Raw genomic sequence first — 57,671 nt, 5'->3', positions numbered from 1 at the left:
GGTTCTCCAACCCGGGCGACGGGACCACCGACGCCTTCATGGAGCTGTTCCCGCAGACGCTCGAGATCGGTGATCGCGAGGAGTCGCTGCAGGCGGCGTCCGCGCAGATCGTCGAGGACGCGATGGACGTGGTGATGTACTACCCGCAGACGCCGTACGCCTACGGGGAGAACGTCGTCGGCTTCGAGCAGTGGTTCTCCGGCAAGCCGGAGTTCCGCGGCATGGGCGTCGCGACCGGCTGATGCGTCCGCTCGCCGACTCCCCCGCCGTCGTGAGGTGGACCCGATGCTGAAGCTGATCGGGCGCCGGATCCTGGCGTTGATCCCCCTGCTGTTCATGGTCTCGCTGATCGTGTTCCTGCTGGTCTCGATCATCCCCGGGGATCCCGCCGTCACGCTGGCGGGGGAGAACGCGAGCGAATCGCGGATCGCGACGATCCGCGAGACCCTCGGTCTGAACGACTCGTTGATCAGCCAGTACTGGGCGTTCATCAGTCGAGTCGTCACCTTGGATCTCGGCACCTCGCTGTTCAGCTCCAGCGAGGTGTTCGAGCTCATCCGCCAGCGGGCTCCCGCGACGATCTCGCTCACCCTCGGCGCGCTGGTGTTCGCGATCGTCGTCGGGATCCCCGCCGGTCTGATCGCCGGCGCCCGCCAGGGCAAGCCGGCCGACCGGATCGTGATGCTCGGGGCGACCTCGGGCGTCGCGCTGCCGAGCTACTTCCTGGCGATCCTGTTCATCCTGTTCTTCGCGGTGAGGAACTCGTGGTTCCCGGCGACCGGGTACGTCCCCCCGGAGAGGGGGTACGTCGAGTGGCTCAAGAGCATCGCCCTGCCCGCCGTCGCGCTCGGGACGAACGGCGCGGCGCTGATCGCGCGCCAGCTCCGCAGCTCCCTCGTCGACGTCCTCCAGCAGGACTACATCCGCACCGCCCGGGCGAAGGGGCTCCGCGGTCGGTCGGTGGTGCTCAAGCACGCGTTCAAGAACTCGGCGGCGCCGATGGTCACCGTGCTCGGCATCCAGGTCGCCTACCTGCTCGGCGGCACCGTCGTCATCGAGTACATCTTCGGCATCGCGGGTCTCGGCCAGCTCGCCTACAGCGCGGTCATCCAGAAGGACGTGCCGTTGATCCAGGGGATCGTGATGGTCATGGCGCTCGCCGTGGTCGCGGTGAACCTGCTCATCGACGTCACCTACGCGTACCTCGACCCGAAGGTGAGGAGCCGATGAGCACGACCGAACCGCGCAGCAGCGACACGCACGCCGACGCGAGCCACCGTCAGACCAGCGGCCCGACCGAACCGCGCACCGACGGCGTGATCGGGATCGACCAGGCCGAGATCGAGGCCGACCTCGTCGTCCCCGACGAGAAGTCCGAGTCCCCGGGCCAGCGGTTCCGGCGGCGCCTGCTCGCCAACAGGTGGGCGCTGATCGCGCTCGTCTACCTCGTCCTCCTCGTCGGCGTGGCGATCTTCGCGCCGTGGCTGGCTCCGAAGGACCTGAGCGACCAGGACCTGTCGAACGTGCTCGCGCCGCCGCTCGACAACGGCCTGCTCGGGACCGACGGGCTCGGTCGAGACGTCCTCAGCCGGATGATCTTCGCCACCCGCGTCGCCCTGCTCGCCGTGTTCCAAGCGGTGCTCGTCGGGCTGATCCTGGGTGTGACACCCGGTCTGGTGGCCGGCTTCTTCGGCGGCTGGGTCGATTCGATCATCATGCGCTTCACCGACGCGATCATGAGCTTCCCGCCGCTGATCCTCGCTCTCGCCATCGTCGGTGTGCTCGGCGCGAACCTGCGCAACGCGATGATCGCCGTCGGCGTGATCTTCGCCCCGACGTTCCTCCGCCTGGTGCGCGGCTCGGTGCTCTCGGTGCGCGAGGAGACCTACATCGAGGCGTCCCGTTCCATCGGCACGCCGAGCTGGCGCATCATCCTGCGCCACATCCTGCCGAACGTCATGCCACCGCTGCTCGTGCAGATCGCGCTCACCTCGGGGTTCGCGATGCTCGCCGAGGCCTCGCTCAGCTTCCTCGGCCTCGGGGTCCAGCCCCCCGACGCCTCGTGGGGGACGATGCTCGACGAGGGCCGCCGCCGGCTCTCCGAGCAGCCCTGGCTCGTGGTCTGGCCGGGCATCACGCTCGGCGTCACGGTGCTCGCGTTCAACGTGCTGGGCGACGGCATCCGGGACTCGCTCGGCCGAGAGATCCGCAAGGAGTGATGAGAACCGTGAACGATCCCGCCACCGTGAACGACCCCGCCACCGTGAACGACGCCCGAGCCGGGGGCGAGCGCCGAACCGACGGCGGTGACCCGCGCACGACGGACCCGATCCTCCAGGTCCGCGACCTGAACGTCGACTTCGTCACCCAGCACGGGTGGGTCAACGTCGTGCGCGACGTGAACTTCGACCTCGCCCGCGGCGAGACGCTCGGACTGGTGGGCGAGTCCGGGAGCGGCAAGTCGGTCACGTCGATGGCGATCATGGGCCTCGTCCCCGAACCGCCCGGGCGCGTCCAGGCCTCGTCGATCCGACTCGGCGACACCGACCTGCTCACCCTGCCCCGCAAGCGGAAGGAGGATCTGCGCGGCAACCGGCTGGCGATGATCTTCCAGGAGCCGATGACCAGCCTCAACCCGGCGTTCACCATCGGCGAGCAGATCGCCGAGGTCGTCCGTCGCCACGAGGGCGCCTCGCGCAAGGACGCGACCAAGCGCGCCGTCGAGGTGCTCGGCGATGTCGGGATCCCGAACCCGGCTCGGCGGGCGACGTCGTACCCCCACGAGTTCTCCGGCGGGATGCGCCAGCGCGCCGTGATCGCGATGGCGCTCGCCTGCCGACCCGACGTGGTGATCGCCGACGAGCCGACCACGGCTCTCGACGTCACGATCCAGGCCCAGATCCTCGACCTGCTGCGCGAGATGCAGGAGGAGATGCACATGGCGATCCTGTTCATCACCCACGACCTCGGCGTGGTCGCCGACCTGTGCGATCGCGTGGCGGTGATGTACGCCGGCCAGGTGGTCGAGCGAGCGGAGATCGAGACCCTCTTCGAGGAGCCCCGCCACCCCTACAGCGACGCCCTGCTGCGCTCGATGCCCCAGGTCGGCAGCAAGGGCGAGAAGCTCTCGTCGATCCCCGGCAAGCCGCCCGAGCCGTGGGCGTTCTCCGACGGGTGCCGCTTCGGACCCCGCTGCGAGCACCGCGAGGCAGCGTGCGACGCCCACCCGATCGAGCTGCGCGACCTCAGCGGCGGAGGCGAGCTGCGCCAGAGCCGATGCCGCCGGGTCCACGAGCTGTACCCGACCGGCGTCGACCCGGAGCAGGCCGAAGCCGAGCGCGACCTGGAGGTGGTGACGCGTGCCGACTGACACGACGACGGAGGGCTCCCCGCGCTCGACGGCGAGCGGATCGACGCCGCTGATCGACGCCCGGGACCTGGGGGTGCGCTTCCAGGTCGGCGGTCCGCCGTGGAACCGCACCTACCTGCACGCCGTGAAGGAGGCGAGCTTCACGATCGCCCGCGGCGAGACGCTGGGACTGGTGGGCGAATCCGGCAGCGGGAAGTCGACCACCGGACGTGCCCTGCTGCGCCTCGTCGACCTGCACACGGGGACCGTCGAGGTCGACGGCGAGGACGTCGGCAGGGCGAGCGGGTCCAAGCTGCGTGCGCTGCGCAAGCGGATGCAGATGGTGTTCCAGGACCCCTACTCGTCGCTCGATCCGTCGATGGTCGTCGGCGAATCGATCGCGGAGCCGTTGCAGACGCACACCTCGATGTCGCGCTCCGAGCGGGTCGACGTCGTCAAGGACCTGCTCGAGAAGGTCGGCCTCAGCGCCGCCCACGCCGAGCGCTACCCCTACGAGTTCTCCGGCGGCCAGCGCCAGCGCGTCGCGATCGCTCGCGCCATCTCGCTGCAGCCGGACATGATCGTGATGGACGAGGCGGTGAGCGCCCTCGACGTGTCGACGCAGAACCAGGTGATCAACCTCGTCGAGTCGCTGCGCGACGAGTTCGAGCTCGCGTACCTGTTCATCGCCCACGACCTGTCGGTGGTGCGCCACATCTCGCATCGGGTGGCGGTGATGTACCTCGGTGAGATCGTCGAGATCGGGCCGACCGAGCGGGTCTACAACCACCCCGCCCACCCCTACACCGAAGCGCTGCTCGCAGCGGTGCCCGTCCCCGACCCGAAGCGCCAGCGCAACCGCGAGCGGGTCATCCTCACCGGGGACCTCCCCGACCCGACGAACCCGCCGTCGGGGTGCTCGTTCCACAACCGCTGCCGCTACGCGATGGACGTCTGCTCCGAGGAGCGGCCGCCCCTCGTCGAGATCGCCGGGGGTGGCGAGGTGCGGTGCCACCTGCAGACCTCGGGTCCGACCCTCGACGGGCGCCCGCTCGAGGAGGCGGAGTCGCTCCCGACGGCGTGAGCGAGCCGGGCGGGGTGCGCCCGCGCCCGGCCCACCCCGCCGGACCGCCCGACGGATCGGCACCACCACCGCGCCCGCGGGGCGCGACCTGCCTAGGGTCGGTTCCATGACCGAGGAGCCCGTCCACGCCCCGAACCCCGCTCCGGCCGAGAGCTGGGACGAGACCGCGTCGCGCAACCCCGGTGGTCGCACCGGCACCGCGCTGATCGTCGTCGACATGCAGAACGACTTCGGCCACCCCGACGGGTCGCTGTTCGTGACGGGCGGCAACTCGATCCTCGGCGCCGTGAACGACGAGATCGAACGGACCGCGACCGGTGACGGTCTGGTCGTGCTCACCCAGGACTGGCATCCGCCGTCGACGCCGCACTTCATCGACGACGGCGGGACGTGGCCGACGCACTGCGTCGCGGGCAGCTGGGGGGCGCAGCTCCTCGACGGGCTCGACCCCCACTCGCGGGCCGGTGCGATCGTCCGCAAGGGCACCAACGGCGAGGACGGGTACTCGGCGTTCGCCATGCGCGAGCCCGGAGGGGACGTGGACATCCCGACCGGGCTGGCCGGCCTCCTGCGCGAGCGCGGCATCGAGCACGTGGTCGTCGTCGGGCTCGCGACCGACGTGTGCGTCTCGGCGACGGCGATGTCGGCGGCCGAGGCGGGGTTCTCGACCGCCGTGCTGCGCGACGCGACCCGCCCCGTCGACGCCGGAGCCGACACCGCCGAGCGCGTCGACGCCGAGCTCGTCGCCGCGGGCGTCACCGTCGTCGGCGGGTGAGCGCACGGCCGAGCGCCGTGCCCGGCGCCGCCGGTCGGCCGCGCCGGCGGCGACCTGGCAGACTCGCCCGATGACCGACCGGGCCCTCGGGCCGTCGATCCTCGACCGGTGGAGCACGGTGCGCGGACCGCTGTTCACCGACATGTACGAGCTGGCCATGGCCCAGGTGTACGTCGAGCAGGGCCTGTCGGAGCGGCGCGCCCAGTTCGACTACTTCTTCCGCTCCACCCCCGACTACGGCACCCACCAGGCGGGGTTCTGCGTCAGCGCCGGGCTCGACCCGTTCCTCGCCTGGTTCGAGGGGTTGCGCATCGACGCCGAGCACGTCGAGGCGCTCGCCGCGATGACCTCGACGACCGGTGAGCGCGTGTTCTCCGCAGCGTTCCTGGGGTGGCTCTCGGCACCGGATCGCTTCGCGGGAGTCGAGATCCGCGCGATCGGCGAGGGTCGCGTCGTGCACCCCCACGTCCCGGTGATCAGCGTCACGGGCCCGCTCGCCGTGTCGCAGCTCCTCGAGACGTCGTTGCTCAACCACCTCAACTACCCGACCCTCATCGCGACCAAGGCGGCGCGGGTGGTGCGCAGCGCGCGCGGGGGGCGCGTGCTGGAGTTCGGGATGCGGAGGGGACCGGCGACGGGGGTGAACGAGGGGATCCGCGCGGCGCTGATCGGCGGGTGCGCGACGACGTCGGACGTCGAGGCGGCGATCGCCCTCGGTCGCCGGCCCGTCGGGACCCACGCGCACAGCCTGGTGCAGGCGTACCTGGCCGTCGGCGACGGTGAGCTCGGCGCGTTCCGGGCGATGGCGGCGAGCGCCCCCGACGACTGCGTCCTGCTGGTCGACACCGTCGACACGCTCGCGTCCGGGGTGCCCCACGCGATCACGGTGTTCGACGAGCTGCGCGCGGAGGGGCACGAACCGGTCGGGATCCGGCTCGACTCCGGCGACCTCGCGTACCTCGCGGTCCAGTCGGCGACGCTGCTGGACGAGGCCGGGTACCCCGACGCCTCGATCGTGCTGTCGAGCGATCTCGACGAGCTGAACATCTGGCAGATCCTCACCCAGATCGGCGACGACGCCGAGCGCCTCGGGATCGATCCGGCTCCGATCCGCTCGCGCCTGGTGTACGGCGTCGGGACCCGCCTGATCACCTCGCACGGATCGAGCGCGCTGAACGGGGTCTACAAGCTGGTCGGGATCGAGGACGACGACGGCGGGTGGGTTCCGGCGATCAAGATCTCCGAGGATCCGGGCAAGGTGCCGCTGCCGGGACGCAAGACGGTCTGGCGCCTCTACGACCGGCGGGAGAGCGCGATCGTCGACCTCGTGGGCACGGCCGACGAGGACCCCTTCCCCACCGACGCCATCGTCGTCCACCACCCCACGCGCAACGGGGTGTCGCAGACGATCCGGCGGGACTCGGTGTCGCACGTCGAGGTGCTCCACGAGGTGGTCTTCGACGACGGTCGACGACCCGATCCGGTCTCGATCGACGAGCTCGCGCAGCGGTGCGCGACCGACATCGACCGCCTCGACGTCGGGGTCAGGCGCCTGGTCAACCCCCACCGGTACCACGTGTCGATCACCGAGCGCCTCGACCGCCTGCGCCGCGAGCTCGTCGCCGACGCCGAGCGCTGACCGCCGGACGCCGCCGCGACGAGCGACGGATCACCGGCCCGGGTGGACCGGCGCGGCGTCGCTCAGAAGTTCTCGAAGTAGCGCGACGGGGTCGGGCCCCGCTGACCCTGGTACTTGGACCCGGCCGCCCCCGATCCGTACGGCCGCTCGGCCGCGCTGGTCATCTGCATGAAGCTGACCTGGCCGATCTTCATCCCCGGGTAGAGGGTGATCGGCAGGCTCGCCACGTTCGCGAGCTCGAGCGTGATGTGGCCGTCGAAGCCGGCATCGATGAACCCGGCGGTCGAGTGGATCAGGAGCCCGAGGCGCCCGAGGCTCGACTTTCCCTCCACCCGGGCGACGAGGTCGTCGGGCACGGCGATGCGCTCGTAGGTCGACCCGAGCACGAACTCTCCGGGGTGGAGCATGAACGCGTCGTCGCCCACCCCGTCGGCGCCGACCGGCATCTCGACGAGCTCGGTCAGGTTCTGCAGGTCGAGCTTGACGTCGATGACGCCACGGGTGTGGTTGCGGAACACCCGGAACAGGTGCGAGATGCGCACGTCGACCGAGGAGGGCTGCACGAGGGAGTCGTCGAGCGGCTCGATGACGATCCGACCGGCGGCCAGCTGATCGCGGAGGGACCGGTCGGACAGGATCACGCCGAGCACGTTAGCGATCGCCGACCCCGCCGCCCGCGGGCCCGCCCGGACCGCCCGAGCGGGGGCGCGACCGGCGAACGGCCGGGGCGGCCGGGCAGCGGATCAGCGAGCGGTGACGACGGCGAGCTCGTCGTGGAGCCGGCGTCGATCCGCCAGCACGGCCTCGAGGTCGGCGATCACCGTCGTGTCGGCGACCGTCGCGACCCGAGCGAGCAGATCGGAGCGGACCTTCGTGGCCCGACGAGTCGCCGCGACGCCCACGGGGATCCGCACGACCAGCGCGATCAGCAGGCCGAGCGCGAGGCCCCCGAGCAGGAGGAGGCTCGGCAGCGGGATCCACTCGGCGCCGGGCGTGTCGACGAGGAGGGGGTCGGCGTCGAGCTGCAGGAAGCCGCCGAGGACCGCGACGACGAGCAACCAGAGCGCGCCGACCACGGCGGCGGCCATCACGACCCGCTGCGTCCAGGCGACCGGCGTCCACCACCCCGGCCGCTCCGTCGCCGATCGGGCCGATGCCTGCGTCGAGGCCGTCACGCGCGACCCGACGTCGTCGGCGCGGCGCGCGGCGGTGCGGCGCAGCGCACCGGGCCAGGGCGGCTGGAGATCGGCGGCCACGGTCTCCGCGACGTCGCGCAGCGCGAGGTCGATCTCGGCGCCGGCGGACGCGCTCGCCGTGGCGCGGGGGAGCTCGCTGATGGGGTGTCGTCGTCGGAGCCGCTCGGTGATCCTCGCCGGGGGCCACCCCATCGCCATGCGCGCGTCCTTGCGGTGCTGCGACGCCACGATCGCCCCGGCGTCGTCCGCGCCGGCGGCGTGCCCGAGGCGCTCGACGAGCTCGCGCCGGGCGCGCTTGGGCACCCCGTCGACCGAGCCGTCGCTCGCCAGCTCCCCCGCCGCGGCGCGCAGGTCGGCCTCGAGCCGGGCGACCACGACGCGGCGGGCGTCGACGGTGTCGTCGAGCATGGCGTGGACCCCGTCGAGACCCTCGCCGGTGGCGACCGACGCGGTGCGCACCGTCGGGTCGTCCACCCCGTCGTCGCGCAGTCGGCGCACGAGGTCGACCACGATCGTCCGACGCTCGGCCGCACCGACGGTGTCGATCTTGTTGACCACGAAGCTCATCACGTCGCCGTGCCCGGCGAGCGGGCGGACGTAGCCGTCGTGGAGGGCGTGATCGGCGTACTTCTGCGGGTCGGTCACCCACACGAGCGCGTCGACCAGCTCGACGAGGCGGTCGACCTCGGCCCGGTTGGACGCCTCGGTCGAGTCGAAGTCGGGGAGGTCGAGCAGGATCAGACCACGGCGCCGAGCGCCGTTCCCGTCGACGGCGAGGGCAGCCGAAGCGTCGGTCGTGGCCGTGCCGGGCCGTTCGGCGCCATCGGTGCCGGGTCGGCCGACGGCGACGTGGTGGCGCCGGCCGACCCCGAGCCAGTCGAGCAGGCCGTCGAGGCCGGCGTGCGCCTCGTCTCCCCACACCGCGGCGTGGGCGACGCCGGTCGTCGGGCGGCGCACGCCGACGGTCGACACGTCGTCGCCGACGAGCGCGTTGAACAGCGACGACTTGCCGACGCCGGTCGAGCCGGCGAGGGCGACGACGGTGTGCTCGGTGCCGTGCCCCATGCGCGCACGAGCCCGCTCGACGACCTCGCGGACCGAGGCGACGAGGTCGTCGTCGAGGTGGGATCCGGCCACGTCGCACGCCCGCTCGAGCGCGTCGATCCGATCCGACACGGTGACCGGCGCCGGCCCGGGCCCGCCACGACGAGGGCGCTTCACCCGAGATCCCCCGAACGCCACGCGCTCGCCAGCTCGTCCGACGCGGCGACGAGCCGCGGCGCGTCCCGCTCGCTCGGGTGGCGGTGCAGCAGCGCGTCGAAGCGGCGTCGCTCCACCTCGAAGAGCCCGGCGAGTCGCAGGCGCAGGTCGTCGCGCGCGTCGCGCACCAGGTCGCGGACCGCGTTCTCGCCGAACACCGCGGTCAGGAGCGTCTGGCCCACGGCGGCGGTGCCGGCGGCGACGCCGGCCTCCGCCCCGGTGAAGCCGCCGGTCTGGGAGAACACGGCGATCATCACCGCGACGCCGATGCCGTTGATCCCGAGGGTCAGCGCGCGGGCGACGGCGAGCTTGTTGCCGGCGCGGTCCTGGACCAGCTGGAGGACCGCGTCGTGCCAGTCGTCGAGCTCTCGCTCCAGGCGGTCGGTGAGCCCCGGCGTCGGCCGGTCGATGCCCCGCTCGGCGTCGGCGAGCGCAGCCGTCCCGGCGGTCGTCGTCTCCCACTGCGAGACGGTGGCGAGCGCGGCGCGATCGGCGTGGTTGCGCACGAGCGTGACGAGGTTCGACTCGAGCTGGTCCTGGACGGCCTCGGACGGGACGGGCTTGCCCGACACGAGCGACCAGATCCGGCTGCGGACGCGACCGACCCCGTGCTGCAGTCGCTCCATGAACGCGCTGGTCCCGACGTGCTCGCGCCAGCGGTCGAGGACCTCGCCGCGCAGGAGGACCCCGTTCGCGAGCTCGACCTCGAGCGACGACAGCGCCTCGTCGTAGCGCCGACGGCTGGCGGCGCGCAGCGACGCCGCCGCGGACGCCTGGTCGTCGACGGCGGCGGCGACGACCTCGACGCGACCGGGGATCGACTCGATCGCCCCGTCGAGCGTGGTGCGCACCACGTCGGCGCGGCTCGCGTCGTCGGCGATGAGACCGTGGAGCCAGGCGCGCACGTCGGCGACCGCTCCGTCTCGGAGGCGACCGTCCACGAGGGCGGCGGAGTCGTCGGCGGCCCCCCCGACGGCGACCGCGCCGGCCGGCTCGGACCCGGGAGCGCCGACAGCGGCCTCGGTGATCGCGAACAGCGGGACGCGGTCGATGCCGTTGGCGCGCAGCATGTCGGCCAGGTGGGTCGCGACCTCGTCCTCGGCTCCCAGCGGGATCCGGTTGACCACCATCGCCATCGCGACCGCGCGGTCCCGGGCCCGTCGCAGGTACTCCCACGGCACGGCGTCGGCGTAGCGCGAGGCGGTGGTCACGAACAGCCACGCGTCGGCGGCGCCGAGGAGCTGGGCGGCGAGCTCGTGGTTGGCGATCTCGACGGAGTCGATGTCGGGGGCGTCGAGCAGGCCGAGCCCGGCGGGGACCCGATCGTCGACCACGAGGTGGAGGCCCGAGCCGGTGGGTCGCGCACCGGTCGAGCGGGCGAGGTCGGGGAGGACCCCGCCGTCGAGGAACCACGCCCGGTCGTCGGGGTGGCAGACCAGCACGGGGGTGCGCGTCGACGGGCGCAGGACCCCGGCGAGGGACACCTCGGCACCGACGAGTGAGTTGGTGATCGTCGACTTGCCGGCACCGGTCGAACCGCCGAGGACCACGAGCAGCGGAGCGTCGAGCCGCGAGATCCGCGGCAGGAGGTAGTCGTCGATCTGGCCGACCAGCTCGGCGTGGACCCGTCGGGCCGCATCCGCGCTGTCGAGGGGCAGGGACAGGTCGATCGAGTCGAGCGCACGGCGGAGCCCGGTCAGCGCGTCGGCGATCGTCGTCACCTCCGGGATCCTACGGAGCGCCGGGCGCCACGTGCCCCGAGCAGCCGGGCGGGGCGCACGTCGGGTCGGGCGGCTCACGCCGGGGCGGAGGGCGCACGTCGGGTCGGGCACGCGCTGGTGCGCCGATCGGGTGCTGCCCGCCCCGCCGACCCGGTGGTCAGACGAGGGCGCCGACGGCGGAGCCCATGAGGTCGACGAAGTTGTCGGCGTAGAAGCGGTCGCGGATCTCCTCGGAGCGGCCGCCGAGGCTGCGCTCGAACCGCTCGAACGGGCGGCGCCCGCCCTCGACGTGGGGGTAGTCGGTGTTGAACATCAAGATGTCGGGACCGACCTGGTCGGTGACCCAGCCGACGTCCTCGGTCGGGTACGGGGTGACGCGCACCTGGCGCTCGACGTACAAGCGCGGGGTGAGCGAGAGCTGGCGCAGCCGCTCCTCGTGACGCCCGAAGGCGTCCATCGCGGACTCCATCTGCTTGAGCCAGCTCGGCAGCCAGATGCAGCCCTGCTCGACGACGCCGACCCTGAGCTGCGGGTGGCGTTCGAGGACGCCGTCGAAGATCATCGTCGCCAGCGTCTGCATCGGCGGGAACGGGATGGCCATGTAGTCGACGGAGCGGAAGTTCTCCTCGCCGCCGTGGAAGTCAGGCGGGACCGGGAGCCCGTTGACGAAGTAGTCGGGGTGGATCAGGTCGCCGGTGCCGCCGACGTGGAACACGATCGGGATGCCGGCCTCCTCCGCCTGGCGCCAGACCGGGTCGAGGGAGCGGTGCGACGGCGAGTGCCCGGCCGGGCAGCCAGACGCGACCAGCAGCGCGGCGGCGCCCATCTCGATCGCCTCGCCCGCCATCGCGGCGGAGCGCTCGAAGTCGGCGAGGGGGACGTAGCAGGTGGCGAGCAGTCGGTCGTCGACGGAGCAGAACTCGACCATGCCCCGGTTGTGGGCGCGTGCCGCGCCGTACGCGAGATCGAGGTCGAGGTGGCCGTCGGCGTCGGGGTGCTCCCACGCGTGCAGGCGCGAGTTGTGGAAGGTGTTGAACAGGAGCTGGCTGTCGACGCCGATGTAGTCGAGCACGCGGGGGCGGTCCTCGGCGAGGAAGGCACCGGTGGCGGCGAAGTTCTTGCGGTCCATCACCTCGACGTCCTCGTCGTCGAGGAACTCCTCGGAGCGGTGGCGGTCGGTGAGGCGGGCGAAGATCGCGTCGAGCTCGGCGTCGTCGAGGCGGGCCGCGACCCCGGCCTCGCCGGTCTGGGCCAGCTCGTTCGCGTAGGCCGGGATCTCGAGCTTCTCGCGCACGTCGGGGTCGGCGTGGTCGCGCAGCCAGTTCGGCGGCTCCATGATGTGGGCGTCGGCGTCGTGGACCCGTGGTCGATCGATGTAGGCCATCGCGACAGTCTCGCGTGTGCCGCGACGACGCGGTGGTGCTCAGCCCGGCTGGGCGAGGGCGGCGACGACCAGCACCGCGCCGCCGACGACGGTGAGGACGAGGCCGTGCGCGACGACCTTGCGGCCGTCACGGTCGCCGACCCCCTCCAGGACGCCGATGGTGGACGACACCACGACGATGAGCGCCGTCACGTGGAACAGGAACGCGACCGCGGTCGCGCTGATGAACCCGGCGATCCACAGCCGTCCCCAGGCGAGCGCGACGACGGTGGCGACGGCGATCGCCGCGATCAGACCGGTCACCAGCTCGACGACGAGGGGTCGCTCCCCCATCCACGGCAGCACGTCGCGGTGGTCGAGGAGGTCGATGGTGGCGAGGGTGCCGAGAGCGACGACGAGGATCGCGGTCGCGGCGATCGTCGGGATCCACCGGGCGCGGTCGCGCGCCGAGGTGAGGGTGGCGAGCATGACGGTCGTCCAGATCAACCACCGACGCAGCAGCGAGGTGCCGAGGTCGCCCATCGCGTCGCGGAAGATGCGATCCGCGGTCTCGCGCTCGATGAGGTCGGGTGCGATGTAGGTGCGCGGTTCGGCCTCGTCGTGGACGAGGCCGTCGTGGAGGATGGCGGCCGGGAGGTGGAGGCCGGTCTTCGGGACGAGCCAGGCGAAGAACCGGGGCACCGAGGTGAGGTCGGTGCGGAACGGGCCGAGGTCGGCGGGGACGATCACGACGCCGACCTTCGAGTCGACGTAGGCGATGTGCCGGCCGAGGGAGAACTCCTCGCGCACGTGCCCGGTGGCGGATCGCACGAACCAGCGCACCGCCCTGGTGACGACGTTCGCCTGCTCGTCGTGTTCCAGGCACCGCTGCTGGCGGTGGAGCTCGATCGCCGGCATCTCCGACGGGTCGTCGAGGTCGAAGAACCCCGTGTCGTGGGGGTGCGCCGGGGCCTCGATCCCGTCGGGGAACGCGATCAGCGCCGTCGGTGGGAACCCGGCGGCCTCCACCATCGCGACCGCCTCCGCCGCGGTCACCGGCTCCCCGGCCTCCACCTCCTCCATCGACGCTCCTCCCCAGGTCCCCCGCCTGGTCCGGCATTCGTCGATCCGCCTTGCGGCGGCGAGGACCAGGCTCCTTCGCGGATGTAGTTCAATGGTAGAACATCAGCTTCCCAACTGACCGAAGGTCGACTGGACAGCGATTTTGATCGGACGATACTCGTGATGAATCCCCAGCTCAGGGGCCAGGTTTCGATCTGATCTGAGTCGGAGATGCCTCGCCAACAGGCTTGTCGTGCCCACTGCGTGCCCACAGCACGGGACTGCAGGAGGCATCAATGAGCACCAACGGTCAGTTCGGCTCGATCCGCAAACTCCCCAACGGCCGGTTCCAGGTCCGCTACTTCCACCTCGGCCGCCGCATCACCGGCGACACGACCTTCCCCACGAAGGGCGACGCCCGAGCATTCCTCGCCGGTGTCGAGACCGACATCCGACGGGGCAACTTCTTCGACCCAGCGGCGGGTCGGGTCACCTTCGCCGAGTACTCGGGCTGGTGGCTCGACCAACGATCGATCAGACCACGCACCCGCCAGACCCTCGAGTCGCAACTCACTCATCTGTTGCCGACGTTCGGGCGAGCGCAACTCGCCGAGATCACACCGGTCGACGTGCGGCGCTGGCACGGCCAACTCTTCCAGTCGAGTTTGCACCCGAACTCGCTCTCGAAGATCTACCGGCTCTTCGGCACCATCCTCACGACCGCAGTCGACGACGGGCTGCTCTCCAAGAACCCGGCGCGCATTCGGGGCGCATCCAAGGAGCACATGATCGAACGGCCGCTGCTCAACTGGGACCAGGTCGTTGCATTGGCAAACGCCATCCTTCCTCGCTACAACGCGCTCATCTGGACAGCCGCCGCGTCGGGCCTCCGCTTCGTCGAACTCGCCGGGCTGACGCTGCGCCAGTTCGACATCGAACGCTCCGGATCGGTGACAAAAAAAATGACCCGACAGGAAGAACACGACTTCTGGCTCTTCGCGCTTGAGCGTGGTGGTGGTTTCTTGAGCATCCACTGTTGAGGTCCCGTGGCCTCGCAAGTCTTGCGGTCTTCCACAACTGCGAGACGAGGAGACCACGGGATGATTGAAGGTAGCAACGCGGACGCGCTGCTCGGGCTGATTGGTGTGCGGATCTGCGCTGTCGAGGTCGGCGTCGAGGTGACGATCACGATCGAGACAACCAACGACCGGGTCGGGTGCCGCTCGTGCGGAGTGATCGCGAAAGCGCACGGCCGTCGGCGTGTCAGGGTGCGCGATCTGGCGACGTGGGGACGAGCGACGGTGCTCGTTTGGGTGAAGCGGATCTGGCGCTGCCGCGAGCCGCTGTGTGCGACGGTGACGTGGACCGAGACCCTCGACGCGATCGCGTCTCGGGCGTCGCTGACCGAGCGGGCCGGGTTCGAGATCTGTCGCCGGGTCGGCGAGGACGGCGACTCGGTCGCGGCGGTCGGCCGCGACTTCGGTGTCGGCTGGGCGTGCGCGATGAACGCCGTCAACGTGCACGGCCGACGCCTCGTCAACGACCCCGATCGAATCGGCCATGTCACCAAGCTCGGCCTGGACGAGACAGCGTTCCAGCGGCCATCGAAGCATCGCGGTCACACGAGCTACATCACTGGTTTCGTCGACCTCGCCCGACCGCGACTCCTCGACGTCGTGTTGGACCGGACCGGTGCTGCTGTTGATTCCTGGCTCGCACAACAACCCGCTGGTTGGCTGGCCGGGATCGACCAGGTCGCTCTCGATCCGCACCGCGGTTACGCCAACGGGCTCACCGCGACCTTGCCCGACGTGGTCGTCGTTGTCGACCGGTTCCATGCTGTCGGGCTCGCCAACCGCGCTGTTGACGACGTGCGCAGACGGGTGCAACAAGACACCCTCGGGCACCGAGGCCGCACCGGTGATCCGCTCTACGGCATTCGCCGACTGTTGCTACGCGGCTACGAACGCCTCACCGAACGCCAGCTCGAACGCGTCGAGGCGGGACTGGTCGGTGACCGCTACGGCGAGGTCGGAGCAGCCTGGCTGGGCAAGGAACTCGTTCGGGAGATCTACACCGCCGGCACCCTCGCTGAGGCCCGCCAACGACTCCACGTCTTCTACACGTTCGTGGCTGACGCCGAGGTCGGCGAACTCGTCCGCCTCGCCAAGACAATCAGTTCGTGGGAGACCGAGATCCTCGCGTTCCACACCACCGGCGGACTCTCCAACGGGCCGACCGAGGGCATCAACTTGCTGATCAAGAAGATCAAACGAGTCGGCCACGGCTTCGCCAGCTTCGACAACTACCGACTCCGCCTCTTGCTCCACGCAGGCGTCGACTGGCACACTCACCCCACCGCACGACTGCGAAGCCACCCACCACGCTCAGCCGCGTAGAGCCCGACTTCTACGCCAACCCCGACAACTAAGTACTTAGGGGCTCTGCTCGGCGCCGACGCGGCAAGAGCGACACTGCATCTCCAACCAAGCGACAGGAACAACCGTCTGCGGACCCTTCACCGGCGGGGAACCCGGTAGACGAATAGCGTCCAGAACTCGCCCGAGTCGAGCAGAAAACCGAACGGCGTAGGTGCCGCCGGACGGAATCAGTTCTTGTTGTGGCCCAGTGATCGAGCGTGGAGGACGTCCTTCCAGTACGACTCCCGTTCCAAGACGTGACTGTCGTCGGTACGCATGGACCAGAACTCGAGCAGGGCGAACTGCATGTTGGCGCGAAAGTGGTCCGCTCCCTTCTCGTCCATGAGTTCCTTGAGACCAACGTTGTTCCCGTGGAGAGTCTCGGCGTAGGTGCTCCACCGCTGCCAGATGCCGGTGTCGCCGTAGGCCGACCCGACGTACCGGGCGCCGGTCGTCTGGTCATGGATGACGTAGACGCCCTTCATGTGCTCGAGTGCAATCCGCCAGTCAGGTCGCTGCTGGCTCACGATGACCTGGAGATCGGCGAGCGTGTGGTTGATGCGGCCGTGGCCGGGGAAAGGGTCACCGACGAACGCCTCCTCGAGGATCGACGACACGGTCATCTCGTCGAGGCACGACTCCATGTTTCTGCGCCTCTGTCGACCAGTCAGGTGCAGTCTGACGTAGAGACGGCGGACGAACGACCCCATCAGATCGTTGCGAGCTACAACGTCGTACGAGCGGGCGTGCGGCTCCGGACGCCTTCCGACGACCTCCCAGATCCCACCGAACAGCCACAGCGTCGGGTCGTGGCGATCTTGCGCGAGGGAGAAGATGAGTTGCCGGTTGAAGTCGTTGTTGACGCTGCGCCACGAATTCCACCCCTGCCACTCCGCCGGGTCGTTGGCCAGGACGTCGATGGGGTGTTCCTCGCCGTTGAAGACTGCGCAGTGCAGCTTGCACGTTGTCGCGTCGAAGTCCGCTGGAAGAAGGGAGCCGAGTGCAATCTGCTGCATCGCTCGATCGTACGGACTTCACCGCAACCCGTCTTCGAAATGCGCACCATCGAACCGATCTTCATATGCGTGAGATGGTTGCGTCCCCTCCCGGCGTTTGAGGGCACCCTGTTCGATCCCCACGAGTAGGCGGTAGGGGGCACCCTGGACGCTCGGCTTTTGCTGGGTCCGTGACGGCGTCGTGGTCGTTATCGATGGTGTGGTCGTAGTCGTCGTCGTGGTGGGCTGGCCCACGAGGGTCGCCGCTTGGGTGCCTTCATGGTGCCGCTCGGCCACGGTCACTGAGCCGGCGTTAGGTGACGATCGTCTGATGAGAGCGCCAGGCGCAAGCATCGCGTAGGCTGTTGGACTTCGGGTGATCGCAGTCGTCGGCGGCCTCGGACATGTGCGGGCTCGTGGTGGTAAACACGGGTGGTATGAAACTTGAGGACGAAGGCCTCTCGCACGGACTGCCCGACCGGGTCGTGTATTCGACGCTGTCAGCAAAGCAGAAGGAGATCTACAACTTTCAGAAGGTCGCTGCGCTGCTGGCAGATCATGGCTTCAACTGCATCAAGCTTGCGGACGACTGGAAGGGTGCAGACTTTCTCGCGTACCACAAGGACGGCGATCAGACGTTAAAGGTTCAGCTCAAGGGACGGACGACCATCGCAAAGAAGTATCTCGGGGGTGGGCTGCACATGGCGTTCCCGATACGCGGCGAGTGGCACATCGTCGCGCACGACGTTCTGGTCGAACTGTGCCGAGGGCACACGGACTGGCTCAAGACTGCGTCGTGGGTCGACGCCGGCGGCTACAGCTCTCAAGCGCCGGGGTCGGCGCTGCGTGCAGCGCTCGGACCCTTCAAGCTGGGGTCTGACTGAGATGGCGCCCGAGGAGGCATACGAGAGACTGAGGTTTCTGGTCGGTCCGGTCGCTGAGCACGCCTCTCATCTGAAAGCCGAGGTTCGGCATGTTTGGATCGAAGTGAACTTGCGGATTGAGTTCTACGCTGACGAGCATGGGCCACTCGGGAACGACGGGTCCCGCTGGCATGTCGAAGGGCCCTGGGTCGCCATCACATCCCAGGGCCGAGACACCTGGTTCCGGACCCCGCTTGCGACACCGGACGAGATCCGCGCCGTCCGGCGGCGGCCCGTCCTTCGACGCAACATCGGCGATGATCGCGAGTTCGCGATCTCTGAGCACCACACTCGGGAGGCGATGTTTGTGCTCGTCGGTGCTCCGGTAGACGTACGTCGCTTCAACCTCTAGTTGTGACGACCGGGAACGTTGTCCCTGGCGGGACGGGATTGTTGGTCCGCTGAATAGGTGAGCCCTCCGAGCGAGGCTGGGGTCTGCTGCACGGTTCGGTGACATCTGATCTGGCTTGCCCTCGAGGCGGGCCTGGAAGGATGTTGCTATGCCGAAGCCTTACCCGAAGGAGTTCCGCGACGATGTCGTGAGAGTCGCCCAGAACCGCGAAGAGGGGGTGACGTTGGAGCAGATCGCGAAGGACTTCGGGATCCACCCGATGACCCTGTCGAACTGGCTCTCCCAGTCCGCTGTCGACGCCGGCACCAAGCCCGGCAAGACCACAGCCGACAACGCCGAGCTACGCGAAGCGAACAAGCGCATTCGGCTCCTCGAGCAGGAGAACGAAGTGCTGCGCCGAGCGGCTGCGTATCTGTCTCAGGCGAACCTGCCGGGAAAAGGATCTACCCGCTCGTGACAGAGCTCGCTGCTGATGGGATCCCCGTCACGGTGACGTGTCGGGTGTTGAAGCTCTGCCGCCAGGACTACTACCGCTGGCGCCACGAGCCCGTCACCGACGCGCTGCTCGACGAAGCGCACCTCACCAACGCCCTCTTCGACGCCCATGTCGATGACCCGGAGTTCGGATATCGATTCCTGGCCGACGAAGTTCGAACCGCCGGCTTCGAGGTCGCCGACCGAACCGTGTGGCGAATCTGCCGCGACAACCAGTGGTGGTCAGTGTTTGGCAAGAAGAAGTCGAAGGTATCGAAGCCGGGCGCTCCTGCGCACGACGACCTGGTGAAGCGCGACTTCACCGCTGCCGGGCCTGACGAGTTGTGGCTGACCGACATCACCGAGCACTGGACGAGAGAAGGAAAGCTCTACCTGTGCGCGATCAAAGACGTCTGGTCGAACCGGATCGTTGGCTACTCGATCGACTCACGCATGAAGGCCCGCCTCGCCGTCCAGGCGATCGACAACGCAGCTGCGCGTCGAGGCGGTGACGTGGCCGGCTGCATTCTGCATTCCGACAGAGGATCGCAATTTCGCTCACGGAAAGCCCAGCAGGCGTTGATCCGTCACGGCATGGTCGGCTCGATGGGCCAAGTCGGCTCCGCCGGCGACAACGCCGCGATGGAATCGTTCTTCTCACTGCTCCAGAAGAACGTGCTGAACCGGCGCACCTGGACCACCCGAGAAGAGCTGCGGATCGAGATCGTGACCTGGATCGAACGCACCTACCACCGCCGCCGGCGACAGCCCCGCCTCGGCCGGTTGACCCCGTGATGTTGACCCGGTTCTTTGGACACGGGGTTATGACGGATTCGGCTGGCCGTGGTCGTGGCGCCACTTGTCAGCGTATTCGGTTGGGGTGAGGTGATCGAGGCCGCTCTGGTGTCGTTGCCGGTTGTAGAAGACCTCGATGAACTCGAACAGGTAGGCGTGGCACTCGGCGCGGGTGTCGAACCAGATGCTGCCTCGGATCCACGCGATCTCGACCTTCAATCGAGCCCAGAACGTTTCCATAGCGGCGTTGTCGTAGGCGTCGCCGGTGGAACCGAACGACAGCGACATGTCGGCGTTGCCGGCCGCGAACGCGAAGTCCAGCGACGTGTAGATCGAGCCCTTGTCGGCATGGTGAATCACTTCGGCCGGGTTGCCCGTGCGGGCCAACGCCATCTCGAGCGCGGCGACGACGAGGTTGGTGTCTTGGCGACCGGAGGTGTCCCAGCCAACGATGCCTCGGTGGAACAGGTCGCGGATCCCGGCGAGGTAGAGCTTGCCCTCGCCGGTCTTGAACTCGGTGACGTCAGCGACCCACCGCTGGTTCGGCGCCGACGCTGAGAAGTTCCGGTTCAACAGGTCCGGTGGCCCGCCCAGGTCCGGGCGCCCGCGTCGCCATTTGCGCGGCGAATGCGCCCCGACCAGGTGGTTTGCGCGCATCAGCCGAGCGACTCGGGATCGGGCGACACGGTGACCTCGACGACGCAACTGCCCGTAGACGCGCGGCACGCCGTAGCTGCCGCGAGAGCGCTCGTAGATGTCTTGGATCGTCACCAGGAGTTCGGCATCCGCGATGTCGCGCGCCGACGGCGTGCGGGTGAGCCACGCGTAGAACGACGAACGGGGCACCTCGACGAGGTCGCACATCCGCTTGACATCGAAGGCGCCGAGGTGGTCGTGGACGAAGCGGAAGCGGATCACCGCATCGTCTCGCGGGCGAAATACGCAGCCGCCCGACGAAGGATCTCCTTGTCCGTTTGCAGCTCGATCACCTGCTTACGCAACCGGGCCAACTCGTCGCGTTCGGACTCCGACAACGCAGCAGGATCGCCTGCTCGGCTGTCGGCATCGCGAGCAGCGCGCACCCAGTTCCACAAGGTGCCCTCCGCGATGTTCAACGACCGGGCGACCTCCGCGATCGGGCGACCCGACGATCGGGCGAGTTCGATCGCGTCCTTGCGGAACTGATCGGGGTACTTGTTCGGGCGACCCATCTGGGCCTCCTTCCTACACGGTCTCCCGCGTAATCAGGTGTCCAAGAAACCGGGTCAACATCACCGATCGAATACGAGACCATCATGACCCCGACCGCCAAGGTCGCCTAACAAACGCCACCTGTCACCAGATCGTGCAGCAGACCCGCCGCTGCTTGCGCCGCATCTCAACGCGTTGAGCAGCCTCAGTCAGGCCGTTCAGGGACACTCGTGATGCTCATCGGGCCACGACAGGTCAAACACCAACCCTGACCTGACGCACTTGCCCCGCCAATTCAGGTAGCCAGCTGAGGTGAGCCCGTTGTAGTGGTCCAGTCGTTGTGCGTCTCTTGATGCCCGCCCTGCGGGCAGGAAGAATCAGCAACGACATGACTTCGAAGAAGCGCCGGCGGCACACGCCGGACCAGATCATCCGCAAGCTCGCGGAGGGCAACAAGCTCCTCGCGGGCGGCCAGGACCTCGACGAGGTCTGTCGGCATCTTGAGATCGCCGAGTCGACGTGGAACCGGTGGCTCGCTCAGTACGGCGGGATGAAGGCCAACGACGCGAAGCGTCTCCAGGAGTTGGAGGGCGAGAACGCCCGCTTGAAGAAGCTCCTCGCTGACGCCGAGTTGGATAAGGACATGTTGCGGGAGATTGCTTCGGCAAACTTCTGACCCCGAACCGCAAACGCGACGCCGTCACGGCGTTGCGTACCCGGTTCGGGGTGTCAGAGCGGCGAGCCTGCGCGGTCGTGGGCCTGCATCGCTCGACGATGCGACTGGAGCGGCCACCGACCAACGACGAGGCTGAGCTGCGTGCCTGGCTGCGCGCGTTCTCGACCGAGCGGCCCCGCTGGGGTTGGCGGCGTGCTGCGAAGATGCTGCGCCGGTCCGGTCACCCGGTGAACGACAAGCGCATCCGCCGTCTGTGGCGAGATGAAGGGCTCCGGGTGCCGCAGCGGCGTCGCCGCAAGCGCCTCGTCGGAATCGGGGTCCAGGTCGGTGCGTTCTCGCCGATCCGGCCCGACGTGGTGTGGGCCATGGACTTCCAGTTCGACACCACCGCGGACGGTCGCACGTTGAAGATGTTGAACGTCATCGACGAGCACACGAGAGAGTGCCTAGCGATCGAGGTCGATCGATCCATCGACGCCGACCACGTCGTTGCGGTGCTCGATCGCCTCGCCGTCGAACGTGGCGCACCGGTGTTCGTGCGCTTCGACAACGGCCCCGAGTTCATCGCTCACGCCCTCGATGACTAGTGTCGATTCAACGGCACCGGCGCAATGTTCATCGACGCCGGCTCGCCGTGGCAGAACGCCTGGATCGAGAGCTCCAACGGTCGGCTCCGAGACGAACTCCTCAACGGCTGGCGCTTCGATTCGCTGATCCGCTCGATCCGGCGACCCCAGCAGGTTTCGGTGCAAGCCGCGACCCCTGGGATAGGCGCACGCCTGTCACGGCTCTGCGATACTCGGCGAGGCCATGCGGATCATCGACAACATCAACGAGCTTCTGGGAGATGACCTCAAGGCAGAGGTCTGCGCTGGGTCGAAGTTGCGTATCGCCGCCTCGACGTTCTCGATCTTCGCCTTTGAGGCGCTCCGTAAGGAACTAGAGAAGATCGACGAGTTGGAGTTCGTGTTCACGTCATCGTCGTTCACCGAAGCAGAGGCCACCGGCTACAACCCGAAGACCCGACGTCAGTTCTTCATCCCAAGCGCCTCAAAGAACGAATCCGCACTGTTCGGCAGCGAATTCGAAGTCCGACTCCGCAACCAGTTGACGCAGCGTGCGATCGCTCGAGAGTGTGCTGATTGGGTTCGCCGCAAAGTGCGGTTTCGTTCGAATCGCACGGGTGCGCCGATGCAGAGCTTCGCCGTCGTCGACGATCGCGCTGCTTATCTTCCCCTCCACGGCTTCACGTCGGCCGACCTCGGGTACGAGACGGGTGACGCCGTGTCGAACATGGTGAGCAAGCTTGACGAGGCGCCGATGACAGCGCAGTACGTGCAGCTGTTCGACCAGATCTGGAACAACCCCGACCAGCTTGAAGACGTGACGGACATCGTCCACGACCACATCGCTTCGGTGTACGCCGAGAACTCACCTGAGCGCATCTACTTCCTGATCCTCTACAACCTCTTCGCCGACTTCCTCGACGAGGTGAATGAGGACGTGCTCCCCAACGACAGAACCGGATATCAAGACACGGCGATCTGGAACGCGTTGTACGACTTCCAGCGCGACGCAGCGATCGGTGCGATCAACAAGCTGGAGACATTCAACGGCTGCATCTTGGCTGACAGCGTCGGACTCGGCAAGACGTTCACCGCTCTCGCTGTCATCAAATACTACGAATTGCGCAACAAGTCGGTCCTTGTCCTCGCGCCCAAGAAGCTCGCTGAGAACTGGACCAACTACAATGGCAACTACACCACGAACATTTTTGCCGGCGACCGCCTGAACTACGACGTACTTGCGCACACCGACCTGTCCCGTCACAAGGGCGAGTCGCTCGGTATGCGTCTCGATCGAGTGAACTGGGGCAACTACGACCTCGTGGTGATCGACGAGTCGCACAACTTCCGCAACGCGGACTACGCCGAGGAGAAGGAGTCCCGCTACCAGCGACTGATGCGCCAGGTCATGCGCGAAGGCGTACAGACCAAGGTCCTGATGTTGTCAGCGACGCCGGTGAACAACCGTTTCTACGACCTGAAGAATCAGCTCCAGCTCGCCTACGAGGGTGAGTCTGACAATCTCGCCAAGCACCTCAACTTGTCATCGACGGTCGAGAAGGTGTTCAGCGACGCCCAACGGGCGTTCAACGAGTGGTCGAAGCTGCCGGCCGGTCAGCGAACCGCCGGCGCCATTCTCGACATGCTCGATTTCGACTTCTTCGAGCTGCTGGACGCGGTGACCATCGCCCGATCCCGAAAGCACATCCAGGGGTTCTACGACATGACCGAGATCGGCGCCTTCCCTGAGCGCCGCCTGCCGATATCGAAGCGAACGCCGCTCACCGACCTGCCCGACGTCTTGTCATTCAACGAGATCTTCGAGCAGCTCCAGCTGCTGAACCTGAGCGTGTACACCCCGCTCGCCTACGTGTTCCCGAGCCGTATTGCGAAGTATGAGGACATGTACAACGCGGGTTCGAGCGGCAGCAGGGCCAACCTGGGTCAGAGCGGTCGAGAACAGGGCCTCAAGCAGCTCATGACCGTCAATCTGTTGAAGCGCCTGGAGAGCTCGGTCCAGGCCTTCCGGCTCACGCTGGGCAAGATCGAGTCAGCTGTCGACGGCCTCCTGACGAAGCTCGATAGCCACGACGAATCGATCACGGATCTTGACGTGGACGTTGCCGACCTCGACGCCGACGACGACGAGGCCGAGGCGGAGCTGCTTGCCTTCGGCGACAAGATCAGGATCGACCTCGCCGACGTCGATGTCGAATCGTGGCAGCGCGATCTCTGGCATGATCGGGAAACACTTCGCGAGCTGCTGGAAGTGATGCGCCGGGTCACTCCCGAGCACGATTCGAAGCTGGTCGAGCTGAAGCGTCTTGTGCTCGACAAGGCCGCCAACCCGATCAACGATGGGAACCAGAAGGTGCTCATCTTCTCGGCCTTTGCCGACACGGCTGAGTACCTGTATCGCGAGTTGGTCCCAGCCGTGCAGTCAGCCGGTCTCGATGCTGCGCTGGTCACCGGTGGCGGGCATGGTGGACGTACACCGCTGGGCACTGGATACGACTTTCAACAAGTCCTCACTCTGTTCTCGCCTAGGTCGAAGCAACGTGAACTGACGATGCCGGGCGATGTGAGCGAGATCGACGTACTCATCGGCACCGACTGCATTAGCGAGGGCCAGAACCTGCAGGACTGCGACTATCTCGTCAACTACGACATTCACTGGAACCCGGTGAGGATCATCCAGCGATTCGGCCGCATCGATCGCATCGGTTCGACAAACGCGGAGATCCAGCTCGTCAACTTCTGGCCCGACCTCACGCTCGACGAGTACATCAACCTGAAGGAGCGCGTCGAGAACCGCATGGTCATCGCCGACCTCGCCGCGACCGCTGATGACAACGTGCTCACTCAGGAGTCGAGCGACACGGCGTTCCGTCGAGAACAGCTCCGACGATTGCAGGACGAAGTCATCGAGTTGGAGGATGTTCGAACTGGCGTATCGATCACCGACCTGGGCTTGAACGACTTCCGAATGGATCTGCTCGGCTACGTCGAGGAGTACGGCGACCCGTCCACCGCGCCGAAGGGCCTGCACGCCGTCGTGACGGCGCAGCCTCACAAAGGACTACAACCGGGAGTGCTGTTCGCGCTGAGGAACGTCATCGCAGACGAGCACATCAACCGCGGCAACCGCCTCCACCCTCACTACCTCGTCTACCTCGATGACAATGGCAACGTTATTGCCGACCACACCGAGGTCAAGCACCTCCTCGATCTGATTCGGGCCGGATGTCGTGGCGTCAGCGAACCGATTGCTGATGTCTGCCGAATCTTCAACGACGCAACAAACGACGGCAGCGACATGGCGCCGTACTCCGAGCTGCTGACCTCGGCTATCCGCTCCATGATCGACGTCACCGACGAACAAGACCTCGACAGTCTGTTCACGGCCGGCGGCACAACCGCACTTACCCAGACGATCGCCGGCCTCGACGACTTCGAACTGATCGCCTTCCTCGCCATCATCGCGCCCAACGAAGTAGCCACTCCGTGACGGTGTCGACGCTCTACCGTTGGCCAGCATCGGCCCACTTTGGCCGTGTCGTGCCGAAGACCAAGTTCTACGAGCACGGCACGATCACAAAAGCAGTCCGCGACAAGTTCGTCGCCGAGGTACAGCGGATCACCTGGGCGTACAAGCTGGCCGACTCAACCGTTCACCTGCGGGGCTCGGATGCCGTTCCCGAGATCCAGGTGTTCGTGATCGACGCCAAACGCAATGACGTGAGCAATGGGGTGATCACAGCCATCGACAAGACAGTTCGGTTCCCCGTTATTTTCGAGGTCAGACGAAACGGCGGCGGCAATGCTGGCACTCGGATGGTTGCAACCCCCAAGCGGTTGACCGGCGCCAAGCCCATGCTGACCGGCTCTTTCACCACAGACTGGATCCCGCCAGAGCGGGAACGCACACCACTTCCCACGGCTCTCGATCTACCCGCTCTCTACTCGGCGCTGCTCGGCCCGATGCTGCCAGTGGAGTCTCGAGCAGGAGAACCATTCGCCGAAACAACGTTGCGTGTCGAGGAACTTCTCAAGCTCGACCGCAAGATAGCTACCTTGGAGCGTCGGCTTCGAACGGAGTCGCAGTTCAACCGCAAGGTTGAACTGCGACGACAGCTGCGAGAATGTGTCGCGGTACTCGAAGCCCTCAGATATTCCGACCGACCAAACGCGGACCAACAGATCCGCACAGAAGCATGATGGACCGACGGAGGATGAATCCCGCCGACTTCACCTATCGGGAGACTGCACGGATAGCCATGCAGTTCCCGACGGTGAACACTGAGTCTCTAGACCGCAGCCCAGTAGCACCGCGATATTTTGACTGGACACCTCAGGACTTGTGCGGCGATGCCGTGCAGGGGCCGCCCCAATGCAACCATGTTTCTCACCAACCCAGAATGAGCCGCAACGCGCTGTCCAAGACCCCTACCACCCCGAAATCCGGCAGACCAACACTCCTCGAAAAGCCACTGATCGATTCGGATTCGGACACTTCAGCCGGACCGTGCGGAAGCTCTGGGTGGCGGAGCTCTTCGACACGGATGACGCCAACCCGCTGTCTGCACGCGGACGGATTGCCTCGACCACGGACCAGCGTTTCGGCCGCTTTCGGCTTGAACCTGCAGCTCTCGCTGACCCGGCAAACTTCCTCCGCCCTAAGTGCTTGCAGCCATCATTCTGCGTTGTATTCCGACGAAGCTGAGCCGCGGGCATGACCAACAAACGCGAGATCGAAGCAGTACTACAACACGTAACGATTAACTCAATTCGAGACGTCCTTGTGGAAGGGCTCACCGACCCGAGCTATCGACAGTTCAGGTTCAGCGTCGCCTTCGCTCGTTGGTCTGGACTCTTTCTGCTCGACGAATCGCTCCAGACGTTTGCAGGAAGGCGCGGAACATCCATCGTTGGTTACGTAGGCACTGATCTTGGAGGCACAACGATCGAGGCACTGACCTACTTGAGCGAACTCCGCAATGGGAGCATCTACGTCGTTCAATCCAACATGAATCGCGTCATTTTCCATCCAAAGGTGTACGAGTTCTCCGGTCCGGATGGTTGGTTGCTCGCCGTCGGATCGTCGAATCTGACGATGGGAGGAATACTGGGGAATGTCGAGGCATCTGCGATTGTTCGTGGTCGGGGTGCAGTACCTCCCTCGGCGGAGGTCTTCCGCTACTTCGAGCCGGCTGATCCGTTCACCTCCGACCACGTGCGCAAGGTGACCCCTGCACTACTGGCCGAGATTGCGCCCGCACTGGACCCTTACACGCGTCGATCGCCCGACTCACCACGCTCGGGTAGCCACCAGTTAGCGCCGCTGGCGCCCAACCTTTCGCTTCCGAACCCAGGTCGTCCGCCTTCATTGGATGGCAACCGAGGACGTCAGCAAGCTCGACGAGGCAAGAAGCCGAAGTCACGTATCGTCAAGCCCAGCGGTTCCGCATCGCGCACCCTGGAGACACTCTTCGTGGAGATGTGGGATGAAACACGTGACGGCACCCAGGTGCAGCTTCCCAAGAAGGTGTTCACTCAGTACTTCGGGGCAGCGGCCGATGCTGTTACATGGATCCGGCTGCACGCACCTGGCGGGCGGCAGTACTCCATACGGTTGCAGGGATTCCCGAACGCTACATTTAGGATCTCCCTACCGTTCGTCGGGCAGGCGCAAAGCGGCGATGGCCGACGGGCCGTCTTGCGGTTCGATCGCATCGAACAAGACGAGTACATCTGTGCCGTCGCCGAGCAAGGTGACTCCGCATACGAGGCTTGGCTCGCCGCATGCACCCAGCAGAGAAGCAGTAGTTCTAAGAGATTTGGCACCATTGCGACCAGCCAAGCCCCAAGTCCGCCGCTTCAGGAATGACTCCACGTCGCCCCGAATTTCCAAAATCGAGCAGCTTTCCGGACTGCTCGACAATTGCGCCGCATTGTCGCATTTCGGGTGTCGCTCGCACGAACCTACAGCCTCACATATCCCCGCCATTCGGCTCGGCCCGACCAGCCCAGTACTGTTCTCGCTAGGAGCGAAAAATGATGGACAAGCTGAAGACTTACTCCGCTGACCTAGTCGAAAGGAACGTCAACCTAATCGCCGAACTTTTCCCGGAGGTCGCTAGCGAACGGCTTGACGATGGTGGCAACCCAGTGGTGGCCGTCGACTTCGATCTGCTCCGGCAGGAGCTGTCCGACCATGTAGTTGACGGCATGCAGGAGCGCTACCAGCTCGACTGGCCTGGCAAGCGTGCAGCCCAACTCGCCGCAAACGCACCAGTCGCCAAGACGCTCCGTCCTACTCGAGACGAGTCCGTCAGCTTCGACACGACAAAGAACCTCTTCATTGAGGGCGACAACCTCGACGCCCTGAAGCTCCTCCAAGAGTCGTACCTCGGCAAGATCAAGCTGATCTACATCGACCCGCCGTACAACACCGGCAACGACTTCGTTTACAACGATGACTTTGCGGCGAGTTCAGGAGGATATCTCTCTCAGTCAGGACAGACAGATGACGATGGTGCGCGACTGTCGACCAACACCGAGACGAACGGCCGATTCCACTCCGATTGGCTGAGCATGATCTATCCGCGTCTGAGACTGGCGCGCAGTCTCCTCAGCGACGACGGCTCGATCTTCGTCAGTTGTGACTTCCACGAGAGCGGCAATCTTCGCATACTTCTCGATGAGGTGTTCGGCAGGTACAACTTCGTCGCAGAGTTCGTGTGGCAGCACAGCGTGCAGCCCAAAGGATACAACAAGAAGGTATCGGTTCACCATAACACCATCTACTGCTACAGGCGCGGTGAGGCATTTTCCTTGCGTGCCCTTGAACGCACCGCCGAACACAACCGCAACTATCGAAACCCTGACAACGATCCTCGGGGATTGTGGAGAGCAGGGGATGTTCGGAACGCTCTCTTTCGCGCAAACCTGCGCTACCCTCTCCCGACTCCGAACGGTGGGGTGATCGAACCGCCCGACAACGGCTGGCGGTGGAGCCGCGAGACTATTCAAGCAAAGATTGACAGCGGTGAGATCGTCTTCAACGACGATCAGACCTCGATAACTCGGAAGATCTATCTGGACACGCTTGAAGGCAGAGCGGTTGAGTCGCTCTGGCTGGGCACCCAGGTTGGAACGACACGAGATGCGGCAAAGGAAGTAAAGCAACTGTTCGATGGGAAGGCGCTATTCGACACTCCGAAGCCTACGAAGCTCATCGAGCAGATTCTTTGGATCGCCGGCGTTGACGAAGGCGATGTCGTAATGGACTTCTTTGCTGGATCCGGCACGACCGCAGATGCTGTTCTGCGCTCTAATGCCCGGGACGGGAAGGACCGCTCGTGGATTCTTGTTCAGATGGCGGAGGAACTCCCAGCGAACAGCGACGCTAGAGAACTGGGCTATGGAGACATTGCCAACTTGGCGCGTGAGCGCGTCCGACGCGCCGGCGCTCGCGTAGTCGAGAATGCTGGTTTGACGGGATCTCGTCTCGATGTGGGGTTCCGCGCAATGACGGTGGACAGCACCAATGTGACCGAGGTGATGCAACTGCCCGACAACATCACGCAGTCGACTCTTTCGGGCCTCGAGAACAGCATAAAACCAGGCCGTACTGGGGAGGACCTGCTGTTCCAAGTTCTCCTCTCCTGGGGTCTGGATCTGAGCATGGGAATCCGCGTTGAAGCAATCGACGGCCACGAGGTCTTTGTTGTCGAAGAAGGAGCCCTCATCGCCTGCTTCGATCGCCAAGTCGGGCCCGAGCTGGTGCGGGGAATCGCTGACCGTGAACCACTACGTGTCGTGCTTCGCGACTCGTGCTTTGCATCGGACGCCGATCGGATCAACGCCGAGCAGATCTTCACCGAGGTGTCGCCATCGACCGACGTCAAGGTCATCTGAGAAGATGAAACTGCAGTTCAAGGTCCAGAAGTACCAAACTGACGCTGTTGATGCCGTGGTCGATTGCTTCGCAGGCCAGCCAAAGAGCAGTGGCGTTTCGTACCGGATCGACCCCGGCCGCACCGCAGCCCTGAACCAAGAAACGCTCGAGTTCGGTGAGTCGTTGCACTCCGGACTGCGGAACGGGGAGATCCTGCTGAGCCCCGTTCAGGTGCTCGACAACCTCCAGGCTTTTCAGCGAACACGCGGTCTACCGCTTGCCAAGAAGCTCAGTGACAGCAGGGCGGCTCCCGGCGCTCCGAACCTCGACATAGAGATGGAGACCGGCACGGGTAAGACCTACGTGTACATCAAGACGATGATGGAACTCCACCAGCGCTACGGGTGGAGCAAGTACATCGTCGTCGTGCCGAGCGTCGCGATCCGTGAGGGTGTCATGAAGTCGTTCGACATCACCGCCGACCACTTCCAACAGCTCTACGGCACCAAGCCGCGCGCATTCATCTACAACTCCTCGCAACTCCACGAAGTTGAGCGATTCAGCTCCGACGGTGGCGTGCAGGTGATGATCATCAACATCCAGGCGTTCAACGCCCGCGGTAGGGACCAGCGCCGCATCTATGACGAACTCGACGACTTCCAGTCACGCCGACCGATCGATGTCATCAAAGCAAACCGGCCGATCGCCATCATCGACGAGCCGCAGAAGATGGGGGCGGACAAGTCGCTCAAGGCGCTCGCTGAGTTCAACGCGCTGATGATCCTTCGCTACTCAGCGACGCACCGAGTCGAGCACACCAAGGTCCATCGTCTCGACGCCGTTGATGCTTACAACCAGAAGCTCGTCAAGCGCATCGCAGTCCGCGGCATCACCGTGAAGGGGCTGGCGGGCTCGACCGCCTACCTGTACCTCGACGGCATCGAGGTCAAGAAGGGCCAGCAGCCAGCGGCGCGCATCGAACTCGAGGTCCAGACCAAAGGCGGCCCCATTGCGCGCCAGACCAAACGGGTCACCATGGGGTCGCGCCTCCACGACCTCGCCAACGGTGTCGAGGCCTACCGCGAGCTCGTCGTCACGAATGTCGATGCGGTTCGAGACGTAATCGAGCTCAGCAACGGTGACACCGTCGTGGCTGGTCAGTTGGCAGACCGAGATGTCACTGAGGATCAGAAGCGTCGCATCCAGATTCGCGAAGTGATCAGAGCCCACCTCGACAAGGAACGCGAACTGTTCCACCAGGGAATCAAGGTGTTGTCCCTGTTTTTCATCGACGAGGTCGCCAAGTACCGCGACTACGCCCAGGAAGACACACTCGGCGACTACGCCCGCGTCTTCGAGGAGGAGTACTCGCTCGCCATCGCCGACATCTTCGACGAACTCGAACTGGACGAAGCCACCACCGCCTACCGCGAGTACCTCCAGCGAGACGAGGTACGCAGCGTGCATGAGGGCTACTTCTCGATCGACAAGAAGTCCAAGCACCTCGTCGACCCGAAGATCAACAAGACCGGAGAGGACAAGGGCCAGTCGAGCGACGTCGATGCGTATGACCTCATCCTCAAAGACAAGGAACGCCTGCTGTCGCTCACCGAGCCGGTGCGGTTCATCTTCTCCCACTCGGCGCTCCGAGAGGGGTGGGACAACCCGAACGTGTTCGTCATGGGAATGCTCAAGAAGAGCGACAACACGATCTCCCGTCGCCAGGAGATCGGACGTGGCCTGCGTCTTGCGGTCAATCAGCACGGCGAGCGGATGGACGACCCGAACACCGTGCACGACATCAACGAACTCACGGTGGTGACCGATGAGTCGTACACCGACTTCGTCACAGGGCTCCAGAAGGAGATCGCTGAATCGCTTTCGGCCAGGCCACGCAAGGCGACCGCCGAGTTCTTCACAGGCAAGGTGGTCACGCGAGTCGACGGTGACGGCGATGAGCACGAACTCAAGCTCACACCTGACCATGCAAAGCAGCTTCAGCACTGGCTCACAGTGAACGGATACACCGACTACGAACACCACCTGACCGACGAGTGGCTCCAACTCAACAAGGCAGATGCAGCGCCGCTGCCATCGGGTCTCGAGCCCTTCGCACCGCAGATTGCGGAACTCATCGACTCCCTCCACCTCGACATTCCAATCGGTGACGGACGCAAGCCGAAGCAGATCCCCCTGAACGAGGCGAACTTCAACAAGAAGGAGTTCCAGGAACTCTGGGCGCGCATCAACCACAAGGCCGTGTACCAAGTCGAGTTCGACTCGACCGAGCTGATCACCAAGTGCATCGCTTCTCTCGACAAGAGCCTCACGGTCACTGCGCTGCAGTACGTCATCGTCCAAGGCCAACAAGACGCAACCGTCGAGGTCGACAACCTCGCGAAAGCTGAGACTTTCAAAGTCACGAAGACAAGCACCGAAGCCGAGGCGGTCACGGCTTCGTCTCAGGTGCGCTACGACCTCCTCGGTGAGATCACGGAGAAGACGCAACTCACCCGCCGAACTGCTAGCGCGATCCTGCAGGGTGTGCAGCCGGGCACGTTCGGCAAGTACCGCCAGAATCCCGAACAGTTCATCACCGAGGCCGCCAAGCTCATCAACGAGCAGAAGGCGGCCGTCATTGTCGAGCACCTAACATACGACACCCTCGCCGATCGTCACGACACGGCCATCTTCACGGAGAACCAGACAAAGCAGGACTTCTCCAAAGCCGGCAGCAAGTTGAAGAAGCACGTGTACGACTACGTCGTCACCGACTCAAAGATCGAACGATCGTTTGTGACCGAACTCGATACGAGTTCCGAGGTGGTCGTCTACGCGAAGCTGCCGCGCGGATTCTTCATCCCGACGCCCGTCGGCAACTACAACCCCGACTGGGCCATCGCGTTCCAAGAGGGCACCGTCAGGCACGTGTACTTCGTCGCGGAGACGAAGGGTTCGCTCGAATCCCTCCAACTCAAGGGCGTGGAGAACGCCAAGATCGAGTGCGCGCGGAAATTCTTCGCAACCCTCGGGGAGTCCGACGAACGGGCGGTGAAGTACAACGTGGTGACCGACTATGGCGAACTCATGCAGCTTGTGGGTAGCGCAAGTTGATCTGGAGTCGACCGCTCACGCCCGCCGCCACCCGGACACGGTCGGCGCCGTGCCCACAACGTGCCCACAACAGGGGTTCACAGCGGTCAAGAGGGACTATCCTCGTGATTTCACACCAACAACAGCAAGTCCCATGCCCTGGCACGAAACACCAGGTCACGTGGCTTGTCGGCGTTTCCCTCGGCTAAGGTTGAGGGTCTTCGCGGATGTAGTTCAATGGTAGAACATCAGCTTCCCAAGCTGAGAACGCGGGTTCGATTCCCGTCATCCGCTCCACGCCCTGATCAGGCGAAACGCCTGGCCAGAGTGCCGAGCTCATCGCACGGCCGGGCTCGCGTCACGGGCTGAGTCGGCTCGGATGATCGGTTCGGATCCGAACCCGGTGAGCCGTTCGTGATGGACATCGTCATCGAACAGCCCGAAGCCGGCCGCTCGACCGCCGCCCATCGGCTTCGACGACAGACGCTTCGCCATCGGCGGGGTCCTTCCCATCGTGGCGACCATCGTGGCCGCTCGTCACCGATGTGACGGCGCAGACCGACGGTTCTCGACATCGGGGCGCGCGACGACATCGCGGGTCAGTCCATGACGAGAGTCTGACGCCCGTCGGCCAGTTCGACCGCAGCATCGAGGTGCCCGGCGTGGGTCGCCGTCTCGACGATCATGTGGACCACGACGACTCGGACACTCTCGAAGTCGACACCCCACGTGTCCCAGATCGGATCACGCCGCCGTGGCGGATCGGCCGCCTCCACACCATCGAGCACCCGGTCGGAGACCGCGATCTGGTCGCGGTAGGCATCGATCACCGACGACGGGGTCATGTCGTCGGGAACCCGCCAGTCAGCGCGAGGACCGGGCTGCACCCAGTCGAGGTCGTCGCCACCGATGATGCTGGCGAACCAGTAGCGCTCGTCGCCGAGCGTGAGGTGGCGAAGCAGCTCGAGCGGTGTCCATCCCGACGGCAATGTGGCCGTTCGGAGTCGTTCGTCGTCGAGGTCGTCGACGATGCCCAGGATGTGCTGGCGTGCTCCGTCGAGCGCGGAGCGCAGGACGGTCATCTCGTCGGCGAGTCGTTCGGTCATGGAGTGGCGAGGAAGGCGTCGAGTTGGTCGAGCATCGCGGTGTAGCCGTGCCGGCTCCCGTCGATCGGCCCGTCGCCCGCCGCCGACGTCACCTGGTCGGTGATCGTGAGCAGCGTTCCTCCCGAACCGGTGTCCTCGACCGCCCAGGTGACGAGCGACATCGCCAGGAGTTGACCATCGGTGGTGACGAGTCGTTCGCTGAACACGATCACCTCGTCGGGGACGATGAGTTCGTAGCGGGTCGTGCCGGCGAAGCTCGGGTCGTCCTTCATCCCGCAGATGAACCGATCGACACCGCCGACGGTGAAGTCGTGGGATTCGAAGATCACGATCTCGTCGTCGGACGGAGCGCTCCACACCACCCGCTGATCGACGTCGGCGTACGCGGCGAACACGACGTCCGCCGGCGCTGCGAGGTCTCGTTCGAAACGGAGTGTGTCGTGGGCGAACCGGGTGCTCATCGTTCGGGATCCTTCGTCGCGTCGTGGTCGGCGGGGGTGTCGTTCTCGGTGTCGTGGAGGTGTTGTTCGAGGCGGTCGAGGCGGTGGTCCCACGCCAGCCGGCGATCGGCGAGCCACTTCTCGGCACGGCCGAGCGTGTCTCGTTCGAGGGCGCACACCCGCTGGCGGCCGCGCTTGGTCGAGTCGATCAGGTGCGCCGCCTCCAGCACGCGGACGTGCTGGGTGATGGCGGTGAGGGTGGTGTCGAACGGCTCGGCCAGGACCGACACCGAAGCAGGACCGCCATCGAGTCGTTCCAGCATCGCTCGACGCGTCGGATCCGAGAGCGCCCGGAACACCGCGTCCACATCGTGCTCGATCATCGACGTCAGCGTCGCGCGGTCGTTCAGTGAAGTCAACCCTTCAGTGACGCGCCGAGAGAGCGGCGAGGTGGTCTCGGTCGGGTGAGGTCACTCGTCAGCCCGCACTCACCGAGGTCCCCGACCAGGTCCAGGTCACCGGCACGCTGAGTTCTGGTCCGCCCTCCATCCAGATCGTCGGCGGCGTAGTCCGCTCGTCGGGTCGTCCGTGCTCCCGGCCCTTTCATCGCCGCACTCGCAGGACTCGCTCTGCACGACGCGGGGGTCGGTTTCGATCTGCGAGTCGGTGGCGGCCCGGCGCGGTTCGCGATGCCGCTCGGGCTCGCCGTCGTCGCCGCGCCGGCGACGATCATCCGGTCGGTCACGCTGCGAGCGGTACGGTCGACGTCGAGCAGCCACACGTCGAGGGGAACGCCGACGAAGGTCCACGAGGACGTCGACGCCTACCTCGACGACAGCGAGCGGTGGCCTGACGAGATCGCTGCGATCCGCCCGATCCTGTCGTCGTGCGGACTCGACGAGACGATCAAGTGGGGTGAGCCGTGCTACTGCGTCGACGACGAGAACGTCGTGCTGCTCCAGGAGTTCGCCGATCACCTCGCGCTGATGTTCTTCCGAGGCGCGTTGCTCGACGACCCCGACGACGTCCTCCACGACCAGGGGCCGAACACGCACGGGCCGAAGCGCATGGAGTTCACGTCCGTGAACGACGTCGAATCGCTCTCCGAGACCATCGAGTCCTACGTCAGAGAAGCGATCGACCACGCCCGCGCCGGAACCGAACTGCCGCCACGCCCCCAGGAGGAACTCGCTCCCGTACTCCGGGAGCGGCTCGCCGCCGATGACGAGCTCGCCGCGGCGTTCGAGCGACTCACGCCCGGCCGCCGGCGTGAGTACAACCTCCACGTCTCGGGCGCCAAGAAGGCCGAGACCCGCGACCGCCGGATCGACGCGTTCGTCTCTCCGACATCCTCGACGGGAGGGGTCTGCGCGACCGGTAGACCACCGGGCTCACCCTGGAGCCGGGCGAGGGCCTCGGCCACCGCATCATCGACGTGGTCGATGCCGACCGCCCCGATCAGACCCCGTCGGACTCGTCGGGGTGCATCGACCACGAACGCCTCGAAGTCCGCGCCGACGTCATGGTCGACCTGAGCTCCCTCCCTCCTCACACCCCAGAGACCATCGAACCGTGCGATCGCGCGTCGTGTCATCTGTCGGGTGTTCGATCGAATCCACATCGAGCAGCGCTCGTGAGCTGTTCGGATGTCCGAACGTGCCGACCCGCTGGCATCCGAGCGCGGTTCGTCGAGACGTGAACTCGAACGCCGGGCATCGACACGACCGCCGACGCCGAACTGGTCGTCGAGGAGCTGCCGGCGCTCCCCGGGTCGCTCCCGGTCCGCCGGGTTCGGCGGCGGGCCGCGACGAGGAATCGCTGACGCGGGTGGTGCTAGGTTCGCCGCCGAACGAGGAGGGAACCGGACGTGAGCACCTCCGGATCGCAGCACGGGAAGACTTCGTATCTCGACTGGTCGCAGGAGGGGCGATCCGGTGCCGGATGGTACGTCATCGGCGTCGTCATCACGTTCTTCATCTTCATGGTGCTGTCGGGCATCGGGGCGTTCCCGGTCACGGTGCTGGATCCCGACTTCAAGGACTCCCTGATCGAGTCCGACCTCGCGTTGTTCCTGGCGTTCCCGATCGCCTTCGTGGGCATCCCCTACGTGGTGCACGTGGTGCACGGACGGCCCTGGTGGAGCGTCGCGATGGCACGACTGCACTTCGACCGTCTCGGGCCTGGCGTTCGGGTTCGTCTGGCACCTCGTGCTCAGCGTGATCGGCGTGACGATCGCGCACCTCGTCGGCGTGATCGACGTCGACGTCGAATCCGTCGATGCGACGCTCTGGCTCGAACTCGTGGTGATCGCCGGAGTGGGGATCTTCGTCCAGGCCGGAGCCGAGGAGCTGTTCTTCCGGGGGTACCTCACCCAAGCGGTGCGACGGTTCACCTCACAGCCGGCTGTCTTCCTGCTGATCCCGGCCATGCTGTTCGCTGCCCCGCACCTGACGAACCTCACCCAGTTCGACTCGTCGCCCTACGTGCTGCTGCCCTACCTCATCGACGGTCTCGCGTTCGGCTGGGTGGCGTACCGCACCGGATCGCTTTGGATGTCGCTGGGAATCCACTGGAGCAACAACCTGTCCAACGTCGTGCTCGTCGGCCCGCGCGGCGACGTCCTGGACTCCGTCGCACCGTTGCAGTTCGACATCCCGAACAGCATCGCCGAGCTCACCACCATCTCCGTCGTGACGTCGTTGGCCATGGTCGCCATCGTGGAAGTCGCCCTCCGGCGGACCGGACGACACACTCCAGGCGCGGGACTCGCCAAGTGACGGCGACGGCCGATGACCCCACGACACCGACACCGACACCGACTTCGACACCGACACCGACACCGATGTTCGGTGGAACACGAGCGGCTCCAGCCGCCCGACAGACAGGAGAGCACATGGGCTTGAGAGGCCGATCACACCAGACCGCCGTGGTCGACGAGAGCATCGGCCACGCCACGGACTCGGCACGTCGAGCAGCTGCCGACAACGGGCTGACCCTCGACGAAGCCGCCTCGTCCGGCTCGTCGCTGACGCTGAAGAAGAGCCCCCGGCCGTGGTCGTGGGGCTCGACGGTCGTGATGGACTTCGAAGAGGTCGGCGACGGCACGACACAGGTGTCGGTCTCGACCCAGGAGACCTTCGCCGCCACCGATTGGGGACGCGGGCGGAGGCTCGCGAACAAGCTGTTCGGGGCCATGGGCGCCCGACGCGACTGAACCCGACGCACCACCTCGACGGTGCCGTGGCCGAGCTCCCTGCACGCCTCGTCGGTGCGGCCTCACCTGCAGTACGGCGAGATGGACGCAGCCAGCGCGTCGTTTCCACGCACGTCGACCGGATGACGTCGGGCCTCGCGGACCTCCGCGGCCTCGCCGTGGACGAACACGTCCGCGGCGCCCGGCCGCCACGCCCGCTGGGCGAGTCGCTGCTCCGTCCACGTCATCGACGACGTCCCCTGCGCGGTCCACGACCGCTGACCTGGCCGAACGCCGACTCGGCAGTCGGGCTCGCTTCGGACCAGCGGTTCCGGGCGCCGTACCGTGGCGACCGACCGCTCGCGCACGATCCTCGAGGAGTCCTGGGATGAACATCGATGACCACGACGTCGCGCTCGCGCACTCGCTCGGTCTCCAGGCGTTCGTCTACGGCTTCGCCACCGTCGAGCTCTACCGCGTGTTCTGGAACGAAGCCGTCGATCCCGATCGGGGTCATCACGACGGGGTCAACCAGTTCCATCACGTACGGGACGTCGCGACGCCCTCGGACACGTTCATCCCGTCGCCCAACAACGACACGCTGTACTCGACGGCCTGGCTGGACCTGACGGCGGAGCCGATCGTCCTGTCGATCCCGCCGATCCCCGACCGTTGCTACTGGTTCCCGGTGGGAGACTTCTTCCACGACATCGTCACCACCCTGGACTGGCGATCGATCGGCGCCGGTGGTGGCGACGTCGCGCTCGTCGGTCCGTCCTGGAGCGGTGCCCTCCCCGACGGACTCGACCGCGTCGACATCTCGACGCCGATGGCGTGGATCCTCGCTCGCACCCTGACCGACGGCACCGACGACGACGTCGAGCAGGTCAACCGGATCCAGGACCGCTTCGACCTGACGCCCCTGTCCGCCTGGTCGGCCACGCCGGCGCCCGACACGAGCATCGACTACCCGGACCCGGCCCTCGAGTCGGACCCGATCCACCACTTCGCCGTGCTCGACGACCTCTTGCGCCGCAATCCGCCCCGTCCTGCCGACACCGGACTGGTGTCCACGCTCGGACACATCGGCATCGGTCGCACGACCCCGTTCGATGCCTCGACGCTGTCCACGGCGTCCGCGGAGGCGCTGCGACATGCGGAGGGGGTCGGTCGAGCACTCCTTCACGCCCGCAGCAGCGCCTCACGCCGCACGATCAACGGGTGGTCACCGGTGCTGCTCACCGGGACGTTCGGCACCCGCTACCTCTACCGCGCCGCGTTCGAGTTCCTCGGCTTGCTGCACGGCGACGACATGATGCAGGCGGCCTTCTCCAGCTTCGTCGACGCTGACGAGGAACGGTACGACGGCGCTCACCGCTACGAACTGCGCTTCGACACGCCCCCGCCCGCCGACGCGTGCTGGTCGCTGACGATGTACGACGACGAGCGGTTCCTCCTCGTCGACAACGAGATCGACCGCTACTCGATCGGCGACCGAACGCCGGGACTGCGCTTCGACCCGGACGGCTCGCTCACCGTCGTCCTCCAGCACGAACGCCCAGCCGGCGACGACGTCGCCAACTGGCTGCCCACACCGTCGGGCGGGTTCTACATCTCGATCCGCGCGTTCAACCCGACGACGGAGCTGCGCGAGGGACGCTGGCAACCGCCTCCGGTGCACCGCGTCGACGCCGTGACGTGAACCGAGCGCGGCGGTGCCGCGCATCCGTCGTTCGAGGCTCTCCGACGGAGCGTCGTGGCGGTTCCGTGGCTTCGACGAGACCGATGACGTCGACGTTCCGCAGATCGCTCATCAGTCGGTGGACTCACCGACTCCACGTCGTGAGGGGAGGGCGACGAGGCCGTCGAGGATGAGGTCCAGCACGAGCTCGAAGCTGCTGGCGGTCGCCCCGTGGAGGTGCTCGTCGATGTGGGCGACCGTGTACGGATGGTTCTCCTCCACCAACGTGGCGAGGAACCGCTCGACCACGGCGTCGGCGTCGGGGGCGGCAGCGTCGAGTCCCATGGCGAGCTCCTGCAGCGAGTAGCCCACCACGTGGTTGTTGACGGCGTGGAAGCCGTGGTGGGCGATGTCGGCCGGCAACCCGCTCTCGCCGAAGCTGCGAAGCAGGCTCTCCATGTGATCGATCCGGTTCGGACCCGGCACGTGCTGCTGCCACAGCGCGGTGACCCACGGGTGCCGGACGAAGACCTCGCGGGTCGCGATCGCGTGCATCCTGATCGCGCTCAGCGGCGGGAGGTGCTCACCGGGGAGTTCGATCGAGCCCGCCACCGCGTCGACCATCAGCGCCAGGAGCTCGTCCTTGCTCGCGACGTGGTTGTAGAGCGCCATCACTTTGAAGCCGAGCCGCTCGGCGAGGCCCCGCATCGTGAGCGCCGCGACTCCGTCGTCGTCGGCGAGCGCGATGCCGGCAGCGACCACGGAGGGTCGATCGAGTGGATCGCGTTCGGCCCGCTGCGGTTTCGTCATCGCCTCCCCGTTCGTGAGATCACGGTCCGACCCTTGACAACGTACTACGTACGCTTCAGACTCCTCACGGACGTACAATGTACGTTGTCAACTGACGGCCCCACCGAGGAGAGCAGAGATGAGATCGACGACGACCGACGAACGAGCCGAGACCCCACCGGATGTGCCCGAGTCGATGCGCGCCGTCGTCGCCGGCGGCTACGGCGACACGGACGTCCTCGACACCGGGGTCGTTCCGGTGCCGACACCGGGGGCGGGCGACGTGCTGGTGCGCGTGGAGGCGTCGTCGTTGAACGCGCTCGACTGGCACTTCCTCACGGGCACGCCGTACCTGATCCGGATCACCAACGGGCTGCGACGGCCGAAGCGCACGATCCCGGGTGCCGACGTCGCGGGAACCGTCGTCGCCGTCGGATCCGACGTCACGGTGCACCGTGTCGGCGACGCGGTCTTCGGCGAATGCGAGGGCGGCGGATGCGGCGAGTACCTCACCGTCGACGCGAAGGAGGTCGTCGCGGTGCCGGTCGGCGTGTCGTTCGAGGCGGCGGGCGCGACCCCGGTCGCCGGGCTCACCGCCGTCCAGGCGCTGCGCACCCACGCAGCGCTCCAGCCCGGCGAGCACGCCCTGATCAACGGCGCAGCCGGCGGTGTCGGCACCTTCGCGGTGCAGATCGCCAAGGCACTCGGCGCGGAGGTGACCGCCGTGTGCAGCGCACGGAACGTCGACGTGGTCCGCGCCCTCGGCGCCGACACCGTCATCGACTACACGACCACCGACTTCGTCGACGGCGGAGCGCGCTTCGACGTGATGATGGACAACGTCGGCAACCGGACCCCGGCGGAGTGCCTCGCGGTGCTGCGCCCCGGTGCCCGGTTCGTCGCGGTGAGCGGCCCGAAGACCGACCGATGGCTCGGGCCGATCCCCCACATCATCCGCACGGCCCTGGCGGTCCGCCGAGCCGATGCCTCGTTCCACCAGTTCACGGCCTCGCCGAACGAAGCCGACCTGAGGTTCCTCGGAGACCTCCTCGCCGAGGGGCGGCTCACACCCGAGATCGATCGTGTCATCGGCCTCGACGGCGTCGCAGCCGGGCTCGCCGAGATCGGCACCGGGCACACCCGCGCCAAGATCGTGGTGCGACCGTCGTGAGCCCCGCCGACACTCCTCCAGCGGGCGACCGCCGCCCGCCGTCGAAGCGACCGCCTCATCGGCCGGCCACGGCCGGTCGACCGTCGGGCCGGAGGTGTCGTCGCGGCAGGGCGCATGGGGCTCGGTGTCGCGCGGACCGCCCGTCAGCGGCGGACGCGGTCGAACAGCGGCCCGCGCCGGGCGCCGGGGAACACCTCGGAGAACCGGGCCTCCGCGACGTCCGTGCCGACCATGACGAGCTCGCCGTCGGCGGGCAGCGGCGCGCCGGCGTCGGGGTTCCCGCGGATCTCACCGTCGCGCTCGACCGCCACCACGTTGCACTGCGTGCGCCGGTACACGTGCGCCTCGGCCAGGGTCTTGCCGGCGAGCTCGTGCGGGATCGGCGTGCGGAACAGGTTCAGCCCGTGCGCGACGAGCAGCGTCTCCTCACCACGGAACCGGTTCCAGATCGCGGCGGAGCCCGCGTCGGCGTACGACAGCACCGCGTCGGCGCCCGCTCGATACAGCGTCGACACGTTGCGGTCCAGGCGCGACCGAGAGATGATCCGCGCATCGGGTCGCAGCCCGCGGCAGTAGCGGGTGAGGTAGACGTTGACGTTGTCGTCGTGGGTCGTGATCAGGATCGAACCGGCCTCGGCGATGCCGGCCTCCTCCAGCACGGCGCGATCGGCGGCGTCGCCGATCACGTAGCGGGCGCCCGGCCGCTGCCGTTCGGGGAGCTGCTCGACGATCGCGCACTCGACGGATTCGGCGGCGAGCGCACGTGCGATCGCCCGGCCGACCCGTCCTCCGCCGATGATCACCGCGGTGGTCGAGTTCGGCGAGTCGGTCGCGTACGCGTGATCGAACGCAGCGAGCTGCTCGGCGGTGCCCGCGAGGAGCAGGATCGACGACTCACCCAGCGCCGTGTCGGCCGTCGCGATCGCGAACTGGCCGCGCTCCCAGACCCCGATCAGCCCGACCCCGAACCGGCGCCGGAGCTCGGAGTCGGCGAGGGTGCGGCCGACCAGGTCGGTGCCGACGGTGCCGGCCTCGGCGATCTGCAGCCCGGCGAAGCTGCCGATCTTGTGGCTGCGCCCACCGAGACCGAGTCCGCGCGCCGCCATCACCGAACCGAGGATCTCGCCGAGCTGCACCACGTGGTCGGCACCGGCGATCTCCAGGATGTCGACCGACGCCGGCGAGTTGGCGCTCGCGACGATGGGGGCCCGCGGAGCGACCTCGCGCACCGTGAAGGCGATGTTGGTGTTGGTCTGGTCGTTCTGCGTGGCCACGACGACGGAGGCTCGCTCGGCGCCGGCGTTGACGTAGGTGTTCGGGTCGTCGAGGGCGCCGACCATCACGGCTCTCCCCTCGTCGTGCATCCGCCCGGCGTCGTCGAGATCCTCGACGATCACGACGTAGGGCACGTCGGACTGGTCGGCCCGATCGATGAGCGCCTCCTCGACCGGGCCGGCCGACGTGAGGATGACGTGGCCCGCCGTGGAGCCGGGGATCGCCCGGGGAGCACGTCGACGATCGCGCTCGTTCATCCACGGGATGAACACGAACTGGATGAACACGAACGGCAACATGACGAGCAGGAACGTCGAGCCGGCCAGCAGGACGACCACCGAGAAGATGCGCCCGGCGTCGGATTGGAACGTGATGTCGCCGAAGCCGAGCGTCGTCATCGTCGTCAGCGTCCAGTAGACGCTCGTCGGCCACGAGAACGACCGGCCCTCGCGTGCCATGAGCTCGTGGAACACCGAACTGAACAGCGCCGTCATCACGACGAACACCGCCGCCAGCACCACGAACGTCTTCTGGCGCCGTCGACGCTCGGCCTGGAGCGCGACGTACTGCGCACGGTCGTAGCGCCGCTCGATCGGTGGCTTGCCGCGTGGGCGCATCCGCTGCGTGACCTGCGCCATCGTGACACCGAGTGACTTCAGCACCGCGACTCCTCCACCGTCCCCACACCCCGATGCTGGCACAGCGAGCCCTCGACCGGCGTCGCCGTCGCCATCTCGCCGCGAGGGGACGACGAGCGCGCCGGGCGCGCGCACCTCGAGCAGGCGTGCTCGCGCCCGCGATCCGGCGCGCCACGGTTGAGCCGAGCCCGTTCCGGGGAGTCCCCGGGGATGCTCGACAGCCTGCCGATCGCCGTCGCCGTCCTCGTCGGCGGAGCGCTCGTGCTGCTCACGGCCGGGGTGAAGTTCACGAAGGTCGTCGACGAGCTCGCCGATCGGACCGACGTCGGCGAGGCGCTCGCCGGCGCCGTGCTGCTCGGGGCGGCCACCTCGATGCCGGGTCTGATCACGACGGTCACCGGCGCGTTGGAGGGCGACGCCGGCTTCGCGATGAGCAACGCGCTCGGAGGGATCGCGGCGCAGACCACGTTCCTCGTGCTCGCCGACACGATCTACCGCAGCTCGAACCTGGAGCACGCGGCGGCGTCGCTGCCGAACATCGTGTCGGCGGCGCTGCTGACCGCGATGGTCGGCGCGGTCCTGGTCGCCGCGACCGGCCCCGAGCTCGACGTCCTCGGGGTCCACCCGGCCACCCCGGTGCTGGTCATCATCTACCTCTTCGGGCTGCGCCTGGTGCGGAGCGCGAACGCGGCGCCGATGTGGTCCCCCGAGGAGACGGAGGACACGGTCGAGGACGAGCCCGATCCCGAAGCGAGCGGTGCGCCGCTGTGGCACCTGTGGTCGTGGTTCGGCGGGCTGGCCGCGGTCGTCGCGGTCGTCGGCTTCGCGGTCGGCCGATCCGGGCTCACCCTGGCTGCCGAGACCGGGCTGACCGGATCGGTGGTCGGTGCGCTGTTCACCAGCGTGGTGACGTCGCTCCCCGAGCTCGTGACGGTGCTCACGGCGGTGCGGATCGGCGCGCTCACGTTGGCGGTGTCGAACATCGTGGGGGGCAACACGTTCGACGTGCTCTTCGTCGCCGCCGCCGACCTCGCGTTCCGCGACGGGTCGGTGTACCACGCGGCCGGCGCCCAGGCGCTCTTCGTCTCCGCGCTGACGGTGGTGCTCACCGCGCTGCTCATCGCCGGCCTGCTCACCCGGGAGCGACGTGGGATCGGGTTCGAGGGCGTCGCGATCCTCGGCACCTACGCCGTCGGCATGGCGGCGCTCGTCGCCCTCTGACCCGTCGACCACGGGCGCGGCGCGGCGCGGCGCGCGCGCGACGGGGCCGCGTGGCCGGACCGGGTGGCCCCGGGTTCCGCGGGCGTCGAAGATGACGCCTACCGGTCGGGGTGCGCCGCGACCCCGAAGGCGGTGGCGAGCTCGGACAGCTCGAGCCCGACGGCGTCGACGAGCTCGGTGAGGTCGCCCACGGCCCCGTCGGCGACGGCGCCGAGCCCGAGCTCGGACGGGCCGGCCTGCGCGCCGAGGTGCAGCGGCGTGATCTCGCTGACCGAGAGCACCGGGTGGCTGGTGCGCAGCGGCCGCCCCGCGAGGTAGACCTGGCGCCGCGGGCCGGGGACGTTGGTGATGCCGAGGTTGACCGTCGGGCTGATCAGCCGGCGGTGCGGCAGCGCCTCGTCGATCCGGTTCGCGATCGACGCCACCACCGGCGGAGCGAACATCGCGATGTCCTGGGTGATCGACACCGGGATCTCGCCGAAGCGCTCCGTGGCCCGGCGAAGGTTCCTGGCCGTCGCACGCAGTCGCGCCGCCGGATCGGCGACGTTGGTCGGCAGCGCGACGGTCAGTCCGGCGACGTGGGTGTCGCGGTCGTGGTCGGCGCGTGCGAGCACGGGCACCACCGCGACGATCGGCGACGACGGGAGCTCGTTCGCCGCGAGCAGCCACCGCCGCAGAGCGCCGGTGCACGCCGCCAGCACGACGGCGTGGAACGACACCGGCGCCGCCTCGCTGTCGGCGGCGGCGCGCACCTCGACGACCCCGGCGATGGGGATCGATCCGCCGGCGTAGGTGCGGGTCGGTCCGATGGGCTCGTTGAACGAGAGTCGGGGTGCCCTCCCGGTGGGGTGCTCGTGGTCGTCCTCACGGTCTCGACGCGGGACGAGGCGGGCCGCCGTCCGCAGGCCGGGCCAGCGGCGGGCCACCTCGTGCGCCGTGGCGCCGAGCCCGGGGAGCTGGTCGGCGACCGCGGCCGCCGCTCGGCCCGCGACGCGGACGGGGAAGCCGAGCCCGCGCCGGATCTGGTCGGGCACCGGGTCGATGATCTTCCCGACGATCCCGTCGACGGGTTCCGCGCGCACGTCGACGTCGTCCATCGTCGCGGCGCCGTCGGGATCGTCGTCGAGCAGCGCCGTCATCAGCTCCACCCCGCTCTGGTCGTCGATGGCCGCCATGTGCACCTTGGCGTAGACCGCCACGCGACCGTCGGGCAGCCCGTCGATGACGTGCATCTGCCACAGCGGACGGCCTCGGTCGAGCCGGACGGCGTGGAGGCGAGCCACGATCTCGTCGAGGGCGCGGCGCGGGTCCTCGCCGACGGGGAGCGAGGTGCGGCGGAGGTGGACGTCGAGGTCGACGTGCTCGACCGAGCGCCAGCTCGGCCGGGTGAGCCCACCCGTCGAGGGGACGACGACGCGCCGGGCCGTGCGCATCGCCGGGAGCCGCGCCTCGAGCGCCGCCGCCACCGACGCACGGTCGAGCGGACCGTCCCCGGAGGGGTCGAAGATCATCAGCGACCCGAGGTGGCGCGGCTCGTCGGGTCGCTCCATCGCGAGGAAGGCGGCGTCGACCCCGCGCATCGCCGTCACGGAGCGCTCCCGAGCGCCTCGCGCCCGGTGCCGCTCGTGCTGCGCGCCGTCACGGCGACGACCGGGGCCGGCGCCACGGCCCGGCACGGGTCACCAGGCGCCTCCACCCATCGGGGGCGTACGGCTGCTGCACCCCGGCGGGCTGAGCGAGCCGGTCGGCGATCACGTGGAGCGCCGCCGGGTTGTGGATGAGCCCGATGTGGCTCCCCGGCACCGCGACGTTCTCGGCCAGGGGCGCCTCGGCGTCGATGCACGACGACCACGACACCACCCCGTCGGTGCGGCTGTAGATCGCGGTGGCGGGCATCGGCAGCGGTTCGTTCATCCGCGCCATCACGTCGTCGGGGATGCTCTCGATCCGCGTCCCGGTGACGGACTCGTACATCGGCCAGACGACGTTCGACTTCAGGTCGCCGGCGAACGGGCTGCCGACCGTGATGACCCGGCGCACGTTCTCGGGATCGGCACGCGCGACCTCGCGCGCGTAGATCCCCCCGAGGCTGTGCCCGATCAGGCTCACCGGTCCGCCCGCCTCGTCGACGACCTCGCGCAGGCGACGGACCGCGATCGTGTGCAGCCGGTGGAAGCCGAGGATCTCGGCGCGCCCCCACTTGTGGGTCACGTACCCCATCCGGCCGAGGTAGGCGCGCAGCACCGCGGTGAAGGCGTCGCCGGCGCCGAACGGCGGGATCGTCACGACGTGGTGGCCGTCGCCGGTGGGGGCCCCGAGCAGCGACGGCAGGGTCGGGATGAGCGCCGCTGCCTCCAACGGTGCGCGCGCCTCCGCGAGCAGGTAGAGCAGACCCGGGCTCCCATCGGGTCGATCTGCCGGCACGCGCCGAAGCGTAGACCGCACCCTCGCCTCCCGGCCCGTCGGGCCGGCGCACGACCGGGGCGATCCATCGTGATCGCGGTCAGCGGGCGCCGAGGCCGGCGGCGACGGCGCCCACCGCCACCACGGCCAGCAGGGTGAGCGCGAAGACGACGAACCAGCGGTCGCGCTCCTGTCGCCACCGGTGCGCGAGCCACGCGACGCGCAGCAGCGGCACCGCCACCACGGCGCCGACGGCCGCCGTCTGGACGGCGACGCCGAGCCGACCGGGCGCGAGGAGGCCGGCGAGGGCCGTGGCGAGCAGCGCCCGGGTGACCCACGTCAGCGCCGGGATCTGCCACCGGCCCCGGACGTGGCTGACCTCGAGGTCGTCGAACGGCTCGTGGGCCCGCCCGATCACGCGCGCACCACCAGGACCACGGCGACCACGACCAGGAGCGCTCCGAGCACGCGGCGCAACCGGTCGTCCGCGAGGCGGGACTGGAGCGCCGCGCCGACGCGCCCACCGACCAGGCTCCCGGCGATCACCGCGCACGACGTGCGCGCGTCGATCCGCCCGTCGATCGCGAACACGATCAGCGCCGCCGACGAGGTGACGCCGACGGTGAACGTCGTGGTCGAGGCAGCGACCCGGGCCGGCACCGCCATCAGCTCGCTGGTCGCCGGCGTCTTGATGAACCCACCCGACGCCCCCGCCGTGCCCGCGATGAGCCCGGCCACCCCCATCAGCGACAGACCGAGCGCCAGGCGTCGCGGGACGTAGGCGACGCGCTCCCCGTCGACCCGGCAGACACCGGCCAGCGACCCCACCCGTTCGCCCACCTCGACGTCGGCCTCGGTGGCCGGTGGCGTCACGGCGGTCGCCGGCCGGAACGACGCGATCGCCGCCGTCGCCGCGACCGCGGCGAGGACGAACGTCAGGACCCGGTCGCCCACGAGACCCGAGAGGGTCGCGCCGACGACGGCGCCGAGCGACCCGACGACCTCCGTCGCCACCCCGAGGCGATGGTTGGTCGACCGCTCCCGGAGCTGGCGCGCACCGGCGGCGATCGAGCCGGCCGCCACGCTGATCAGGCCGAGCGGGGCGGCCTCCGCCGCCGGCATCCCGGACACGACCAGCGCCGGGACGAGCAGGATCGCCCCGCCGAGCCCGCCCATCGCGCCGAGACCGGCCGCGCACGAGGCGAGCAGCGCGTACCCGACGACGTCCATCAGCCCACCACACTCGCGCACGTCGGGGCCCCGCTCCGGGGGCGCGGGAGCCGGGTCACCCGGCGAGGTCGGGGCGTCGTCGCACGCACGACGACGCGGTCAGCTCGCGTCGGGGCCGACGAGCGCGATGCCCGATTCCGCCGCGTCGTCGAAGCTGTCGTCGACGAGGACGACGTCGTGGCCGGCGCGGTCGAGGAGCGACGCCGCGATGCTCGCCCGGTACCCGCTCCGGCAGTGGACGTGCACGGTCCCGTCGGGCACCTCGTCGAGCCGGCCCAGGAGCTCGTGGAGCGGGATGTGCGTCGACCCCTCGAGGTGGCCGGCGGCGTGCTCCCCGTCGCGGCGCGTGTCGAGGATCGTCGGTCCCCGCACCTCCCGCAGCCCGGCGAAGGTCGTGATCTCGTAGCTGCTGCGATCGGCGTCCGCCGACCACGAGTCGATGCCGCCGTCGGCCGCGCCGGTGGGGCGGTCGATGCCGATCCGGACGAGCTGCACCTGGGCCTCGCTGATCTCGTCGGCGTCGTCGGCGAGCAGCGTGACGGGCATCCCCCACGGGAGCAGCCAACCCAGGTAGGTGGAGAAGCCCCCGGCGAGCTCGACGCCGATCGTGCCCGAGACGTGCGTCGACGCGAACTCGCGCCGCGGGCGCAGGTCGACCACCCACTCGCCGCGGTGGATGCGCCGAGCGAGCTCGACGGGATCGACCGGAGCGGGCGGTGACAGGTCGATCGCCGTCGCCCCGGCGGTGTTCAGCGGACCCATCTGCGCGTAGTACGTGGGGAAGGCATCGAGCCCGGCCACGAGCTGCGCGACGAAGCGGTCCTCGTCGTCGGCCGTGAGCGCGATGTTCGCGCTGCGCTCGCCGCCGAGCGTGCCGTCGGACTCCCGATCGCTCACCGCCGACGCGCAGAAGCTGCCGAACCCGTGGGTCGGGTAGACGAGGGTCTCGTCGGGCAGCGAGTCGGCGAGAGCGTGCACCGACCGGTACTGGGCGTGCGCCAGCTCGTCGGTGGCGTCGGAGCCGATCAGGTCGGTGCGCCCGACGGTGCCGTAGAGCATCGAGCCACCGGTGAACGCAGCCGGTGCGTCGCCGGCGGCGGTCACGACGTAGGACAGGTGGTGCGGGGTGTGTCCCGGCGTGTGGCGGACCTCGACGCGCATCGAGCCCACGTCGATCACGTCGCCGTCGGACACGGCGTGGTGATCGAACCGCAGCGGTTCGTCGGCGGCGTGGAGGTAGGTCGCACCGGACACCCGGGCGAGGGTGAGGCCGCCGCTGACGTAGTCGTTGTGGACGTGGGTCTCCGCGACGTGGGTGATCTCGACCCCTGCGGAACGCGCCGCCTCGACGACGCGGTCGATGTCGCGCTGCGGGTCCACGACCAGCCCGACGCGCCCGTCGTGGACGATGTACGACCGGTCGCCGAGCGACGCCGTCTCGATGGTGATGACCTGCATGTGCCCCCTCTGACGTCCGAATTGTACGTACATTCCGCGCGGGAGATCAACCTCGATCGTCGGCCGGTCGAGCGGACACCGGGATCCGCAGCGTCGGATCGCTTACGGTGTCGCATGCTCGGCGCGGAGGTGCTGCCCCTCCCGCCGGTCGGCGAGCACGCGCTGCTCGTGTTCTGGTGCCAGATCGTCGTGGTGCTCACGTGCGCCCGCGTCGGCGGCTACGCGCTCCGCCGCCTCGGCCAACCACGCGTGATCGGGGAGCTGCTCGCCGGCGTCGCGCTCGGGCCCTCGTTGCTCGGTGCGGTCTGGCCGAGCGGCTTCGACTGGTTGTTCCCAGCCGACGAGGGCCAGTCGGGGTTGCTGCTCGGGCTCGCCTGGGTCGGGATCGGCCTGCTGCTCGGCACGACCGGCGCGGAGGTCGACCTGGCGACCGTTCGCCGCCAGCGCGGGCTCGCGACCACCGTGGCCGTCGGCAGCCTTGTCGTGCCCCTCGCCACCGGGGCCGGCGTCGCCGTGCTCATCCCGTCGGAGTACGTCGGCGACGGAGCGTCGCGGGCCGTCTTCGCGGGCTTCTTCGCGGTCGCCTTCGCGATCTCGTCGCTCCCGGTCGCGGCGCGCATCCTCGGCGACCTCGGCCTGATGGCGAGCCCGGTCTCGCAGCTGGCTCTCGCGGTCGCCACCGCCAACGACATGGTGGGCTGGTTGCTGCTGGGCGTGGTCACCGGGATCGGCGAGGCGAACTCGTTCTCGATCGGATCCCTCGTGGTCGCCGTCGCGGCCGTGGTCGTCGTGAGCGTGGTCGTCATCCGCTTCGGCCCGCCCGCGCTGGACGCCGTCGCACGCGAGCTGGAACGTCACGACGGCGGGCCCGCGATCGAGGCGAGCGTGATCTTCCTCGTGGTGGTCGCGATCGGGGCGCTGACCCACGCGATCGGCATCGAGGTGGTCATCGGCGCGTTCATCGCCGGCATCGCGATCGGCGCGAGCCGCTTCCGACGCCGTCCCGGCTTCGAGGCGATCGAGACCGTGACGAACGGCATCTTCGCTCCGCTGTTCTTCGCGATCGCCGGGATCCGCGCCGATCTCTCCGAGCTCGGCTCCCCCGAGGTGCTCGTCCTCGCCGCTGCCGTGACGGCTGCGGCCACCGCCGCCAAGGTCGTCGGCTCCTACGCCGGCGCCCGGATCGGGCGCACCTCGCGCCGGGACGCGCTCCGCCTCGGCTTCACCCTCAACGCCCGCGGCGCGCTCGAGATCGTCGTCGCGACGGTCGGGCTCTCGCTCGGCGTCATCGACACGACGCTGTACACGGTGATCATCGTGATGGCCCTGGTCACGACCGCGCTCGCCGCGCCGCTGATCAAGCTCACCCTCCGCCGCTGACCGTTCCGGCAGCCGACCGGAGCCGAAGGACGCAGTAGCGTGGACGAACTCGACGAGCGACGTCGACGACGACGTGGCAGCGAGAGGTGCGGCACGATGACGACCGCGACGAGGGCGTTCCGACGGATCCTGTTCGTCGATCTGCAGGGCGGGGCCGAACCGAGCCGGGGCGCGATCGACACGGTCGATCTCGCTCGTCGTCTCGACGCCGCCGTCACCGTCCTCGACGTGGTCGGTCGCGATCACCGTGGCCCCGTCGGCTCCTTCCCCGGTCGACCCCGGAACCGACAGGCGGCGGTGGATCGCGCGCTCGCCTCCTCCACCGTGCGGCTGGACTCGTGGCGACGGCAGCTCGGCGGTCCCGTCCGGTGCGCCGTCTCCGTGCGCACCGGGCACCGTTCGGAGGCGGTGCGGCGCGAGGTCGCAGCGGGCGACCACGACGTCGTCGTCGTGTCGTCGCAGGGACGACGCGCCGTCGTGCAGACGATCCGCCACCTGCTCCGATCGTGTCCCCGTCCTCTGCTCGTGATGCGCGACGGTGCGCTCACCGGCGACGTCATCGCGCTCGTCGACGTGCACGACGACGACGACGAGATGGAGCGCGTCGTCACGGCCGCCGGAGCGCTCGCCGCCGCGCTCGACCGGCGCAGCCACGTGGTGTGCGCGGTCCCGCGGGGCGACCGCGTCGGCGAGTGGAGCGGACGCGCCGGCACCGGACCGGCGACGACGACGACGGGCGCGACGCCGTCCACCCTCACCGACGTCCGCCGCCGGGTCTGCGCGTGCGTCGACCGCGCGCAGATCACGTCGCGACCGACGGTGCACGTCGCGCTCGGCCCCGTCGTCGCCACCGTCGATCGAGAGTCCGACATGGACGACGCGACGCTGATCGTGATCGCCCGCAGCGGGCGGCGCGCGCTGTCGGCACGGATCGTGGGGAGCCTGGCGGAGCGGCTCCTCGCCTCGACCACGCGATCGGTCCTCGTCCTCGAACCGCGACCGCCGTCGCGCCATCCGACCACGAGTGCGGACGTCGCGTCGCGGAGATCTCCTCGGTGGCGCTCGCGGGGTCCGCGGGGCCCGTCGCTCCCGCCCCGCTCGCGCACCTGACGTCGAACGCGCCGACGGGGCCGGCCGGGCGGCGCGACTCGGCGGGCGCGATCGTCGCCTGACGTGTCCGACGGCCCCTGACGCTCGCCGCGCCGCCGCGGTCACCTACCGTCGAGCACGTGGCACGTCACCCCGAACTCGGCTTCTACACCCTGGCGGGTGCACCGGGGAGCCCCCGCGAGCTCCTCGACGAGGTGCGCGACGCCGAGGCCATGGGTCTCGGCGCGTGCTTCGTCTCCGAGCGGTTCAACGTGAAGGAGGCGTCGACGCTGTGCGGGGCGGCGGCGGCGGTGTCCGAGGAGGTCCGGATCATCACCGCCGCGACCAACCACAACACGCGGCACCCGATCGTCACCGCCTCCTACGCGACCACGATGCACTTCCTCACCGGGGGCCGCTTCACGCTCGGCATCGGGCGCGGCATCGCTCCGCTCCAGGACGCGTTCGGGATGTCGCGCATCACCACCGCCCAGATGGAGGACTTCGCCGGTCTGATGCGGCGGTTGTGGCACGGCGAGACGATCGTCGGGCACGACGGTCCCGCCGGCTCGTGGCCGGTGCTGCGACTCGACCCGGCCTTCGACGAGGACATCCCGCTCGGGATCGTCGCGTTCGGGCCGAACACCCTGGAGCTCGGCGGGAGGGCGTTCGACGACGTGATCCTGCACACGTTCTTCACCGACGAGACGCTCGTGCGCTGTGTCGAGACGGTGAAGCGCGCCGCCGAGCGCGCCGGGCGCGACCCCGCGTCGGTGCGCGTCTGGTCGTGCTACGCCACGGTCGGCGACCACCTCCCCGAGCCGCTCCGGCTGAAGAAGACCGTCGGCCGGCTCGCGACCTACCTGCAGGCCTACGGCGACCTGATGGTGTCGACCAACGACTGGGATCCGACCGTGCTCGAGCGGTTCCGCTCCGATCCGTTCGTCTCCGGCTTCCGCGGGTCGATCGACGCGACGGCGACGACGGAGGAGCTCGAGCACGTCGCGACCCTCCTGCCCGAGGAGTGGTTGGCCCCCGCCGCCACGGGGTCGCCCGAGCGCTGCGCGACCGCCGCACGGGGCCAGCTCGACCTCGGTGCGGACGGCGTGATCCTCCACGGCGCCTCCCCGACCGATCTCGCCCCGATCGTCGAGGCCTACGCCCGGTCGAGCACCGCGCCGCCGCCCGGCTGACGCGTCGCGACGTCGCCGCGCGATCGGCGACGGCTCCGACCCGGCGCCGCCGGCCACGATGCCCGGAGCGGCCGACGACGGGTCGCCACCCCGCGGTGGCGATCAGCGAGCGGGGAACCGCCCGGCGCGTGACATCTGCCCCGGGACCTCGCGGCCGACGAGCTCGCCGACGAACTCGGCGGCACGCATCAGCCGGTCGAGGTCGAGACCGGTCGAGATGCCCGAGCGCTCGAGCACGTACACCAGGTCCTCGGTCGCGATGTTCCCGGTCGCGTCGGGGGCGAAGGGGCACCCCCCGATGCCCCCGACCGAGGCGTCGAGGGTGACGACGCCGGCGTCGATCGCGGCGAGCGCGTTCGCGTAGCCGGTGTTGCGGGTGTTGTGGAAGTGAGCGCGCAGCGCGGTGCCGGGTGCGGCGCGGCGGCATCGGCCGAACAGGTCGTGCACCTGGGCCGGCACCCCGACGCCGATCGTGTCCGCCAGCGCGATCTGAGCGGGCCGCAGCTCCCCCACCCGTCCCGCGATCGCCTCGACGTGGCCGGGATCGACCTCGCCCGAGAACGGGCAGCCGAACGCCGCGCTCAGCGTCACCGTCATCGGGATCCCGGCCTCGGCCGCCCGACCGGCGACGACGTCGGCGACGTCGAGCATCGCGCCGGTGGTCATGCCCTGGTTGCGCTCGCTGAACGCGTCGGTGACGACGACGATCACGTTGATCTCGTCGCAGCGCGCCGCGACGGCCCGGTCGAACCCGCGCTCGTTGAGCACGAGCCCCTGGTGCACGACGCCCGCCGGCCGGGCGACCGCGGCCATCACCTCGTCGGCGTCGGCGAGCTGGGGGACGGCGGCCGGGTGGACGAAGCTCGTCGTCTCCAGGCGGGTGACGCCGGCGTCGAGGAGGCGGTCGATCAGTTCCACCTTCGCCACGGTCGGCACGGGAGCCGGCTCGTTCTGCAGACCGTCGCGGGGTCCGACCTCGAGCACCTCGATCGAGTCGGTCACGGGTGGCCCGTGCCGCTGCTCGTCACCCGCCGAGGTCGGCGCAGCGCTCGCTCGACCGGCGTCGCGACGCCGAGCGACGACGTCGGTTCGCGTCGCGGCGGCGCATCGCGGTCGTGGTGCTCGTCCTGGCGCCCCATCGCGACGACGGTAGAGCGCCGGGCCTCCCGGTTCGCACCTCCGAGCGCGCTCGTCGCCCCGGCGCGGCCCGAGGCTGCGTACATTCCGGTGATGCACGCACCTCCCGACGGGCAGCCCGACGACGACGCGGAGATCGCCGCCGCCGCACCGGACGTCCGCGCGACCGATGGCGTGGCGGGGGCGGCGCCACGATGAGCGGGCCCCTCGACGACGTCACGGTGATCGAGCTCGGCCAGCTGCTGGCGGGCCCGTACTGCGGCCAGCTGTTCGCCGACTACGGCGCGACGGTGATCAAGCTCGAGCAGCCCGGCGTCGGTGACCCCCTGCGCAAGTGGGGCCGCGAGCGCGTCGACGGAGAGACCCTGTGGTGGCCGATCGCGGCGCGCGGCAAGCGATCCGTCACCTGCGACCTGCGCGACGAGCGCGGCCAGGAGATCGTGCGGCGCCTCGTCGCCGACGCCGACGTGATCGTCGAGAACTTCCGCCCCGGGACCATGGAGCGGTGGGGGCTCGGCTGGGAGGAGGTCTCCGCGATCAACCCGCGCCTGGTGATGGTGCGCGTCTCTGGGTACGGCCAGACCGGCCCGTACTCGTCGCGCCCCGGCTACGCGTCGGTCGGCGAGGCGATGGGCGGGTTGCGCTACGTGATGGGCGACCCGTCGACGGCGCCGAGCCGGGCCGGGATCTCGATCGGCGACTCGCTCGCCGCGATCTACGCCACGATGGGTGCGATGGCCGCCCTGCACCAGGTCGGCATCACCGGGCGCGGCCAGGTCGTCGACGCCTCGATCTACGAGTCGGTGCTGGCGGTGATGGAGTCGCTGATCCCGGAGTACACGATCGGCGGGTTCACCCGTGAGCGGACGGGCCCGATGCTGCCGAACGTCGCGCCGTCGAACCTCTACCCGACGCGCGACGGCGAGTGGGTTCTCATCGCGGCCAACCAGGACAGCCTCTTCGCCCGGTTGTGCGCCGCGATGGGTCGCCCCGAGTGGGTCGACGACCCGCGCTTCGTCGACCACCTCGCCCGCGGCGCGAACCAGGCCGAGCTCGACGGGCTGATCGCGGAGTGGACCTCGACGATGACCGCGTCGGAGGTCCTCGACGCGATGATCGAGCACGAGGTCGCCTCCGGCGGCGTGTACCGGGCCCCCGACATGCTCGCCGACCCCCACTTCCGCGAGCGGGAGTCGATCGTCGAGGTCGACCACCCGCGCCTCGGATCGTTCGCGATGCAGAACGTGTTCCCCCGCCTCTCCGAGACGCCGGGTTCGATCTCGTGGGTCGGCCCGGAGCTCGGGGAGCACAACGACGAGGTGCTGTCGGGGGTGCTCGGCTACTCCGACGACGAGCTCGAGGCGCTGCGCGCCGACGGCGTGATCTGACGGCGTGATGTGACGGCGCGGTCCCGGGACGGCCGCCCCGCGGTCGCGGATCGTCAGGCGAGGCAGCGCAGCGGGCGTCCGCCGTTGAAGGCGATCATGTCGCCGATCGCAGCGGCGAGGTCGATCGGCGCGCCGGGTTCGGCACCGCCCATCTCGAACATCGCCCGGTGCAGGTTGCCGACGATCCGCTCCGGGTCGGTCAGGTGCGCGAACCGACCGAGATCGGCGTCGCGCGCCGCTTCCAGCGGGGCGGCTCCGGCGTCCACCGCCGTGCGCGCCAGCTCGAGGACGAAGCGGTCGTAGTCGGCGAGCCCGTCGAGCACCGACGGGTCGCAGACGGGTCCGTGGCCGGGGACGACCACCTCGGCGTCGAAGCTCCGCAACCCCTCGATCGCACGCAGCGAGCCCTCCACCGAGCCCATCAGCATGAACGGGGTGCCGCCGTTGAACACGAGGTCGCCGGCGAACAGGACGCGCTGGTCGGGGAGCCACGCGACCACGTCGTTGTCGGTGTGCGCGGGCGTCCCCAGGTGGCGCAGCTCGATGGCGAACCGACCGGTGTGCACGTGCATCAGGTCCGAGAACGTGACCATGGGCGGAGCGAGCGTGAGCTCTCCCCACTCCGGCGGCTCGGGGTCTCCGAAGACGCCCGGGTGGTGCTCGATCCCCGCCGCGATCATCGCCGAGCGGCATCGGTCGTGGCCCACGATCGCGGCCGGGTGGGTGAAGGAGTTCCCGTGCGTGTGGTCTCCGTGGTGGTGGGTGTTGACGAGGATCCGGATCGGCTGGTCGGTGACCGCCGCGACGTGGTCGAGGAACAGCCGGGTGCGCCGCTCGGTCGCGCAGGTGTCGATCGCGACCACCCCCTCGTCGCCGACGACGAACCCCGCGTTGTTGATCCACCACGTGCCGTCGGGCTGGATGTAGGCGTAGACGCCGTCGGCGACCTGCTCCAGGCGCGGGGGGTCGAGCTCGCCGTGGTCGTGCAGGTGGGCGCTCATCGACCCAGCGTCGCAGATCGCCGCCCGCCACGGCGCCGCCGGGCGACGGGCGCCCGTGCGTCTCCCCGGCCCCCGATCACGAGACGGTGCTGCGGACCCCGGTGGAGCGTGCGGGCGGGAGCAGTCGATCCGGACGCCCTCTTCCGCCGCGTCGATCTCGAGCCGGTCGTCGGGGCGGGCCGGGTCAGACGAGGGGACGGCCGCGGCGTCGGCGCACCGCGTTGCGCACCGGGGTGCGGACCTTCTCCACCGCGAGGTAGAAGACCGGGAAGGCGACGAGGACCATGATCGTCGAGCTGATCAGCCCGCCGATCAGGGTGAACCCGAGCGACTCCCAGAAGGGGTCGCCGAGCGCGAGCGGGAGCAACCCGGCGACGGTGGTGATCGTGGTCGCGACCAGCGGACGGAAGCGCTGCTCGACTGCGTCCGCGATCGCCTCCCCGGGCCGCAGGCCCTCGCGGCGGGATCGGTTGGCGGCGTCGACGAGCAGGATGCTGTTGTTCACCACCACCCCGATCAGCGCGATGAACCCGATCCCGACGAAGAAGCTGATCGGGTTCCCGCTGAGGCTCAGCGCGGTGAACACGCCGAGGAAGCTGAACGGGATCGCGACGAAGATCAGCAGGGGCTGCACGATCGAGCGGAACTGCACGACGAGGAGGACGAACATCAACCCGAGCGCGATGACGAGCGCCCGACCGAGGGAGGCGAAGTCGTCCTGGTTGTCCGACTCCTGGCCGTAGTCGAACCCGATCGCGTCCTCGGCGAGGCCCCGCTCGGCGAGCGCGTCCGCGTCGTACGCGTCGCGCACGAGGGCCTCCGTGGCGTCGAGGTTGTTCGTCAGGTCGTCGGTCGAGAACGCGGCGCGGACCTCGATCTGGCGCTCGCCGCCACGGCGGTACACCGTCCCCTCGCTCGAAACGATCGCGTCCTCGACGACGGTGGGCTCGCCACCGGGCTTGTCGAGAGCCGCGCCGACCAGCCGGTCGCGCAGGTCGACGGCGAGCTCACGCCCGGCGGCGACGTCGTCGCCGACCGAGATCT

Annotated in this window: 49 protein-coding genes, 1 tRNA gene and 1 pseudogene (2 of these 51 running past the window's edge); 28 read left to right on the top strand and 23 right to left on the bottom strand. The window is 68.4% G+C overall.

Annotated elements, in window-relative coordinates; translation table 11 throughout:
* The 7 genes from ACOOHC_RS02230 to ACOOHC_RS02200 form a co-directional block, all read left to right on the top strand.
* Nucleotides 1-242, top strand: the end of a protein-coding gene (locus tag ACOOHC_RS02230; protein ID WP_420452384.1) for an ABC transporter substrate-binding protein. 1,420 nt of this gene lie to the left of the window's left edge; only the last 242 of its 1,662 coding nucleotides appear in the window; its start codon lies beyond the left edge, outside the window; the stop codon is at nucleotides 240-242.
* Nucleotides 243-285: 43 nt separating this feature from the next.
* Nucleotides 286-1,230, top strand: a complete 945-nt coding sequence (locus ACOOHC_RS02225; protein ID WP_420452383.1) for an ABC transporter permease — start codon at nucleotides 286-288, stop codon at nucleotides 1,228-1,230.
* A complete protein-coding gene (locus ACOOHC_RS02220; protein WP_420452382.1) occupies nucleotides 1,227-2,219 on the top strand; it encodes an ABC transporter permease in 993 nt (330 codons plus the stop codon). Before ACOOHC_RS02225 ends, ACOOHC_RS02220 begins: the two co-directional genes overlap by 4 nt.
* A 110-nt stretch (nucleotides 2,220-2,329) precedes the next feature.
* Nucleotides 2,330-3,370, top strand: coding sequence for an ABC transporter ATP-binding protein (locus tag ACOOHC_RS02215; RefSeq protein ID WP_420453845.1), 1,041 nt, complete (start codon nucleotides 2,330-2,332; stop codon nucleotides 3,368-3,370).
* Nucleotides 3,360-4,433: an ABC transporter ATP-binding protein gene (locus ACOOHC_RS02210; protein ID WP_420452381.1), complete on the top strand. Its 1,074-nt coding sequence runs from the start codon at nucleotides 3,360-3,362 to the stop codon at nucleotides 4,431-4,433. Before ACOOHC_RS02215 ends, ACOOHC_RS02210 begins: the two co-directional genes overlap by 11 nt.
* 106 nt (nucleotides 4,434-4,539) lie before the next feature.
* The gene (locus tag ACOOHC_RS02205; RefSeq protein WP_420452380.1) at nucleotides 4,540-5,208 is read left to right on the top strand and encodes an isochorismatase family protein; all 669 of its coding nucleotides are present in this window, start codon (nucleotides 4,540-4,542) and stop codon (nucleotides 5,206-5,208) included.
* A gap of 70 nt (nucleotides 5,209-5,278) precedes the next feature.
* The gene (locus ACOOHC_RS02200; protein ID WP_420452379.1) at nucleotides 5,279-6,847 is read left to right on the top strand and encodes a nicotinate phosphoribosyltransferase; all 1,569 of its coding nucleotides are present in this window, start codon (nucleotides 5,279-5,281) and stop codon (nucleotides 6,845-6,847) included.
* Between the two features lie 62 nt (nucleotides 6,848-6,909).
* Here the strand turns inward: ACOOHC_RS02200 and dcd are convergent, their stop codons facing one another.
* The 5 genes from dcd to ACOOHC_RS02175 form a co-directional block, all read right to left on the bottom strand.
* Nucleotides 6,910-7,488, bottom strand: a complete 579-nt coding sequence (dcd, locus tag ACOOHC_RS02195; RefSeq protein ID WP_420452378.1) for a dCTP deaminase — start codon at nucleotides 7,486-7,488, stop codon at nucleotides 6,910-6,912.
* Between the two features lie 102 nt (nucleotides 7,489-7,590).
* Nucleotides 7,591-9,264, bottom strand: coding sequence for a GTPase (locus ACOOHC_RS02190; RefSeq protein WP_420452377.1), 1,674 nt, complete (start codon nucleotides 9,262-9,264; stop codon nucleotides 7,591-7,593).
* Entirely contained in the window at nucleotides 9,261-11,024 is a 1,764-nt protein-coding gene (locus ACOOHC_RS02185; protein WP_420452376.1) for an ABC transporter, read from the bottom strand. The genes ACOOHC_RS02190 and ACOOHC_RS02185 overlap by 4 nt, the downstream gene beginning before the upstream one ends.
* Nucleotides 11,025-11,181: 157 nt before the next feature.
* Nucleotides 11,182-12,408, bottom strand: a complete 1,227-nt coding sequence (locus tag ACOOHC_RS02180; protein WP_420452375.1) for an amidohydrolase family protein — start codon at nucleotides 12,406-12,408, stop codon at nucleotides 11,182-11,184.
* 39 nt (nucleotides 12,409-12,447) lie between these two features.
* On the bottom strand, nucleotides 12,448-13,470 hold the full coding sequence (locus ACOOHC_RS02175) for a DUF1353 domain-containing protein (protein ID WP_420452374.1): 1,023 nt from the start codon (nucleotides 13,468-13,470) through the stop codon (nucleotides 12,448-12,450).
* 275 nt (nucleotides 13,471-13,745) lie between these two features.
* On the opposite strand from ACOOHC_RS02175, the gene ACOOHC_RS02170 reads away from it, so the two are divergent.
* Complete coding sequence (locus ACOOHC_RS02170) at nucleotides 13,746-14,489, top strand: hypothetical protein (RefSeq protein ID WP_420452373.1); 744 nt, start codon at nucleotides 13,746-13,748, stop codon at nucleotides 14,487-14,489.
* A 60-nt stretch (nucleotides 14,490-14,549) separates the two neighbouring features.
* Nucleotides 14,550-15,848, top strand: coding sequence for an ISL3 family transposase (locus tag ACOOHC_RS02165; RefSeq protein ID WP_420450218.1), 1,299 nt, complete (start codon nucleotides 14,550-14,552; stop codon nucleotides 15,846-15,848).
* Between the two features lie 209 nt (nucleotides 15,849-16,057).
* Here ACOOHC_RS02165 and ACOOHC_RS02160 read toward each other — a convergent pair whose 3' ends face one another.
* Nucleotides 16,058-16,885 carry a GIY-YIG nuclease family protein gene (locus ACOOHC_RS02160; protein ID WP_420452372.1) on the bottom strand — a complete coding sequence of 276 codons (828 nt, stop codon included), beginning with the start codon at nucleotides 16,883-16,885 and terminating at the stop codon, nucleotides 16,058-16,060.
* Between the two features lie 416 nt (nucleotides 16,886-17,301).
* Here ACOOHC_RS02160 and ACOOHC_RS02155 point away from each other — a divergent pair, with 416 nt between their 5' ends.
* Nucleotides 17,302-17,748: a hypothetical protein gene (locus ACOOHC_RS02155; RefSeq protein WP_420452371.1), complete on the top strand. Its 447-nt coding sequence runs from the start codon at nucleotides 17,302-17,304 to the stop codon at nucleotides 17,746-17,748.
* Between the two features lie 539 nt (nucleotides 17,749-18,287).
* A protein-coding gene (locus tag ACOOHC_RS02150; protein ID WP_420452370.1) for an IS3 family transposase occupies nucleotides 18,288-19,408 on the top strand; the annotation gives its coding sequence in 2 pieces (ribosomal slippage) (nucleotides 18,288-18,572 and nucleotides 18,575-19,408; 1,119 coding nt in all).
* A gap of 27 nt (nucleotides 19,409-19,435) precedes the next feature.
* On the opposite strand, the gene ACOOHC_RS02145 is transcribed toward ACOOHC_RS02150, so the two are convergent.
* Entirely contained in the window at nucleotides 19,436-20,272 is an 837-nt protein-coding gene (locus tag ACOOHC_RS02145; RefSeq protein WP_420452369.1) for an IS3 family transposase, read from the bottom strand.
* Between the two features lie 50 nt (nucleotides 20,273-20,322).
* A complete protein-coding gene (locus ACOOHC_RS02140) occupies nucleotides 20,323-20,619 on the bottom strand; it encodes a transposase (RefSeq protein WP_420452368.1) in 297 nt (98 codons plus the stop codon).
* Nucleotides 20,620-20,987: 368 nt separating this feature from the next.
* Between ACOOHC_RS02140 and ACOOHC_RS02135 the strand changes: the two are divergent.
* From ACOOHC_RS02135 to ACOOHC_RS02105, 7 genes and pseudogenes are all read left to right on the top strand, one after another.
* Nucleotides 20,988-21,997: pseudogene (locus ACOOHC_RS02135) on the top strand (IS3 family transposase); the annotation flags it as partial.
* An 88-nt stretch (nucleotides 21,998-22,085) separates the two neighbouring features.
* Nucleotides 22,086-25,349 (top strand): helicase-related protein, encoded by a 3,264-nt coding sequence (locus tag ACOOHC_RS02130; RefSeq protein WP_420452367.1) that lies wholly within the window; start codon nucleotides 22,086-22,088, stop codon nucleotides 25,347-25,349.
* Complete coding sequence (locus tag ACOOHC_RS02125) at nucleotides 25,346-26,059, top strand: DUF4391 domain-containing protein (RefSeq protein WP_420452366.1); 714 nt, start codon at nucleotides 25,346-25,348, stop codon at nucleotides 26,057-26,059. Before ACOOHC_RS02130 ends, ACOOHC_RS02125 begins: the two co-directional genes overlap by 4 nt.
* A gap of 514 nt (nucleotides 26,060-26,573) precedes the next feature.
* Nucleotides 26,574-27,728, top strand: a complete 1,155-nt coding sequence (locus ACOOHC_RS02120; protein ID WP_420452365.1) for a hypothetical protein — start codon at nucleotides 26,574-26,576, stop codon at nucleotides 27,726-27,728.
* 170 nt (nucleotides 27,729-27,898) lie between these two features.
* Entirely contained in the window at nucleotides 27,899-29,761 is a 1,863-nt protein-coding gene (locus ACOOHC_RS02115) for a site-specific DNA-methyltransferase (RefSeq protein WP_420453844.1), read from the top strand.
* 4 nt (nucleotides 29,762-29,765) lie between these two features.
* Nucleotides 29,766-32,855 carry a type III restriction-modification system endonuclease gene (locus ACOOHC_RS02110; RefSeq protein ID WP_420452364.1) on the top strand — a complete coding sequence of 1,030 codons (3,090 nt, stop codon included), beginning with the start codon at nucleotides 29,766-29,768 and terminating at the stop codon, nucleotides 32,853-32,855.
* 202 nt (nucleotides 32,856-33,057) lie between these two features.
* Nucleotides 33,058-33,131 (top strand) — tRNA-Gly (locus tag ACOOHC_RS02105).
* Nucleotides 33,132-33,433: 302 nt separating this feature from the next.
* On the opposite strand, the gene ACOOHC_RS02100 is transcribed toward ACOOHC_RS02105, so the two are convergent.
* From ACOOHC_RS02100 to ACOOHC_RS02090, 3 genes are read right to left on the bottom strand one after another with little or no spacing between them, the layout of a single operon-like run.
* Nucleotides 33,434-33,940 (bottom strand): DUF664 domain-containing protein, encoded by a 507-nt coding sequence (locus ACOOHC_RS02100; RefSeq protein WP_420452363.1) that lies wholly within the window; start codon nucleotides 33,938-33,940, stop codon nucleotides 33,434-33,436.
* Nucleotides 33,937-34,401, bottom strand: coding sequence for an SRPBCC domain-containing protein (locus ACOOHC_RS02095; RefSeq protein ID WP_420452362.1), 465 nt, complete (start codon nucleotides 34,399-34,401; stop codon nucleotides 33,937-33,939). The genes ACOOHC_RS02100 and ACOOHC_RS02095 overlap by 4 nt, the downstream gene beginning before the upstream one ends.
* A complete protein-coding gene (locus ACOOHC_RS02090) occupies nucleotides 34,398-34,763 on the bottom strand; it encodes an ArsR/SmtB family transcription factor (RefSeq protein WP_420452361.1) in 366 nt (121 codons plus the stop codon). The genes ACOOHC_RS02095 and ACOOHC_RS02090 overlap by 4 nt, the downstream gene beginning before the upstream one ends.
* A gap of 306 nt (nucleotides 34,764-35,069) precedes the next feature.
* On the opposite strand from ACOOHC_RS02090, the gene ACOOHC_RS02085 reads away from it, so the two are divergent.
* The 3 genes from ACOOHC_RS02085 (at nucleotide 35,070) to ACOOHC_RS02075 (ending at nucleotide 37,594) form a co-directional block, all read left to right on the top strand.
* Nucleotides 35,070-35,915 (top strand): YdeI/OmpD-associated family protein, encoded by an 846-nt coding sequence (locus tag ACOOHC_RS02085; RefSeq protein ID WP_420452360.1) that lies wholly within the window; start codon nucleotides 35,070-35,072, stop codon nucleotides 35,913-35,915.
* Nucleotides 35,916-36,605: 690 nt separating this feature from the next.
* Nucleotides 36,606-37,157 carry a CPBP family intramembrane glutamic endopeptidase gene (locus ACOOHC_RS02080; RefSeq protein ID WP_420452359.1) on the top strand — a complete coding sequence of 184 codons (552 nt, stop codon included), beginning with the start codon at nucleotides 36,606-36,608 and terminating at the stop codon, nucleotides 37,155-37,157.
* Nucleotides 37,158-37,306: 149 nt separating this feature from the next.
* Nucleotides 37,307-37,594, top strand: a complete 288-nt coding sequence (locus tag ACOOHC_RS02075) for a hypothetical protein (protein ID WP_420452358.1) — start codon at nucleotides 37,307-37,309, stop codon at nucleotides 37,592-37,594.
* A 62-nt stretch (nucleotides 37,595-37,656) separates the two neighbouring features.
* On the opposite strand, the gene ACOOHC_RS02070 is transcribed toward ACOOHC_RS02075, so the two are convergent.
* Complete coding sequence (locus ACOOHC_RS02070; protein ID WP_420452357.1) at nucleotides 37,657-37,821, bottom strand: hypothetical protein; 165 nt, start codon at nucleotides 37,819-37,821, stop codon at nucleotides 37,657-37,659.
* A 140-nt stretch (nucleotides 37,822-37,961) separates the two neighbouring features.
* Between ACOOHC_RS02070 and ACOOHC_RS02065 the strand changes: the two genes are divergently transcribed.
* Complete coding sequence (locus tag ACOOHC_RS02065; protein ID WP_420452356.1) at nucleotides 37,962-39,275, top strand: DUF1254 domain-containing protein; 1,314 nt, start codon at nucleotides 37,962-37,964, stop codon at nucleotides 39,273-39,275.
* Between the two features lie 111 nt (nucleotides 39,276-39,386).
* On the opposite strand, the gene ACOOHC_RS02060 is transcribed toward ACOOHC_RS02065, so the two are convergent.
* Entirely contained in the window at nucleotides 39,387-40,064 is a 678-nt protein-coding gene (locus ACOOHC_RS02060; protein ID WP_420452355.1) for a TetR/AcrR family transcriptional regulator, read from the bottom strand.
* 118 nt (nucleotides 40,065-40,182) lie between these two features.
* Here ACOOHC_RS02060 and ACOOHC_RS02055 point away from each other — a divergent pair, with 118 nt between their 5' ends.
* Nucleotides 40,183-41,214 carry an NAD(P)-dependent alcohol dehydrogenase gene (locus tag ACOOHC_RS02055; RefSeq protein WP_420452354.1) on the top strand — a complete coding sequence of 344 codons (1,032 nt, stop codon included), beginning with the start codon at nucleotides 40,183-40,185 and terminating at the stop codon, nucleotides 41,212-41,214.
* Nucleotides 41,215-41,357: 143 nt separating this feature from the next.
* Here the strand turns inward: ACOOHC_RS02055 and ACOOHC_RS02050 are convergent, their stop codons facing one another.
* On the bottom strand, nucleotides 41,358-43,151 hold the full coding sequence (locus ACOOHC_RS02050; protein ID WP_420452353.1) for a potassium channel family protein: 1,794 nt from the start codon (nucleotides 43,149-43,151) through the stop codon (nucleotides 41,358-41,360).
* A gap of 186 nt (nucleotides 43,152-43,337) precedes the next feature.
* On the opposite strand from ACOOHC_RS02050, the gene ACOOHC_RS02045 reads away from it, so the two are divergent.
* Nucleotides 43,338-44,348, top strand: coding sequence for a sodium:calcium antiporter (locus tag ACOOHC_RS02045; protein WP_420452352.1), 1,011 nt, complete (start codon nucleotides 43,338-43,340; stop codon nucleotides 44,346-44,348).
* 98 nt (nucleotides 44,349-44,446) lie between these two features.
* Here the strand turns inward: ACOOHC_RS02045 and ACOOHC_RS02040 are convergent, their stop codons facing one another.
* The 5 genes from ACOOHC_RS02040 to ACOOHC_RS02020 form a co-directional block, all read right to left on the bottom strand.
* A complete protein-coding gene (locus ACOOHC_RS02040) occupies nucleotides 44,447-45,928 on the bottom strand; it encodes a wax ester/triacylglycerol synthase domain-containing protein (RefSeq protein ID WP_420452351.1) in 1,482 nt (493 codons plus the stop codon).
* Between the two features lie 58 nt (nucleotides 45,929-45,986).
* Nucleotides 45,987-46,772, bottom strand: coding sequence for an alpha/beta fold hydrolase (locus ACOOHC_RS02035; protein ID WP_420452350.1), 786 nt, complete (start codon nucleotides 46,770-46,772; stop codon nucleotides 45,987-45,989).
* A 79-nt stretch (nucleotides 46,773-46,851) separates the two neighbouring features.
* Complete coding sequence (locus ACOOHC_RS02030) at nucleotides 46,852-47,169, bottom strand: hypothetical protein (RefSeq protein ID WP_420452349.1); 318 nt, start codon at nucleotides 47,167-47,169, stop codon at nucleotides 46,852-46,854.
* A complete protein-coding gene (locus ACOOHC_RS02025; protein ID WP_420452348.1) occupies nucleotides 47,166-47,981 on the bottom strand; it encodes a sulfite exporter TauE/SafE family protein in 816 nt (271 codons plus the stop codon). Before ACOOHC_RS02025 ends, ACOOHC_RS02030 begins: the two co-directional genes overlap by 4 nt.
* A 99-nt stretch (nucleotides 47,982-48,080) precedes the next feature.
* On the bottom strand, nucleotides 48,081-49,439 hold the full coding sequence (locus ACOOHC_RS02020) for a rhodanese-like domain-containing protein (protein ID WP_420452347.1): 1,359 nt from the start codon (nucleotides 49,437-49,439) through the stop codon (nucleotides 48,081-48,083).
* Between ACOOHC_RS02020 and ACOOHC_RS02015 the strand changes: the two genes are divergently transcribed.
* From ACOOHC_RS02015 to ACOOHC_RS02005, 3 genes are all read left to right on the top strand, one after another.
* On the top strand, nucleotides 49,383-50,819 hold the full coding sequence (locus ACOOHC_RS02015) for a cation:proton antiporter (protein ID WP_420452346.1): 1,437 nt from the start codon (nucleotides 49,383-49,385) through the stop codon (nucleotides 50,817-50,819). The two genes, ACOOHC_RS02020 and ACOOHC_RS02015, sit on opposite strands and share 57 nt — an antisense overlap.
* Nucleotides 50,820-50,915: 96 nt before the next feature.
* Nucleotides 50,916-51,929 (top strand): universal stress protein, encoded by a 1,014-nt coding sequence (locus ACOOHC_RS02010; protein ID WP_420452345.1) that lies wholly within the window; start codon nucleotides 50,916-50,918, stop codon nucleotides 51,927-51,929.
* Between the two features lie 119 nt (nucleotides 51,930-52,048).
* Nucleotides 52,049-53,101, top strand: coding sequence for a TIGR03857 family LLM class F420-dependent oxidoreductase (locus ACOOHC_RS02005; RefSeq protein ID WP_420452344.1), 1,053 nt, complete (start codon nucleotides 52,049-52,051; stop codon nucleotides 53,099-53,101).
* A 102-nt stretch (nucleotides 53,102-53,203) separates the two neighbouring features.
* Here the strand turns inward: ACOOHC_RS02005 and ACOOHC_RS02000 are convergent, their stop codons facing one another.
* Together ACOOHC_RS02000 and ACOOHC_RS01995 are read right to left on the bottom strand one after the other, a co-directional pair.
* A complete protein-coding gene (locus ACOOHC_RS02000; protein WP_420452343.1) occupies nucleotides 53,204-54,103 on the bottom strand; it encodes a hydroxymethylglutaryl-CoA lyase in 900 nt (299 codons plus the stop codon).
* Complete coding sequence (locus ACOOHC_RS01995) at nucleotides 54,100-54,240, bottom strand: hypothetical protein (RefSeq protein ID WP_420452342.1); 141 nt, start codon at nucleotides 54,238-54,240, stop codon at nucleotides 54,100-54,102. Before ACOOHC_RS01995 ends, ACOOHC_RS02000 begins: the two co-directional genes overlap by 4 nt.
* 192 nt (nucleotides 54,241-54,432) lie before the next feature.
* Between ACOOHC_RS01995 and ACOOHC_RS01990 the strand changes: the two genes are divergently transcribed.
* Complete coding sequence (locus ACOOHC_RS01990) at nucleotides 54,433-55,626, top strand: CaiB/BaiF CoA transferase family protein (protein ID WP_420452341.1); 1,194 nt, start codon at nucleotides 54,433-54,435, stop codon at nucleotides 55,624-55,626.
* Nucleotides 55,627-55,679: 53 nt separating this feature from the next.
* Here the strand turns inward: ACOOHC_RS01990 and ACOOHC_RS01985 are convergent, their stop codons facing one another.
* Both ACOOHC_RS01985 and ACOOHC_RS01980 read right to left on the bottom strand, forming a co-directional pair.
* Entirely contained in the window at nucleotides 55,680-56,627 is a 948-nt protein-coding gene (locus ACOOHC_RS01985) for an MBL fold metallo-hydrolase (RefSeq protein ID WP_420452340.1), read from the bottom strand.
* A gap of 184 nt (nucleotides 56,628-56,811) precedes the next feature.
* Nucleotides 56,812-57,671, bottom strand: partial view of an efflux RND transporter permease subunit gene (locus ACOOHC_RS01980; RefSeq protein ID WP_420452339.1) — the 3' portion only. Its footprint extends 1,876 nt past the window's final position; 860 of the gene's 2,736 nt are visible here — the last part of the coding sequence; its start codon lies beyond the right edge, outside the window; its stop codon occupies nucleotides 56,812-56,814.

This window comes from Ilumatobacter sp., from assembly GCF_965215205.1.
Classification (GTDB): Bacteria; Actinomycetota; Acidimicrobiia; order Acidimicrobiales; family Ilumatobacteraceae; genus Ilumatobacter_A.
This window is presented reverse-complemented; position numbering and strand designations above follow the sequence as displayed.

What these genes read in the sequence shown, in the direction of transcription:
- ACOOHC_RS02225 (WP_420452383.1), top strand. Translation starts at nt 286, where the DNA reads ATGCTGAAGCTGATCGGGCGCCGGATCCTGGCGTTGATCCCCCTGCTG.
- ACOOHC_RS02220 (WP_420452382.1), top strand. Translation starts at nt 1,227, where the DNA reads ATGAGCACGACCGAACCGCGCAGCAGCGACACGCACGCCGACGCGAGC.
- ACOOHC_RS02205 (WP_420452380.1), top strand. Translation starts at nt 4,540, where the DNA reads ATGACCGAGGAGCCCGTCCACGCCCCGAACCCCGCTCCGGCCGAGAGC.
- ACOOHC_RS02200 (WP_420452379.1), top strand. Translation starts at nt 5,279, where the DNA reads ATGACCGACCGGGCCCTCGGGCCGTCGATCCTCGACCGGTGGAGCACG.
- ACOOHC_RS02180 (WP_420452375.1), bottom strand. Translation starts at nt 12,408, where the DNA reads ATGGCCTACATCGATCGACCACGGGTCCACGACGCCGACGCCCACATC.
- ACOOHC_RS02175 (WP_420452374.1), bottom strand. Translation starts at nt 13,470, where the DNA reads ATGGAGGAGGTGGAGGCCGGGGAGCCGGTGACCGCGGCGGAGGCGGTC.
- ACOOHC_RS02170 (WP_420452373.1), top strand. Translation starts at nt 13,746, where the DNA reads ATGAGCACCAACGGTCAGTTCGGCTCGATCCGCAAACTCCCCAACGGC.
- ACOOHC_RS02165 (WP_420450218.1), top strand. Translation starts at nt 14,550, where the DNA reads ATGATTGAAGGTAGCAACGCGGACGCGCTGCTCGGGCTGATTGGTGTG.
- ACOOHC_RS02160 (WP_420452372.1), bottom strand. Translation starts at nt 16,885, where the DNA reads ATGCAGCAGATTGCACTCGGCTCCCTTCTTCCAGCGGACTTCGACGCG.
- ACOOHC_RS02155 (WP_420452371.1), top strand. Translation starts at nt 17,302, where the DNA reads ATGAAACTTGAGGACGAAGGCCTCTCGCACGGACTGCCCGACCGGGTC.
- ACOOHC_RS02145 (WP_420452369.1), bottom strand. Translation starts at nt 20,272, where the DNA reads ATGTGCGACCTCGTCGAGGTGCCCCGTTCGTCGTTCTACGCGTGGCTC.
- ACOOHC_RS02140 (WP_420452368.1), bottom strand. Translation starts at nt 20,619, where the DNA reads ATGGGTCGCCCGAACAAGTACCCCGATCAGTTCCGCAAGGACGCGATC.
- ACOOHC_RS02130 (WP_420452367.1), top strand. Translation starts at nt 22,086, where the DNA reads ATGCGGATCATCGACAACATCAACGAGCTTCTGGGAGATGACCTCAAG.
- ACOOHC_RS02120 (WP_420452365.1), top strand. Translation starts at nt 26,574, where the DNA reads ATGACCAACAAACGCGAGATCGAAGCAGTACTACAACACGTAACGATT.
- ACOOHC_RS02115 (WP_420453844.1), top strand. Translation starts at nt 27,899, where the DNA reads ATGGACAAGCTGAAGACTTACTCCGCTGACCTAGTCGAAAGGAACGTC.
- ACOOHC_RS02110 (WP_420452364.1), top strand. Translation starts at nt 29,766, where the DNA reads ATGAAACTGCAGTTCAAGGTCCAGAAGTACCAAACTGACGCTGTTGAT.
- ACOOHC_RS02100 (WP_420452363.1), bottom strand. Translation starts at nt 33,940, where the DNA reads ATGACCGAACGACTCGCCGACGAGATGACCGTCCTGCGCTCCGCGCTC.
- ACOOHC_RS02095 (WP_420452362.1), bottom strand. Translation starts at nt 34,401, where the DNA reads ATGAGCACCCGGTTCGCCCACGACACACTCCGTTTCGAACGAGACCTC.
- ACOOHC_RS02090 (WP_420452361.1), bottom strand. Translation starts at nt 34,763, where the DNA reads ATGATCGAGCACGATGTGGACGCGGTGTTCCGGGCGCTCTCGGATCCG.
- ACOOHC_RS02085 (WP_420452360.1), top strand. Translation starts at nt 35,070, where the DNA reads ATGCCGCTCGGGCTCGCCGTCGTCGCCGCGCCGGCGACGATCATCCGG.
- ACOOHC_RS02070 (WP_420452357.1), bottom strand. Translation starts at nt 37,821, where the DNA reads ATGACGTGGACGGAGCAGCGACTCGCCCAGCGGGCGTGGCGGCCGGGC.
- ACOOHC_RS02065 (WP_420452356.1), top strand. Translation starts at nt 37,962, where the DNA reads ATGAACATCGATGACCACGACGTCGCGCTCGCGCACTCGCTCGGTCTC.
- ACOOHC_RS02060 (WP_420452355.1), bottom strand. Translation starts at nt 40,064, where the DNA reads ATGACGAAACCGCAGCGGGCCGAACGCGATCCACTCGATCGACCCTCC.
- ACOOHC_RS02055 (WP_420452354.1), top strand. Translation starts at nt 40,183, where the DNA reads ATGAGATCGACGACGACCGACGAACGAGCCGAGACCCCACCGGATGTG.
- ACOOHC_RS02045 (WP_420452352.1), top strand. Translation starts at nt 43,338, where the DNA reads ATGCTCGACAGCCTGCCGATCGCCGTCGCCGTCCTCGTCGGCGGAGCG.
- ACOOHC_RS02040 (WP_420452351.1), bottom strand. Translation starts at nt 45,928, where the DNA reads ATGCGCGGGGTCGACGCCGCCTTCCTCGCGATGGAGCGACCCGACGAG.
- ACOOHC_RS02025 (WP_420452348.1), bottom strand. Translation starts at nt 47,981, where the DNA reads ATGGACGTCGTCGGGTACGCGCTGCTCGCCTCGTGCGCGGCCGGTCTC.
- ACOOHC_RS02020 (WP_420452347.1), bottom strand. Translation starts at nt 49,439, where the DNA reads ATGCAGGTCATCACCATCGAGACGGCGTCGCTCGGCGACCGGTCGTAC.
- ACOOHC_RS02010 (WP_420452345.1), top strand. Translation starts at nt 50,916, where the DNA reads ATGACGACCGCGACGAGGGCGTTCCGACGGATCCTGTTCGTCGATCTG.
- ACOOHC_RS01995 (WP_420452342.1), bottom strand. Translation starts at nt 54,240, where the DNA reads ATGGGGCGCCAGGACGAGCACCACGACCGCGATGCGCCGCCGCGACGC.
- ACOOHC_RS01990 (WP_420452341.1), top strand. Translation starts at nt 54,433, where the DNA reads ATGAGCGGGCCCCTCGACGACGTCACGGTGATCGAGCTCGGCCAGCTG.
- ACOOHC_RS01985 (WP_420452340.1), bottom strand. Translation starts at nt 56,627, where the DNA reads ATGAGCGCCCACCTGCACGACCACGGCGAGCTCGACCCCCCGCGCCTG.